Source organism: Stappia sp. G46H5W, from assembly GCF_058448995.1.
On the sequence record NZ_JBZFLL010000007.1, the window covers coordinates 111,484 to 165,711 of the forward strand.

General features: G+C 67.1%; 58 protein-coding genes (2 of these 58 cut by a window edge). 17 read left to right on the forward strand and 41 right to left on the reverse strand.

Annotated features, from left to right (window positions below; genetic code table 11):
- A protein-coding gene (locus ACVJ6E_RS21270) for a pyrimidine 5'-nucleotidase (RefSeq protein WP_120268464.1) crosses the window boundary here: on the forward strand, window positions 1-617 show its 3' portion. Its footprint begins 121 nt before the window's first position; the window shows 617 of its 738 coding nt (coding positions 122-738); its start codon lies beyond the left edge, outside the window; it ends in the stop codon at window positions 615-617.
- 15 nt (window positions 618-632) lie between these two features.
- Window positions 633-1,532, forward strand: coding sequence for a DUF817 domain-containing protein (locus ACVJ6E_RS21275; protein WP_120268463.1), 900 nt, complete (start codon window positions 633-635; stop codon window positions 1,530-1,532).
- On the opposite strand, the gene ACVJ6E_RS21280 is transcribed toward ACVJ6E_RS21275, so the two are convergent.
- Window positions 1,492-2,412 (reverse strand): LysR family transcriptional regulator, encoded by a 921-nt coding sequence (locus ACVJ6E_RS21280; RefSeq protein WP_097175653.1) that lies wholly within the window; start codon window positions 2,410-2,412, stop codon window positions 1,492-1,494. The two genes, ACVJ6E_RS21275 and ACVJ6E_RS21280, sit on opposite strands and share 41 nt — an antisense overlap.
- Before the next feature lie 132 nt (window positions 2,413-2,544).
- Between ACVJ6E_RS21280 and ACVJ6E_RS21285 the strand changes: the two genes are divergently transcribed.
- The 4 genes from ACVJ6E_RS21285 to ACVJ6E_RS21300 all read left to right on the forward strand — a co-directional run bounded on the left by ACVJ6E_RS21285 (window position 2,545) and on the right by ACVJ6E_RS21300 (window position 5,719).
- Window positions 2,545-3,648: an alkene reductase gene (locus ACVJ6E_RS21285; protein ID WP_120268462.1), complete on the forward strand. Its 1,104-nt coding sequence runs from the start codon at window positions 2,545-2,547 to the stop codon at window positions 3,646-3,648.
- Window positions 3,645-4,001, forward strand: a complete 357-nt coding sequence (locus tag ACVJ6E_RS21290) for a cupin domain-containing protein (RefSeq protein WP_120268461.1) — start codon at window positions 3,645-3,647, stop codon at window positions 3,999-4,001. The genes ACVJ6E_RS21285 and ACVJ6E_RS21290 overlap by 4 nt, the downstream gene beginning before the upstream one ends.
- 5 nt (window positions 4,002-4,006) lie before the next feature.
- The gene (locus ACVJ6E_RS21295) at window positions 4,007-5,023 is read left to right on the forward strand and encodes a zinc-binding alcohol dehydrogenase family protein (RefSeq protein WP_120268460.1); all 1,017 of its coding nucleotides are present in this window, start codon (window positions 4,007-4,009) and stop codon (window positions 5,021-5,023) included.
- Window positions 5,024-5,194: 171 nt separating this feature from the next.
- Window positions 5,195-5,719 carry an alkylphosphonate utilization protein gene (locus ACVJ6E_RS21300; RefSeq protein ID WP_120268459.1) on the forward strand — a complete coding sequence of 175 codons (525 nt, stop codon included), beginning with the start codon at window positions 5,195-5,197 and terminating at the stop codon, window positions 5,717-5,719.
- A 34-nt stretch (window positions 5,720-5,753) separates the two neighbouring features.
- Here the strand turns inward: ACVJ6E_RS21300 and ACVJ6E_RS21305 are convergent, their stop codons facing one another.
- Complete coding sequence (locus ACVJ6E_RS21305; RefSeq protein WP_120269208.1) at window positions 5,754-6,659, reverse strand: EamA family transporter; 906 nt, start codon at window positions 6,657-6,659, stop codon at window positions 5,754-5,756.
- A gap of 164 nt (window positions 6,660-6,823) precedes the next feature.
- Here ACVJ6E_RS21305 and dapD point away from each other — a divergent pair, with 164 nt between their 5' ends.
- Window positions 6,824-7,684, forward strand: coding sequence for a 2,3,4,5-tetrahydropyridine-2,6-dicarboxylate N-succinyltransferase (gene dapD / locus ACVJ6E_RS21310; protein WP_067339890.1), 861 nt, complete (start codon window positions 6,824-6,826; stop codon window positions 7,682-7,684).
- Window positions 7,685-7,726: 42 nt separating this feature from the next.
- Here dapD and ACVJ6E_RS21315 read toward each other — a convergent pair whose 3' ends face one another.
- Window positions 7,727-8,392 (reverse strand): class I SAM-dependent methyltransferase, encoded by a 666-nt coding sequence (locus ACVJ6E_RS21315; RefSeq protein ID WP_199681134.1) that lies wholly within the window; start codon window positions 8,390-8,392, stop codon window positions 7,727-7,729.
- A 205-nt stretch (window positions 8,393-8,597) separates the two neighbouring features.
- Here ACVJ6E_RS21315 and ACVJ6E_RS21320 point away from each other — a divergent pair, with 205 nt between their 5' ends.
- From ACVJ6E_RS21320 to ACVJ6E_RS21330, 3 genes are all read left to right on the forward strand, one after another.
- Complete coding sequence (locus tag ACVJ6E_RS21320) at window positions 8,598-9,026, forward strand: DUF805 domain-containing protein (protein ID WP_120268458.1); 429 nt, start codon at window positions 8,598-8,600, stop codon at window positions 9,024-9,026.
- A gap of 55 nt (window positions 9,027-9,081) precedes the next feature.
- Complete coding sequence (gene dapE, locus ACVJ6E_RS21325) at window positions 9,082-10,254, forward strand: succinyl-diaminopimelate desuccinylase (protein WP_491676527.1); 1,173 nt, start codon at window positions 9,082-9,084, stop codon at window positions 10,252-10,254.
- A gap of 140 nt (window positions 10,255-10,394) precedes the next feature.
- Window positions 10,395-11,312, forward strand: a complete 918-nt coding sequence (locus ACVJ6E_RS21330; RefSeq protein ID WP_120268456.1) for a DUF2189 domain-containing protein — start codon at window positions 10,395-10,397, stop codon at window positions 11,310-11,312.
- Here the strand turns inward: ACVJ6E_RS21330 and truA are convergent.
- The 5 genes from truA to def all read right to left on the reverse strand — a co-directional run bounded on the left by truA (window position 11,225) and on the right by def (window position 14,952).
- Window positions 11,225-12,082: a tRNA pseudouridine(38-40) synthase TruA gene (truA, locus tag ACVJ6E_RS21335; protein WP_120268455.1), complete on the reverse strand. Its 858-nt coding sequence runs from the start codon at window positions 12,080-12,082 to the stop codon at window positions 11,225-11,227. The two genes, ACVJ6E_RS21330 and truA, sit on opposite strands and share 88 nt — an antisense overlap.
- Window positions 12,083-12,112: 30 nt before the next feature.
- Window positions 12,113-12,640, reverse strand: a complete 528-nt coding sequence (locus tag ACVJ6E_RS21340) for a GNAT family N-acetyltransferase (protein ID WP_120268454.1) — start codon at window positions 12,638-12,640, stop codon at window positions 12,113-12,115.
- Window positions 12,641-12,736: 96 nt separating this feature from the next.
- Window positions 12,737-13,672, reverse strand: a complete 936-nt coding sequence (fmt, locus tag ACVJ6E_RS21345) for a methionyl-tRNA formyltransferase (RefSeq protein ID WP_120269207.1) — start codon at window positions 13,670-13,672, stop codon at window positions 12,737-12,739.
- A gap of 87 nt (window positions 13,673-13,759) precedes the next feature.
- Window positions 13,760-14,392: a MarC family protein gene (locus ACVJ6E_RS21350; RefSeq protein WP_120268453.1), complete on the reverse strand. Its 633-nt coding sequence runs from the start codon at window positions 14,390-14,392 to the stop codon at window positions 13,760-13,762.
- A 41-nt stretch (window positions 14,393-14,433) separates the two neighbouring features.
- Entirely contained in the window at window positions 14,434-14,952 is a 519-nt protein-coding gene (gene def, locus ACVJ6E_RS21355; protein ID WP_120268452.1) for a peptide deformylase, read from the reverse strand.
- A gap of 204 nt (window positions 14,953-15,156) precedes the next feature.
- Between def and ACVJ6E_RS21360 the strand changes: the two genes are divergently transcribed.
- Window positions 15,157-16,422 (forward strand): DNA recombination protein RmuC, encoded by a 1,266-nt coding sequence (locus tag ACVJ6E_RS21360; RefSeq protein ID WP_120268451.1) that lies wholly within the window; start codon window positions 15,157-15,159, stop codon window positions 16,420-16,422.
- A 429-nt stretch (window positions 16,423-16,851) separates the two neighbouring features.
- Complete coding sequence (locus tag ACVJ6E_RS21365) at window positions 16,852-17,796, forward strand: 2-hydroxyacid dehydrogenase (RefSeq protein WP_120268450.1); 945 nt, start codon at window positions 16,852-16,854, stop codon at window positions 17,794-17,796.
- A 33-nt stretch (window positions 17,797-17,829) separates the two neighbouring features.
- On the opposite strand, the gene ACVJ6E_RS21370 is transcribed toward ACVJ6E_RS21365, so the two are convergent.
- The 4 genes from ACVJ6E_RS21370 to ACVJ6E_RS21385 form a co-directional block, all read right to left on the reverse strand.
- Window positions 17,830-18,213 (reverse strand): response regulator, encoded by a 384-nt coding sequence (locus ACVJ6E_RS21370; RefSeq protein ID WP_147421843.1) that lies wholly within the window; start codon window positions 18,211-18,213, stop codon window positions 17,830-17,832.
- Between the two features lie 421 nt (window positions 18,214-18,634).
- A complete protein-coding gene (locus ACVJ6E_RS21375) occupies window positions 18,635-19,516 on the reverse strand; it encodes a C40 family peptidase (protein WP_120268448.1) in 882 nt (293 codons plus the stop codon).
- A gap of 61 nt (window positions 19,517-19,577) precedes the next feature.
- The gene (locus tag ACVJ6E_RS21380; protein ID WP_067339870.1) at window positions 19,578-19,928 is read right to left on the reverse strand and encodes a MarR family transcriptional regulator; all 351 of its coding nucleotides are present in this window, start codon (window positions 19,926-19,928) and stop codon (window positions 19,578-19,580) included.
- Window positions 19,929-20,036: 108 nt separating this feature from the next.
- The gene (locus ACVJ6E_RS21385; protein WP_120268447.1) at window positions 20,037-21,428 is read right to left on the reverse strand and encodes a M17 family metallopeptidase; all 1,392 of its coding nucleotides are present in this window, start codon (window positions 21,426-21,428) and stop codon (window positions 20,037-20,039) included.
- A 200-nt stretch (window positions 21,429-21,628) separates the two neighbouring features.
- Between ACVJ6E_RS21385 and ACVJ6E_RS21390 the strand changes: the two genes are divergently transcribed.
- The gene (locus tag ACVJ6E_RS21390; protein ID WP_120268446.1) at window positions 21,629-22,456 is read left to right on the forward strand and encodes a tetratricopeptide repeat protein; all 828 of its coding nucleotides are present in this window, start codon (window positions 21,629-21,631) and stop codon (window positions 22,454-22,456) included.
- Window positions 22,457-22,571: 115 nt separating this feature from the next.
- Here ACVJ6E_RS21390 and ACVJ6E_RS21395 read toward each other — a convergent pair whose 3' ends face one another.
- The 9 genes from ACVJ6E_RS21395 to ACVJ6E_RS21435 form a co-directional block, all read right to left on the reverse strand.
- A complete protein-coding gene (locus tag ACVJ6E_RS21395; RefSeq protein ID WP_120268445.1) occupies window positions 22,572-23,552 on the reverse strand; it encodes a type II secretion system F family protein in 981 nt (326 codons plus the stop codon).
- Between the two features lie 42 nt (window positions 23,553-23,594).
- The gene (locus ACVJ6E_RS21400) at window positions 23,595-24,620 is read right to left on the reverse strand and encodes a type II secretion system F family protein (protein ID WP_120269206.1); all 1,026 of its coding nucleotides are present in this window, start codon (window positions 24,618-24,620) and stop codon (window positions 23,595-23,597) included.
- Window positions 24,613-26,130 carry a TadA family conjugal transfer-associated ATPase gene (locus ACVJ6E_RS21405; protein WP_120268444.1) on the reverse strand — a complete coding sequence of 506 codons (1,518 nt, stop codon included), beginning with the start codon at window positions 26,128-26,130 and terminating at the stop codon, window positions 24,613-24,615. Before ACVJ6E_RS21405 ends, ACVJ6E_RS21400 begins: the two co-directional genes overlap by 8 nt.
- Window positions 26,131-26,176: 46 nt before the next feature.
- A complete protein-coding gene (locus ACVJ6E_RS21410; protein WP_245164947.1) occupies window positions 26,177-27,499 on the reverse strand; it encodes a CpaE/TadZ family protein in 1,323 nt (440 codons plus the stop codon).
- A gap of 19 nt (window positions 27,500-27,518) precedes the next feature.
- Complete coding sequence (locus ACVJ6E_RS21415) at window positions 27,519-28,280, reverse strand: CpaD family pilus assembly protein (protein WP_120268443.1); 762 nt, start codon at window positions 28,278-28,280, stop codon at window positions 27,519-27,521.
- An 11-nt stretch (window positions 28,281-28,291) separates the two neighbouring features.
- The gene (locus ACVJ6E_RS21420) at window positions 28,292-29,701 is read right to left on the reverse strand and encodes a type II and III secretion system protein family protein (RefSeq protein ID WP_120268442.1); all 1,410 of its coding nucleotides are present in this window, start codon (window positions 29,699-29,701) and stop codon (window positions 28,292-28,294) included.
- A 39-nt stretch (window positions 29,702-29,740) separates the two neighbouring features.
- Window positions 29,741-30,517, reverse strand: coding sequence for a Flp pilus assembly protein CpaB (cpaB, locus tag ACVJ6E_RS21425; protein WP_120268441.1), 777 nt, complete (start codon window positions 30,515-30,517; stop codon window positions 29,741-29,743).
- A gap of 202 nt (window positions 30,518-30,719) precedes the next feature.
- Complete coding sequence (locus ACVJ6E_RS21430) at window positions 30,720-31,226, reverse strand: prepilin peptidase (RefSeq protein ID WP_120268440.1); 507 nt, start codon at window positions 31,224-31,226, stop codon at window positions 30,720-30,722.
- A gap of 217 nt (window positions 31,227-31,443) precedes the next feature.
- Complete coding sequence (locus ACVJ6E_RS21435) at window positions 31,444-31,623, reverse strand: Flp family type IVb pilin (RefSeq protein ID WP_067339852.1); 180 nt, start codon at window positions 31,621-31,623, stop codon at window positions 31,444-31,446.
- 396 nt (window positions 31,624-32,019) lie between these two features.
- Here ACVJ6E_RS21435 and ACVJ6E_RS21440 point away from each other — a divergent pair, with 396 nt between their 5' ends.
- The 3 genes from ACVJ6E_RS21440 (at window position 32,020) to ACVJ6E_RS21450 (ending at window position 33,739) form a co-directional block, all read left to right on the forward strand.
- Window positions 32,020-32,499 (forward strand): pilus assembly protein N-terminal domain-containing protein, encoded by a 480-nt coding sequence (locus ACVJ6E_RS21440; protein ID WP_120268439.1) that lies wholly within the window; start codon window positions 32,020-32,022, stop codon window positions 32,497-32,499.
- Between the two features lie 107 nt (window positions 32,500-32,606).
- Window positions 32,607-33,122: a TadE/TadG family type IV pilus assembly protein gene (locus ACVJ6E_RS21445; RefSeq protein WP_158592664.1), complete on the forward strand. Its 516-nt coding sequence runs from the start codon at window positions 32,607-32,609 to the stop codon at window positions 33,120-33,122.
- 2 nt (window positions 33,123-33,124) lie between these two features.
- Window positions 33,125-33,739 carry a TadE/TadG family type IV pilus assembly protein gene (locus ACVJ6E_RS21450; protein WP_158592663.1) on the forward strand — a complete coding sequence of 205 codons (615 nt, stop codon included), beginning with the start codon at window positions 33,125-33,127 and terminating at the stop codon, window positions 33,737-33,739.
- A gap of 7 nt (window positions 33,740-33,746) precedes the next feature.
- On the opposite strand, the gene ACVJ6E_RS21455 is transcribed toward ACVJ6E_RS21450, so the two are convergent.
- On the reverse strand, window positions 33,747-34,811 hold the full coding sequence (locus tag ACVJ6E_RS21455; RefSeq protein WP_158592662.1) for a PhnD/SsuA/transferrin family substrate-binding protein: 1,065 nt from the start codon (window positions 34,809-34,811) through the stop codon (window positions 33,747-33,749).
- 104 nt (window positions 34,812-34,915) lie between these two features.
- Between ACVJ6E_RS21455 and ACVJ6E_RS21460 the strand changes: the two genes are divergently transcribed.
- On the forward strand, window positions 34,916-35,533 hold the full coding sequence (locus tag ACVJ6E_RS21460; RefSeq protein ID WP_120268435.1) for an HAD family hydrolase: 618 nt from the start codon (window positions 34,916-34,918) through the stop codon (window positions 35,531-35,533).
- 8 nt (window positions 35,534-35,541) lie between these two features.
- On the opposite strand, the gene ACVJ6E_RS21465 is transcribed toward ACVJ6E_RS21460, so the two are convergent.
- The 19 genes from ACVJ6E_RS21465 to ACVJ6E_RS21555 all read right to left on the reverse strand — a co-directional run.
- Window positions 35,542-36,573, reverse strand: coding sequence for a histone deacetylase family protein (locus tag ACVJ6E_RS21465; protein WP_120268434.1), 1,032 nt, complete (start codon window positions 36,571-36,573; stop codon window positions 35,542-35,544).
- Window positions 36,570-37,595: an aldose epimerase family protein gene (locus ACVJ6E_RS21470; protein WP_120268433.1), complete on the reverse strand. Its 1,026-nt coding sequence runs from the start codon at window positions 37,593-37,595 to the stop codon at window positions 36,570-36,572. The genes ACVJ6E_RS21465 and ACVJ6E_RS21470 overlap by 4 nt, the downstream gene beginning before the upstream one ends.
- Window positions 37,596-37,688: 93 nt before the next feature.
- Entirely contained in the window at window positions 37,689-38,201 is a 513-nt protein-coding gene (locus ACVJ6E_RS21475) for a TIGR02281 family clan AA aspartic protease (RefSeq protein ID WP_158592661.1), read from the reverse strand.
- Window positions 38,202-38,349: 148 nt separating this feature from the next.
- Window positions 38,350-39,273 carry a ribokinase gene (locus tag ACVJ6E_RS21480; protein WP_120268431.1) on the reverse strand — a complete coding sequence of 308 codons (924 nt, stop codon included), beginning with the start codon at window positions 39,271-39,273 and terminating at the stop codon, window positions 38,350-38,352.
- Between the two features lie 49 nt (window positions 39,274-39,322).
- The gene (locus ACVJ6E_RS21485; protein WP_120268430.1) at window positions 39,323-40,087 is read right to left on the reverse strand and encodes an SDR family oxidoreductase; all 765 of its coding nucleotides are present in this window, start codon (window positions 40,085-40,087) and stop codon (window positions 39,323-39,325) included.
- A gap of 48 nt (window positions 40,088-40,135) precedes the next feature.
- Window positions 40,136-40,765: a uracil phosphoribosyltransferase gene (upp, locus tag ACVJ6E_RS21490; RefSeq protein ID WP_067220079.1), complete on the reverse strand. Its 630-nt coding sequence runs from the start codon at window positions 40,763-40,765 to the stop codon at window positions 40,136-40,138.
- A 143-nt stretch (window positions 40,766-40,908) separates the two neighbouring features.
- Window positions 40,909-41,931 carry an adenosine deaminase gene (locus ACVJ6E_RS21495; protein ID WP_120268429.1) on the reverse strand — a complete coding sequence of 341 codons (1,023 nt, stop codon included), beginning with the start codon at window positions 41,929-41,931 and terminating at the stop codon, window positions 40,909-40,911.
- Window positions 41,932-41,934: 3 nt separating this feature from the next.
- Entirely contained in the window at window positions 41,935-42,798 is an 864-nt protein-coding gene (locus ACVJ6E_RS21500; RefSeq protein ID WP_120269204.1) for a phytanoyl-CoA dioxygenase family protein, read from the reverse strand.
- A gap of 229 nt (window positions 42,799-43,027) precedes the next feature.
- Window positions 43,028-44,248, reverse strand: coding sequence for a phosphopentomutase (locus ACVJ6E_RS21505; protein WP_120268428.1), 1,221 nt, complete (start codon window positions 44,246-44,248; stop codon window positions 43,028-43,030).
- A gap of 84 nt (window positions 44,249-44,332) precedes the next feature.
- A complete protein-coding gene (deoA, locus tag ACVJ6E_RS21510) occupies window positions 44,333-45,655 on the reverse strand; it encodes a thymidine phosphorylase (protein ID WP_120268427.1) in 1,323 nt (440 codons plus the stop codon).
- Window positions 45,656-45,659: 4 nt separating this feature from the next.
- Window positions 45,660-46,436 carry a deoxyribose-phosphate aldolase gene (gene deoC / locus ACVJ6E_RS21515; protein WP_120268426.1) on the reverse strand — a complete coding sequence of 259 codons (777 nt, stop codon included), beginning with the start codon at window positions 46,434-46,436 and terminating at the stop codon, window positions 45,660-45,662.
- Window positions 46,429-47,241 (reverse strand): purine-nucleoside phosphorylase, encoded by an 813-nt coding sequence (locus ACVJ6E_RS21520; RefSeq protein ID WP_120268425.1) that lies wholly within the window; start codon window positions 47,239-47,241, stop codon window positions 46,429-46,431. The genes deoC and ACVJ6E_RS21520 overlap by 8 nt, the downstream gene beginning before the upstream one ends.
- On the reverse strand, window positions 47,238-47,648 hold the full coding sequence (cdd, locus tag ACVJ6E_RS21525) for a cytidine deaminase (RefSeq protein ID WP_120268424.1): 411 nt from the start codon (window positions 47,646-47,648) through the stop codon (window positions 47,238-47,240). The genes ACVJ6E_RS21520 and cdd overlap by 4 nt, the downstream gene beginning before the upstream one ends.
- 20 nt (window positions 47,649-47,668) lie before the next feature.
- The gene (locus ACVJ6E_RS21530) at window positions 47,669-48,637 is read right to left on the reverse strand and encodes an ABC transporter permease (RefSeq protein ID WP_120268423.1); all 969 of its coding nucleotides are present in this window, start codon (window positions 48,635-48,637) and stop codon (window positions 47,669-47,671) included.
- 13 nt (window positions 48,638-48,650) lie between these two features.
- Complete coding sequence (locus tag ACVJ6E_RS21535) at window positions 48,651-49,757, reverse strand: ABC transporter permease (protein ID WP_120268422.1); 1,107 nt, start codon at window positions 49,755-49,757, stop codon at window positions 48,651-48,653.
- Window positions 49,754-51,292 carry an ABC transporter ATP-binding protein gene (locus ACVJ6E_RS21540; RefSeq protein ID WP_120268421.1) on the reverse strand — a complete coding sequence of 513 codons (1,539 nt, stop codon included), beginning with the start codon at window positions 51,290-51,292 and terminating at the stop codon, window positions 49,754-49,756. The genes ACVJ6E_RS21535 and ACVJ6E_RS21540 overlap by 4 nt, the downstream gene beginning before the upstream one ends.
- Window positions 51,289-52,284: a BMP family ABC transporter substrate-binding protein gene (locus ACVJ6E_RS21545; RefSeq protein WP_120268420.1), complete on the reverse strand. Its 996-nt coding sequence runs from the start codon at window positions 52,282-52,284 to the stop codon at window positions 51,289-51,291. Before ACVJ6E_RS21545 ends, ACVJ6E_RS21540 begins: the two co-directional genes overlap by 4 nt.
- Window positions 52,285-52,363: 79 nt before the next feature.
- Window positions 52,364-53,356 carry a BMP family ABC transporter substrate-binding protein gene (locus ACVJ6E_RS21550; protein WP_120269203.1) on the reverse strand — a complete coding sequence of 331 codons (993 nt, stop codon included), beginning with the start codon at window positions 53,354-53,356 and terminating at the stop codon, window positions 52,364-52,366.
- 36 nt (window positions 53,357-53,392) lie between these two features.
- Window positions 53,393-54,228 carry the 3' portion of a sugar-binding domain-containing protein gene (locus ACVJ6E_RS21555; protein ID WP_208996679.1) on the reverse strand. It continues 142 nt past the right edge of the window, so the window shows 836 of its 978 coding nt (coding positions 143-978); its start codon lies off the right edge, out of view; it ends in the stop codon at window positions 53,393-53,395.

A 54,228-nucleotide genomic window follows, 5' to 3' on the forward strand; every position in this document is an offset into this window, starting at 1 on the left:
TCTCGCAGATCGACGCGCGCATCTCCGACTATATCGCGCGTCACCTCGGGCTGGGGGCGGACGAGGCACGGGCGAAGCAGAAGGCGTTCTACCGCGATTACGGCACGACCTTGCGCGGGCTGATGATCGAGCACCGGATCGAACCCGACGCCTTCCTGGAATATGTCCACGACATCGACTATTCGCCGGTCCAGCCCAATCCGGACCTGGGCGTGGCGATCGCGCGGCTGCCGGGCAGGAAGTACATCTTCACCAACGGCGACCGGCCGCATGCGGAGCGCACCGCGGCCCGGCTCGGGATTTCCGAGCATTTCGACGACATCTTCGACATCGTCGCCGCCGGCCTGCTGCCCAAGCCGAATCTGGAGACCTACAACCGCTTCCTGGAAAAGACCGGCGTCTCGCCGGCGCGCGCGGCGATGTTCGAGGATCTCGCCCGCAATCTCCAGGTGCCGCACAAGCTCGGCATGCGCTCGGTGCTTCTGGTGCCCGAGGGCACGCGCGGCGTCTTCCGCGAGGAGTGGGAGATGGAGGGGCAGAACGCCCCCCATGTCGACTTCGTCACCGACGACCTGACCGGGTTCCTAAACGCGGTGCACGGGGCGATGAACGCCTGAGCGCGGAGACGGGCGATGCGACTTGACCTTGTGCGCCGGCTCGCGCGGCCGACCAATGCGGCCTCCCGTACGGAGCAGGCCCTGCACCGGACCCTGCCCTTCGTCTACCGGCGCCTCGGCGGCGGGGTCCTGGCGCGGGCCGGGGTCGAGTTCCTGGCCTTCGGCGTCAAGCAGGCCTATGCCTGCATCTACGGCGCGCTGCTGCTGGCGCTGATCCTCGCCACCCGCTTCTGGTATCCGGAAGCGGTCGGGCTTGCGCGCTACGACTTTCTCTTCCTCGCCGCGCTGGCGATCCAGGTCTGGCTGCTCGCCGCCCGGTTCGAGACCCTCGACGAGGCCAAGGTCATCCTGATCTTCCATGTCGTCGGCACGGCGATGGAGGTGTTCAAGACGGCCGCCGGGTCCTGGGTCTATCCGGAGGAGAGCTTCTTCCGGATCGGCGGCGTACCGCTGTTTTCCGGCTTCATGTATGCAGCGGTCGGCAGCTATCTCGCGCGCGTGTCGCGGATCTTCGACTTCGCCTATTCGCACTATCCGCCGCTGTGGACCACATGGCTCTTCGCGCTGGCGATCTATGTGAACTTCTTCACCCACCACTACACGGTCGACATCCGGCTCGGCCTGTTCGCCGCCCTGTTCCTTCTCTACGGGCGGACCTGGGTGCACTATTCGGTCTATCGCTACCGGCACCGCATGCCCCTGGTGCTCGGCTTCTTCCTCGTGGCGCTGTTCATCTGGCTGGCGGAGAACATCGGCACCTTCGCCCGCGCCTGGAGCTATCCGGACCAGGCCAACGGCTGGACGCTGGTTTCCATCGCCAAGCTGAACGCCTGGGTGCTCTTGATGATCATCTCCTTCGTGCTGGTGTCGCTGGTCAACCGTCCGCGCCGGGAGCCTGCGGCCGCGGATCGGTGAACACCGACAACTCGCTCGCCAGCCGCTCGATCAGCACGCGCACCCGGCGCGGCTGCACCGTGCCTTGCGGATAGACGATCTGCAGCGCCGTGCCGCCGGCCGCGTAGCCCTCCAGCAGCTCCACCAGCGCCCCGCTCGCCAGATCCTCGTCGACGTCGCGGATCGACTTCAGCGCGATCCCCCGCCCCTGCCGGCACCATTCCCGCACGAGGCCGCCATCATTGGCGACGCGCCGGCCGCGCACCGCGACCCTGCGGATCTCGCCGTCGATGAGGAACGGCCATTCCCGATCGAGATTGCCGCCGAAGCGCATCAGGATGCAGTCGTGCCGGGCGAGATCCTGCGGATGCTCCGGCGCCCCGTGCGCCGCCAGATAGGCGGGCGAGGCGCAGACCGCGCGCCGGTTGCCGCCGAGCGAGCGCGCGCGCAGCGTGCTGTCGGCGAGCGTGCCATGGCGCACCGCCAGGTCGATCCCCCGGCCGACGAGATCGACATAACCGTCGGTCAGGTCGAGATCGATGGTCACATCCGGATGTTCCTCGAGAAACGCATCGAGGATCGGCACGATGCGCCGGCGGCCGAGATCCTCCGGCGCGCTCATGCGGATCGGGCCGGAAATCCGCTCCGCCCCGTAGCGGATGCGGTCCTGCAGTTCCGCCGCCTCGGCCAGCAGCCGCCGCGCGCCCTCCACCAGCACCGCCCCCTCGTCGGTCAGGGCGATCCGCCGCGTGGTGCGCAGCAACAGCGTCGCGCCATATTGCCGCTCCAGTGCAGCCAGCCGCTCGGAGACGGTGGCCGGCGACAGGCCGAGATCGCGGCCGCCGGCGGCAAGGCCGCCCTTTTCGACGATCCTCAGGAACAGTGCCAGGTTGTCGAGCATATTTATTCGGTTCTCCCGAATTATAATTTCGGATGCTAGCCGATTATCCGAAATCGCCGCAAGGACTAGATCCGGGACGAACCGTGCGGACCCGTTCCGCATCCTTTTCCGACGTCCAGGAGGCACCCAGCCGTGACATCCAACCTGTTCGATCCCCTGACCCTAGGCGAGCTGACGCTGCCGCACCGCATCGCCATGGCGCCGATGACCCGCGCCCGCACCACCCAGCCCGGCAACGTGCCCAACGCGATGATGGCCGACTACTACGCCCAGCGCGCCGGCGCGGCGCTGATCGTCAGCGAGGCCACGCAGATCTCGCCCCAGGGCCAGGGCTATTCCTTCACCCCCGGCATCCACTCGCCCGAGCAGATCGCCGGCTGGCGGCTGGTGACCGATGCCGTCCATGCGGCCGGCGGGCGCATCTTCCTGCAGCTCTGGCATGTCGGGCGGATGAGCCACGAGATCTTCCATGCCGATGGCAAGCCGGTCGCCCCGTCCGCATTGGCGCCCGATGCAAAGGTCTGGATCGTCGATCCGGCCACCGGCGAGGCCGGCATGGCCGACTGCCCGGTGCCGCGAGCGCTGGAAAGCGACGAGATCGCCGGCATCGTCGCCGACTATGCGCGCGCTGCGGAAAACGCCGTGGCCGCCGGGTTCGACGGCGTCGAGATCCACGGCGCCAACGGCTACCTGATCGACCAGTTCCTGCGCCGTTCGTCGAACCTGCGCGCCGACCGCTACGGCGGCTCGCAGGAAAACCGCATCCGCTTCCTCGTCGATGTCGCGGAGGCGGTGGCCGGCGCCATCGGCCCTGCCCGCACCGGTCTTCGCCTGTCGCCGGTCATCACCCAGCGCGGCATGGCCGACGACGAGATCATGCCGACCATGCTGATGGCCGCGCGCGAGATCGACCGGATCGGCCTTGCCTATATCCATCTGGCGGAAGCCGACTGGGACGATGCGCCCGAGACGCCGGACAGCTTCCGCATCGCGCTGCGCGAGGCCTATTCGGGCCGCATCATCGTCGCCGGCCGCTATGACCTCGCCCGCGCGCAGGCGATCCTTGCCGCCGGCCATGCCGATCTCGTCGGCTTCGGCCGCCCGTTCATCGCCAATCCCGACCTGCCGCGGCGCTTGCGCGAGAACCTGCCGCTTGCGCAGTTCGACCCGGCCACGCTGTTCGGCGGCGATGCGCAGGGCTATTCGACCTATCCGGCCTGGGAGGCGGCAGCATGACTATGCCGCTCTCCAACGCCGAAATCGCGGCCGGCATGGCCAACGGCCGAATCGGTACGGCCCTGGTGCTGGAAGACCGCGGCATGCGGGTCTGGCACCTGCGCCTTGCGCCCGGCGAGACGCTTGCCGCGCACCGTCATGACCGGCCGTATTTCTGGACCGCCCTGACCGCCGGCCAGGGGCGCTCGCGCTACGGCGACGGCAGCGTTGCCGACGTCACCTACCAGGCCGGCGACACGAGATATTTTCCCGATCTCGGCCCGCACAAGACTTTCGTCCACGACCTGACCAATACCGGCACGGCAGAGCTTGTCTTCGTCACTGCCGAGTTCGATCCGCACCCACAAGGATGACGAGCATGAAAGCCGTCGGCTTCACCCGCTATCTGCCCATCGACGATCCGCAGTCGCTGATCGATCTCGACCTGCCCAAGCCCGAGCCGCAGGGCCGCGACATCCTCGTCGCCGTGCGCGCCGTCGCCGTCAATCCCGTCGACACCAAGGTCCGCTCGCCCAAGGACAAGGTGGAGGACGCCCCGCGCATCATCGGCTACGACGCCAGCGGCGTGGTCGAGGCGGTCGGCCCCGACGTCACGCTGTTCCAGCCCGGCGACGAGGTCTACTACGCCGGCGACATCACCCGGCCCGGCACGAACCAGGAGTTCCATCTGGTGGACGAGCGCATCGTCGGCCGCAAGCCGTCGAGCCTGTCCTTCGCCGAGGCGGCGGCCCTGCCGCTCACCACCATCACCGCCTACGAGTCCCTCTTCCACCGGCTGCGCATCGACCGGGACGGGGCGGATGCGGGACGGTCGATCCTGATCATCGGCGGGGCCGGCGGCGTCGGCTCCATCGGCATCCAGCTGGCCAAGCGCGCCGGGCTGACGGTGATCGCCACCGCCTCGCGCCCGGAAACCGTCGCCTGGGTGCGAGAGCTCGGCGCTGACCACGTGGTCAGCCACCGCGAGCCGCTGGCCCCGCAGGTCCGCGCGCTCGGGATCGAGCATGTCGACCATGTGGCGATCTTCAACGACATGCGTCACTGGCTTGATGCGGTCGAGCTGATCCGGCCGCAGGGCTCCATCGTCACCATCGACGACACGCATCTGCCCATGCCGATGGAGCAGATGAAGACCAAGGCGGCGAGCCTGCACTGGGAGCTGATGTTCACCCGCGCGATGTTCACAACGCCCGACATGATCGAGCAGCACCGGCTGCTGACCTTCGTCGCGGGCGAGATCGACGCGGGCCGGCTGCGCACCACGCTCGCCGAAACGCTCTCGCCGATCAACGCCAGCACCCTGCGCGAGGCGCACCGGCGCATCGAGACCGGCACGGCGCGCGGCAAGATCGTCGTGGAAGGGTTCGCCGGCTAGCCCGGACAGGACGGGCCGGTTGCCGGGTTGCCGGCGCCGGCCCTGAAGTCCTGACGAGCCGGAAACGCCGGCTCGCGAAAAAGTGTCGCTGCTCGTGCGGCTGGACGCGGCGCCGCCGGTGGCCTATGCCACCTGTGACCTCTCTTCCATGCTCCGCCGACAGGACATCCCATGACATCTTGTGCCCTTTGCAATGCCGAAGGCGCGTCCGCCTTTGCCGTGACCCCGCGCGAAGACAGCGTGCCGCTTTGCCCGGTTTGCCGGGCGGGCGTGGAGGAAGGGCCGCAGGACGGGCCGCACTGGCGGTGTCTCAATGAGGCGATCTGGAGCCCCGAGCCGGCGGTTCAGGTTCTGGCCTGGCGCCTGCTGAAGGGCCTGCCGGAGGCGCCCTGGGCACGCGAGGCGCTGGAGATCGCCTGGCTGGAGCCGGACGTTCTGGCCTGGGCCGAGGAAGGCAGCGGCGCAGCACACGGCGAGGACGCCATCGTCCATGTCGACTGCAACGGCACGGTGCTGGCGTCCGGCGACACCGTCACATTGATCAAGGACCTGCCGGTCAAGGGCGCGGGCTTCACCGCCAAGCGCGGCACGGCGGTGCGCAAGATCGCCCTCGTCCCCGACAATGCCAACCATCTGGAAGGCAAGGTCGAGGGCCAGCGGATCGTCATCCTCTGCCAGTTCGTCAAGAAGGCCTGAGCCGGGTTTCCGGAGGGGCCGGTTCCCGAGCCCCTCAGGTGCCCAGCAGCAGCAGCACGATGCCGCCGGCAATCAGCACCGTGCCGACGATTTCGCCCGGCATCAGCTTCTCGCGGAAGAACCACCACGAGACGATGAAGGTGAAGATCAGCTCCACCTGCCCGAGCGCGCGCACATAGGCGACCTTTTCCAGCGTCATGGCGGTGAACCAGCCGGCCGAGCCGGCAACGCCCACCAGCCCCACCCAGACGGCGCCGCGCCAGTGGGTCAGGCTGGCGCGCAGCTGGTCCGGCTCGCGCAGGCTCATCCAGGCGACCATGGCCAGCGTCTGGAATGCGGTGACGAAGGCCAGCGTGAAGCCTGCCTGCATCAGGAAACCCGGACCGCCCAGCGCCAGCGAGGCGGCGCGGTAGCACACCGCCGAAATGCCGAACATCGCCGCGGAGGCAAGGCCGATCTGCGCCGGCCGCCCGGTCAGCGCCGTCAGCAGCGCGCCCGCGCTCACCGGCTTTCCGGCCAGCGACACGAAGATCACGCCGACCACGCCGACGGCGATGGCGACGCCCGCCAGCGGCGTGATCGTCTCGCCCAGCAGCACCAGGCCGAAGATCGCCGCCTGCACCGGCTCGGTCTTGGAATAGGCCGTGCCGGCGACGAAGTTTCTCAGCGAAAACAGGTAGACCAGCAGGAAGGTCGCCAGGATCTGCGCGATGCCGCCGATCATGCCGAAGATCGCGAAGGAGGCGTTCGGCTCGGGCAGCGGCATGCCGCCGACGACATGAAGCCCGGCAAGGTAGAGCAGCGCGAAGGGAACGCCGTAGCCGAAGCGCACGAAGGTGGCGCCGGTCGTGCCGAGCCGCGCCGTGAAGTGGCGTTGCAGGGCGGATCGGGCGTTCTGGCAGAAGGCGGCGAAAACCGTGATGGGGATCCACAAGTCCATGCGCTGCCACATACATGAAGCGGCCGGGACGGAACAGGCAAAAATGCCGAGTGGCCGGTCCCCCGCGCCGCCCGCCCGGCCTTGACTTCGCGAAGGAGCGGCGCTTAGGTCCGCGCGAAGAATTCCGACGCTTTCCCAGACACATTCTCCGGAGACCTGCGCGCATGACCACTGCCAATACCGACAAGGCGAAGCTCGCCTCCATCATCGACGCCGCCTTCGAGGACCGCGACACGATCAACGCCCAGACCACGGGTGCGGTGCGCGACGCGGTGAACGCCGCGCTCGACCTGATGGACCGCGGCCATGCGCGGGTGGCGGAGAAGGCCGAGGGCGGCGACTGGGTCGTGAACCAGTGGCTGAAGAAGGCGGTGCTGCTGTCCTTCCGCCTCAACCCGATGGAGATCATCAAGGGCGGTCCGGGCGATGCCACCTGGTGGGACAAGGTGCCGTCCAAGTTCGACGGCTGGCGCGGCGTCGACTTCGAGGAGGCCGGCTTCCGTGCGGTGCCGGGCGCCATCGTCCGCCGCTCGGCGCATATCGCCAAGAACGTCGTTCTGATGCCGTCCTTCGTCAATCTCGGCGCCCATGTCGGCGAAGGCACCATGGTCGACACCTGGGCGACCGTCGGCTCCTGCGCCCAGATCGGCCGCAACGTCCACCTGTCGGGCGGCGTCGGCATCGGCGGCGTGCTCGAGCCGCTTCAGGCCGGCCCGGTGATCATCGAGGACAACTGCTTCATCGGCGCCCGCTCGGAAGTCGTCGAGGGCTGCATCGTCCGCGAGGGCGCGGTGCTCGGCATGGGCGTGTTCATCGGCCAGTCGACCAAGATCGTCGACCGCGCCACCGGCGAGGTCTTCTACGGCGAGGTGCCGGCCTATTCGGTGGTGGTCGCCGGCACGCTGCCGGGCAAGCCGCTGGCGAACGGCGAGCCGGGCCCGAGCCTCTACTGCGCGGTGATCGTCAAGCGCGTCGACGAAAAGACCCGCTCCAAGACCTCGATCAACGAGCTGCTGCGCGCCTGATCGCAGCCAAGGTCGAGCAAGCTTCCGCGTGTCGCCGCGCCGTCAGGAGACGGCGTGGCGGACCGCCATCAGCGACTTCGGCAGGCCGATGAACCGTTCGGTCACCAGCTCGGAGTCCGGGAAGAGATAGCGCATCTGCCGGCCGTCCAGCAGGCGCGCATCCTCCAGCGACACCATCGCCTCGTCGAGATTGGCCGCCCGCGGGTAGAAGCCCGTGCGCATGGCCAGGTGGATCCGGTAGACCAGCGGATCGGGCAGCCAGTGCAGCAGCGGGAAGCGCGCATGCGGCTCGATCGGGAACCAGAAGCTCGGCGTCTGGATCATGTGGCTCGGCGCCAGCCGCCGCGCCTCGCGGGCGAAGGCCGACTTGTTGGCCCAGCTGCCGACATGCTCGATCACCGAATTGGAAAAGGCGACGTCGAAGGAATTGTCCGCATGCTCGGGCAGGTCGCAGGCGCTGCCATGCACCAGCTCGATCGGCAGGCTGCCGTCCGTCTCGGCCGTGAAGCCGAGATTGATGCAGGTGATGGTCACGCCGTCGAAATTCATCTCGTCGCGCCAGACGTGCCAGAATTCCGGCGTGCCGCCGAGATCGACGATGCGGCAACGGCCCTTTGCCGCGACATGGTCGGCGACCATCGCCTTGAGGCGCTGGACCCGTCGCTTGCGGAAGACATTGCTGGAGGAGGCGGGCGAAAGGCTGAACACGGATACTCTCCCGGCGGTTCTTGCGTCGTCGGCGGTGCGGGCAGACGTCCGACCACGGCCTTTTGCGTAGCAGCATTCCCATAACCGCCGATTAACGGGCAGGCAAAACGCCGCGATGGGCAGGACAATCCGGGAAGCGGCTTGATTGTCGGCCGCCGGCAGCCTACTTCGAAGGCAGCAGACAGTCTCCCGTCCAGGAAATTTCATGTCGCAGCCGCAAGCATATCCGGGCCCGCTGGGGCCGTTCTGGCTGTTTTTCAGTCCGATCGGGCGCGTCTCGCGCGAACCCTACATGCTGGCGCTCGGCTTCCTGTGGGCGGTCTTCGCCATCCCGGTCAGCCTATGGGTGCAGACCCTGGAGATTCCGGGCGACCAGACGGCGGTGGTGACGATGGAGGATTTCGTCAATTCGCATCCGCTGCTGCCCTACATGCTGTTCGCCAGCCACTGGGTCGTTCTCGCGCTTGCCATCAAGCGGCTGCAGGACCGAAACCTCACCGGTTTTCTCGCCGTGCTGATCTTCGTGCCGGTGATCAATTTCTTCTTCGTCATCGGTCTCGGCCTGATGCCGGGCGAGCCGGGGCCGAACGCCTATGGCCCGCGCCCCAACAGCCGCTGGGCCAAACCAACCTGACGCCCCCTTCCCCCTTGTCCCGTTCCAGCCCCTGCCAGCCGAAAGCCGCCTGCCCGTGACCGACCAGCCCCTTTCTGCCGCCGCCACCCTTGCCCGCGACCTGCTGCGCTGTCCGTCCGTGACACCGGCCGAGGGCGGCGCGCTCGCGTTGCTGGACGAGCGGCTGACGGCAGCCGGCTTCACCGTCGAGCGCATGGTGTTCTCGGACCGCGGCACGCCGGACGTGGAAAACCTCTTCGCCACCATCGGCACGAAGGGTCCGAACCTTGCCTTTGCCGGCCATACCGACGTGGTGCCGGCAGGCGATGCGGGTGCCTGGCGACACGGCCCGTTCGACGGGAGCATCGAGGACGGCATCCTGCACGGGCGCGGCGCGGTCGACATGAAGGGCGGCATCGCCGCCTTCGCTGCCGCCGCCATCGCCTATGTGGCGGACAAGGGCGATGCGCTCGACGGGCGCATCTCCTTCCTGATCACCGGCGACGAGGAAGGCCCGGCGATCAACGGCACGGTCAAGCTGCTGGAATGGGCGGCCGAGCGCGGCCACAGGTTCGACGCCTGCATCGTCGGCGAGCCGACCAACCCGGCGCAGCTCGGCGATGCGATCAAGGTCGGCCGGCGCGGCTCGCTGTCGGGCATCGTCACGGTCACCGGCGTGCAGGGCCATGTCGCCTATCCGCATCTGGCGAAGAACCCGGTCTCCGACATGCTGGCGCTGCTCGCCCGCCTCGACGCTCTCGTGCTCGATGCCGGCAACGAACGCTTCCAGCCGTCGAACCTGGAGATCACCACCGTCGATGTCGGCAACACCGCCTTCAACGTCATCCCGCGCAAGGCGGTCGCCAATTTCAACATCCGTTTCAACGACACCTGGTCGGTGGACAGCCTGAAGGCGCATCTGCGCAACGAGCTTGCCGGCGTCGAAGGGCTGACCTGCGACTGGCAGCTCGATTTCACCAGCGATTCCAGCGACAGCTTCCTTACCCATGATGCGGAGCTGATCGACGCGCTGGCCGATGCGGTGGAAGCGGAGACCGGCCGCCGGCCGGAGCTGTCGACGGGCGGGGGCACTTCGGATGCCCGCTTCATCAAGAACTATTGCCCGGTGGTCGAGTTCGGCCTGGTCGGCCAGACCATGCACCAGGTCGACGAGCGCGTGCCGCTGGCCGAGCTGGACGGCCTTGCCGCCATCTATCGCCGCTTCCTTGACAGCTATTTCGCCGGCTAACCGACACGCTTCTCCCCGCTTTCCCACTGCGAGCACCTGACGCCAAGTATCTTTGCGAAGGTGACGGGCGCACGCGTTCTTGTTTCAGTAGAGCTGCCGGTTGCAGTATCGGGAAACAAGAATGCGAGGGGAGGCAGGCAATGACGGGCGAACAGGGCAACAGCGCGAGCGAGGGGCAGCCCGTGCGGCGGCCGGACCCGACGCGGGTCAACGCCATCGGCTTCGATGCCATCGTCGATGCGCTCGGCGCGGGCATGCGCGACTTCCGCAAGGCGCCGCGCTTCGGCCTGTTCTTCGGCGCGGTCTATGCCCTCGGCGGCATATTGGTGCTGCTCACCGCCTCCGCCCTGCACATGAGCTATCTCAGCTATCCGCTGGCGATCGGCTTCGGGCTGATCGGCCCGTTCATCGCCGTCGGCCTCTACGAGGTCAGCCGCCGGCTGGAGACGGGTGAGCCGCTCGACTGGCCGGGCGTCCTCGGCGTCATCTGGGCGCAGCGCAAGCGCGAGATCGCCTGGATGGCCTTCGTCGTGCTCTTCGTCCAGATCATGTGGATGTATCAGGTGCGGCTGCTGCTCGCCCTGTTCCTCGGCTTCAAGTCGTTCGCCTCCTTCGGCGCCTTCGTCGAGGTGGTGGTGACGACGCCGGAAGGCCTGATGTTCCTGGTCATCGGCAATGCCATCGGCGCGGTGCTGTCGATCATCCTGTTCTCGCTGACCGTCGTCTCCTTCCCGATGCTGCTCGACCGGGACGTCGACTTCATCACCGCGATGATCACCAGCGTGCGCGCGGTCGTCACCAGCCCGAAGCCGATGATCGGCTGGGCGCTGGTCGTCACCGCGACGCTGATCGTGTCGATGCTGCCGCTGTTCGCCGGGCTGCTCGTCGCCCTGCCGGTGCTCGGCCACACCACCTGGCATCTCTATCGCAAGCTGGTGCCGCCCGCCCCGCAGGAGGACGAGGCCGGCCTTCAGTCGCCCGAGACCACGTCCCCGACCGCCTCGTCGCCATCCTCGACAACAGCTTCCCCCGCACCGGCGGCAAGCCCGGCACGATAGGCGGCAAGCGAGACCGCGTCCTCTTCCGCCGGGCGATAGTCGACCTGTGTCAAGTAGAGCCCGTCGGGCGGCGCCACCGGGCCGCAGGCCTCGCGGTTGCACGCCGCCAGCGCCTTTGCGACATCCTCCGGCCCCCAGCGACCCTCGCCGACCAGCCGCAGCGTGCCGACCATCGAGCGTACCTGGTTGTGCAGGAAGGAGCGCGACGAGCACTCGGCGATGATGCTCTCCCCCTCGCGGCGCACGCTGAAGGCTTCCAGCGTCTTCCACGGGCTCTTCGCCTGGCAGCGCGAATGGCGGAAGGTGGTGAAGTCGTGATGGCCGACAAAGACCTGCGCCGCCTCGTGCATCGCCGCCGCATCGAGCGGCTTCTTCACGTGCCAGGCCAGCCCCAGGTCGTGGGTCAGCGGCGCCAGCCGGTTGACGATGCGATAGCGGTAGTGCCGGCGGATCGCGGAAAAGCGGGCGTCGAAGCCTTCATACATCTTCTCGCAGGCGAGGATCGCCACCGGATCGGGCAGGCAGTGGAAGTTGAGCGCGCCCAGCACGGTGGCCGCCGGCCAGTCCTTTTCCAGATCGAGATGGGCCACCTGCCCGGTCGCATGCACGCCGGAATCGGTGCGCCCCGCGCCGCCGATGGTCACCGTCTCGCCGGAAAACGCCTTCACCGCCCGCTCGATCACCCCCTGCACGGAGGGACCGTTGTCCTGCCTCTGCCAGCCCACGAAAGGGCGGCCGTCATAGTCGACTGTCAGCTTGTAGCGGGGCATGGAACGAAAACGGCTCGCCGGTTGTCGCGGTTACTCGAAGGCCTCGAAGGGCGTGGCGAAGGTGACCTCGATCGGCAGGGCCGCCCGTGCGGCCTCGGTCAGCGCCAGCGCCTGGAAGGCTGCCCCCGCATAGGGGCCCGCGACCTTTTTCGCAAGCTCCACGTCGAAGCCGAAGCGCGGGTAATAGGCGGGCGGTCCCAGCACCAGCACCAGGTCCTCGCCCTGCTCGCGCAAGGCTGTGACCCCGGCGCGGATCAGCGCCGAGCCGACGCCGCCGCGCTGCCGGTCGGGGCTCACCGAGACCGGCGCCAGACACGAGATGGCAAGACGGTGCCCGGCGCCCGCTCCCGTCACCCGCGAGAAGGCGACATGACCGACGACGCGCCCGTCCCGGTCGACCGCCACCAGCTCGAGCACCAATGCGCCGCAGGAGCGCAGCTCGTCGACCAGCCGTGCCTCGCCCTCCTGGCCAAAGGCGGTGGCGGTGACGAGCGAAATGTCCGCCTCGTCGGCGGGCGTGGCGGGACGGATCTGGGGTTCAAGCGCGGGATGGGTCATCTGAATGGTCCGTTCGGCCTTGCGGCACCTGACAGTGATCTGCTTTGGCCGACATCATAGCCTGCCCGGCGGCCGCTTGGCGATGGATGACCCCGTTCACGAAAGCCGGGTGCCGGCGCTGAGCTGGGCGCCGCGCTGGAACTCGGCGGCCGGCATCGGCTTCTTACCGGCACGCTGCAGCTGCACCAGACGCACCGCGCCGCTGCCGCAGGCGACCAGTAGCTCGTCGCCGGCGGAAAGCAGCGTGCCCGGTTCGCCCGAGGCGCTCTCGTCCAGCGCGCTGCGCAGCACCTTCACCCGCTCGCTGCGCCCCGAAATCTCCACCTCGCACCAGGCACCGGGAAAGGGCGAGAGCCCGCGTACATGGTCGTGCACCTCGCGGGCCGGCCGCGTCCAGTCGATCCGCGTCTCGGCCTTGTCGAGCTTGCGGGCGTAGGTGACGCCCTCCTCCGCCTGGGGCGTCGGCACCAGGCCGCCGCGCGGCAGGGCGGCGAGCGCGCGCACCATCAGGTCGGCGCCCAGAACCGACAGGCGATCGTGCAGCTCGCCGGCCGTCATGTCCTGTCCGATCGCCAGCTTTTCGGCCATGTAGACCGGACCGGTGTCGAGCCCGGCTTCCATGCGCATCACCTCGACGCCGGTTTCCGCGTCGCCGGCCATGATCGCGCGGTTGATCGGGGCCGCACCGCGCCAGCGCGGCAGCAGCGAGGCATGCAGGTTGAGGCAGCCATGCACCGGAATGTCGAGCACCGCCTGCGGCAGCAACAGGCCGTAGGCGACGACGACGGCCGCATCGGGGGCGAGCTCGGCAAGGGCGGCGCGCTCCTCCTCGCTTTTCAGCGATTGCGGGCAGCGCACAGGAATGCCCAGCGTCTCCGCTGCCTGATGCACCGCCGACTTGCGCTCCTCCATGCCCCGGCCCGCCTTGCGCGGCGGCTGGGTGTAGCAGGCGACGACATCGTGACCCTGGCCGACGATCTCCATCAAGGTCGGAACGGAAAACTCCGGCGTTCCCATGAAGACGATGCGCAAGGTCATGATTTCTCCTTCGAACGGGCGAGCGGGGCTCGGCTTTCAGGGCTTTGAACGTATCAGGCGAGGCGCTTCATGCGAGGCGCTTCATGCAAGACCGGGCAACAGGGCCTTGAGGCTCGTCACCATCATCTCCATGGCGATGGCAGCCAGGATCATGCCCATCAGCCGGCTCATGATGCTGATCGCGGTGCGACCCAGAACCCGCGCCAGCAGCGGCGCGGCGAGAAAGGTGACCGAGAGCACGGCGACCATGGCGGCGAGCGCCGCCACCAGGGCGACCTGCTGCCCCGCTCCGCTCGCCTGCTCGCGGAAGATGACGATGGTCGAGATCGAGCCGGGCCCCAGCAGCATCGGCACGGTCAAGGGGTAGATGCCCGGATTGTCGACGCTCTGGTGATGCTGCTTTTCTGCGTCCGTGCCGGCCTGCGCGCTGCTTTCGCCGCCATGCAGCATGGACAGGGCGATCAGCAGGATCAGCAGCCCGCCGGCCAGGCGAAAGCCGTCGATGCTGATGCCGAACAGCGACAGCAGCGCCTCGCCGCCGAAGAAGACGACGAGCGAGCCGGCAACGAGGCCGAGCGTTGCGGTCAGGGCGACGGCGCGCTTGCCGGCGGCATCACGGTCGCCGGTCAGCGCCAGGAACACCGGCAGGTTGGCGACCGGGCTCATGATCGCGAAAAGCGCCGCGAAGACCTTGAGGAAGAAGGCGATGTCCATGCGTCCGGCTCCCGGGTCGCAGGTTCAGGCTGCAGCGCGGCTCAGGCCTTTTCGGTCAGCCGCGCCTGCTTCTGGAACTTCTTCACGACGCGGTCGCGCTTCAGCTTGGAAATGTGGTCGATGAACAGCACGCCGTTCAGGTGGTCGATCTCGTGCTGCAGGCAGGTGGCGAGCAGGCCGTCGGCCTCGATCTCGCGCTGCGCGCCCTCGCGGTCGAGGAAGCGCAGGCCGATGCGCTGCGGCCGCTCCACGTCCTCGTAATATTCCGGGATCGACAGGCAGCCTTCCTGATAGACGGAGCGCTCGTCGGATTCCCAGACGATCTCGGGGTTGATCACCACCATCGGAGCGGGCGTCTCGCCCTCGCGCGCCACATCCAGCACCAGCATGCGCGTCGGCACGCCGATCTGGATCGCGGCCAGCCCGATGCCCGGCGCGTCGTACATGGTTTCCAGCATGTCGTCGGCCAGCTGGCGCACCGCGTCGTCGACGCTGGCGACCGGCTCGCTGACCAGGCGCAGCTTGGGATCCGGCAGGATGATGATGTCTCGTTTCGTCATGGTGCTGAAATATGGGAGAAGGCCGCCCGCGTCAACGCGCGGATGCGCCCGGAACGCACGATTTCCGCGGTTTACGGCCCCTGCGAGAGAGCCGCCGGCGTCATGCGCGCCCCCGGCGCTCCTCTGCCCGCTCGCTGTGCCCGGTTGCCGCCCCCCACGCCTGCGCCGTTTCGCGGCAGCGACAAATGTTCTATCTTTGTTTCCATGGAGACGATTCTCTTCACCCTGCTCGGCCGGCCCGTGTCGCTCGGCGAGGCGCTGATCGGCGCCGCCTTGCTGCTGCTCGGCGCAGCGGTGCTGACGCTCGTCTCGGTATCGCGGCAGGCGGGCCGGGCGCGCGATGCCGAATGGCGGGCCGCCGAGCATGCGCGCGAGCTCGAGGCGCGGATCGCCGACCTGCTCAAGGTCCAGTCCGAGATGACCGGCCGGATGCAGACCATGGCCGAGGTCTTCGGCTCGCGGCAGGGCGACCTGATGCGCGCCGTCAACGAGCGGCTCGACGGCATGAGCCACAAGCTCGGCCAGTCGATGGCCGAGACCACCCGGCGGACCCATGACGGGTTGCGCCACCTGCACGAGCGGCTGGCCGTCATCGACCGGGCGCAGGCAACGATCCGCGACCTGTCCGGCCAGGTCGGGGCGCTGCAGTCTATCCTCGACAACAAGCAGGCGCGCGGCGCCTTCGGCCAGGGCCGGATGGAGGCGATCGTCCAGGACGCGCTGGCGCCGGGCGCCTTCAGCTTCCAGGCGACCCTGTCGACGCGCGTGCGGCCCGACTGCCTGATCCACTTGCCGAACGGCGCCCCGCCCCTCGTCGTCGACGCCAAGTTTCCGCTGGAGGCCTATAACGAGCTGAAGCAGGCGGAAGGGCCGGAACCACTGAAGCAGGCGCGCGCCCGGTTTCGCCGCGACATCGGCAAGCACCTGACGGACATTGCCGAACGCTATCTCATTCCTGGCGAGACCCAGGACACGGCCTTCATGTTCGTGCCGTCCGAAAGCATCTTCGCCGAGATCCACGAGCACTTTTCCGATCTCGTCCAGAAGGCACACCGGGTCCGGGTGGTCATCGTCTCGCCTTCGCTGCTGTTGTTGTCGATCCAGGTGGTGCAGTCGGTGCTGCGCGATGCGCGGCTGCGCGAGGAGGCACACCGGATCCAGGCCGAGGTCGCCCATCTCGTCGCCGACGTCGACCGGCTGGACGAGCGGGTCCGCAAGCTGCAGCAGCATTTCGGCCAGGCCGGCCGCGACATCGAGCAAATCCTCATTTCGACCGACAAGATCGGCAAGCGCGGCCGCAACATCGGCGATCTCGACCTCGCCCCGCCGCGCGGCGAGCAGGCTTTAGACGGCACCACCGACCGGACGGACCGGGCCGGCGCGCCGGCGACCGAGCCGCGCGGGCACCGGGACGAGGCGGCACGCCCCCTGCCCCTGGCCGGACTTCACGATCCGTACGCCGCCGACTGACGCCGTCTTACCTGCCGCGCATTATACGCCAGCCCGCCCCCTGCGGGGATAACAGCCCTCATGCGCCGACAGCCGGGGCCGGCACCGCACCGGGGACAGGACGGGGATAAGGCAGGCGGCGGATGGAAACAGGAGACCGCATCCTCGCTGCCTCCCACGTCCATCTGCCCCTTCTGCGCAAACCGCGGATTTGAGACGGAAAAATCAATTTCGTCCGATTTCAGCACGGAATTTTGCAAAATTTCTCTCGAAATTTGATATCGGCGCGCACCGCATCCGTGACCCGGACTTCGGCGCGGAAAGAAGCCCGCCGCTACGGCACCTTCCTTGCCAGAGGCTTGGCTTTGCGGTGCTTTTTTCGATCCCGGTGCTGCAAGGCGCGGCGGAAGATGCTCTAAGAGAGAGAAACAATCGCTTTGGAGGATCGCCATGAGCCTGCTGATCGCCGTCAAGGGCTGGAACCCCGCCGCCTGGGCCTTGCGCCTTGCCCGCTACCTGCCGGAGCACGAGATCCGGTCCTGGCCGGACGCGGTCGGCGATCCGGCCGACATCCGCTACGCGCTGGCCTGGAAGGCCCCGGCAGAGGTCCTGGCGGCCTGCCCCAATCTCGAAGTGATCTTTTCGCTGGGCGCCGGCGTCGACCACCTGCTGGCGCAGCCGGGCCTGCCGGATGTCCCGATGGTTCGGGTGGTCGACCCCGACCTGACCGCACGCATGACCGAGTGGGTGGCGCTGCAGGTCCTGCTGCACCATCGCCAGCATCTGGCCTACGCCGCGCAGCAGCGCGAAAGCCTGTGGCGCGACCTTGAGCAGCCGGCCGCGCGGCATGTGCGGGTCGGCCTTCTCGGTCTCGGCGTGCTCGGCGCGGAAGCGGCCAAGATGTTGGTGCGGTTTGGTTTTGACGTTGCCGGCTGGGCGCGCGGGCCCAAGCAGATCGACGGGGTCGTCAGCTATGCCGGCGAGAGCGAGCTCGATGCCTTCCTCGCCCGCACCGACATTCTGGTGAACCTGCTGCCCCTCACGCCGGAGACGCGCGGCTTCATCGACTACGGCCTCGTGTCGCGGCTGGCGCGCGACGGGGCGCTCGGCGGACCGGTCTTCATCAATGCCGGACGCGGCGGCAGCCAGGTCGAGGCGGACCTGGTGCGCGCGCTGACCGACGGCACGCTGAAGGGCGCCAGCCTCGACGTGTTCGAGACCGAGCCGCTGCCGTCGCACAGCCCGCTATGGAAGCTTGAGAATGTGGTGATCACGCCGCATGTGGCCGCAGACAGCGACCCGGAGGCGATCTCGGCCTATGTCGCCGAGCAGATCCGCACCTTCGAGGCGGGCGGCACCTTGCGCAACACCGTCGACAAGGCGACCGGCTACTGACGCCGAAACTATAAGCTTATTATTTTCAATAGATTAGCAATGAAACCGACGCGCGCGCGAGAACCAGAGGTCGACGATCTCGCGCGCGATGCGCTTCATCTCGCGAGGGGTCGCGGGCTTCTGGTGAACCGCGTCGAACCAGTCTCCGTCGCCAGCTGCCACCGGCGGCGCGCCGCGCGTCAGGCCGAACAGCGGCAGCGTCGCGCTGTCGTGGCGCTGGCGCACGCGCCGGGCCAGGTCGCCCGCCCGTCCTTCGGGCAGGTCCAGCGAAGCCACGACGCAATCGAAGGGCGGGCCGGCGGCGGCATCCGGCGTCGACAGCAGCTCGAGCGCCGTCTCCACGGATCCGACACGGCGGACGCGAATGTTGCCCGTCGCTCCTTCAAGCGCCAGACGGAAGGCTAGGGCATCGTTCACGTTGTCTTCAACGTGAAGGAAAACCGCGTGCGGCAAGACATGAAGCATGAGCGACCGGTTGTCCGTAAAACGCAAAAGACGTCGCCGTCAGTTCCCCTCGGGAAGTCTGACGCAACATCCAATTTTGCTGATATGTTCGGACGGCGATGTTTCGGATTGACCCGTGGGGTTTCTTCGCTGCCCGCTTCATAGGGGCGAAAACTGCCGCCCAACGTCGCAGCTGATATAATCGCGCTGCAGAGTCGCTACAACTGCATTCCCTGCATAGCAGATGCGCTAGGGAAACCGGGCAATTTCAGGCGTTTCCTTCTAAGGAAGGGAAAGCAAATTTCCAAAACAACTTGGAAATCCGAACAACCGGAAAATCCGACACACGGAAACCCAAGAAGACCGCCCGCAACGCGTGCCGTTGCGCGCGCTGCTACAACCGGCGACAGGCGGTCAGCGCACCCCATTCAGTCGCCGCGATGCGCGCAAGCGCGGCCTCCAGCGGCTCCAGCGCAACGCTCATCGTGTAGCCATTGGCATGCAGCAAGGTGCCCGGATCGCTCATGATCCCGACATGGCCCTTCCAGAACAGCAGGTCGCCGCGCTCAAGCTTCGGCAGACCGCCGGAGATGTCGAGCGCCTCGCCGGCGCCGGCCTGCTGCATGTCGCTGTCGCGCGGCAGCACGTGGCCCGCTTCCGCCGCCGCCAGCTGCACCAGCGCCGAGCAGTCGAGGCCGAGCGAGGTACGCCCGCCCCACAGATAGGGCGTTCCAAGCAGCCCCTCTGCCACTGCCACCCAGTCGGTCACGGTCTCGCCGAGCGGCATCAGATGGCGGGCGACCATGGCGCTGCCGTCGTCGAGCAACGCGTAGTCGAGGCCGCGGGTCACTGCTGCGCCGACGACGCGCACGCGCGCGCCAAGCGACAGGAGCGAGAGCGGCGGGCGTTTCAGCTCGGCTTCCGGATAGCGATAGCTGCGCGGCACGCAGACCCGGTGAGTGGCGGGCGCGCCGGCCTCGCCCACGCTCGCCGCTGGCAGGTACCCAACATAGCCGTCGGTCGCCAGCTGCCCCCAGGCCCAGCCGTCGTCGCGGATCTCGTACAGATCGAAACTCTCGCCGTAGAGCGCTTCGGTATCAATGGAGCGGGCCGCATCCGGCGCGGGGCGCAGCGGCGCCGAGGCGACCGCGATGCGGACCGGCAGCGGGTCGGCGAAGCGCTCGGCCACGACCTGGCCACGATAGCGGCTTGCCGCCAGATCGGGGCGAACGGGATGGATGCGGCGATCGAGGGCGGCGGCGGGTTCGCTGGTCATGCGGCGGTCCGGGCTTCTTCTGGCGCTTCGGGCATCGGGCTGCCCGGTACACCGCCTGGGATCAGCGGGGCATCTCGGCGGCCCGGGCAACGATGGTGTCGGCAATGTGCTCCAGATAGAGCGCCCCGGCAACGGTGCGGGTCACCACGACATTGCGCCGGTCGGCCTCGTCGCGGCGGCGCGACAGCAGTTTCATCGCACCCAAAGTGTCGAGCGCGCGGGTGATCACCGGCTTGGTGACGTCGAGACGTGCAGCCAGTCCGCGCACCGTGTGCGGGGGCGGCTCCAGATAGACCGTCATCAGGATCGCCATCTGGCGCGAGGTGAGGTCCTTGTCGCCGTCGGTGACCAGCGACATCGTCACATCGTGCCAGAGTCGCAGCGCCTGCGACGGCCGCAAGTCGATACCCATCCCTCACCCATGCCTGCTGTGCCGTTGCCGGCCTTGCCCCATAGTGACAGGCAATTCGTTTCGGTTCCGTTATACAAACACCGAAACGAGGCAGGAAAGCGTGCCGCCTCAGTTTCCCGGGTAGCGGGCGGCGAGCAGCGAAAAGAGCGCACGCGCGGCCTGTGCCTCACCGCCCAGCGGGCGGCCCGGGCGGTCGGCCGGGTTCCAGCCATAGATGTCGAAATGCGCCCAGACCCGCGCCTTTTCAACGAAACGCGAGAGGAACAGCGCGGCGGTGATGGAGCCGGCGAAGCCCGCACCGCTGGTGTTGATGTGATTGATGTCGGCGATCCGGCTTTCCAGATAGCTCTCGTAGGGGCGCCACAGCGGCAGGCGCCACAGCGGATCGCGGACCGCATTCGCGTGGTCGGAAAGCTCGGCCGCGAAGGCCTCGTCGTCGGTGTAGAAGGGCGGAAGGTCGGGGCCGAGAGCAACGCGCGCGGCGCCGGTCAGCGTCGCCATGTCGATCAGGATCTCCGGCTCCTCCTCGTCGGCAAGCGCCAAAGCGTCGGCAAGGATCAGGCGGCCTTCCGCGTCGGTGTTGCCGATCTCGACGGTGAGGCCCTTGCGGCTCGGCAGCACATCGCCGGGACGGAAGGACGCGCCGGAAATCGCGTTCTCGACCGCCGGGACAATGACGCGCAGGCGCACCGGCAGGCCGGCTTCCATGATCATCGAGGCCAGCGCCAGAACGGCAGCCGCACCGCCCATGTCCTTCTTCATCAATGCCATAGCGCTGGACGGCTTGATGTCGAGGCCGCCGGTGTCGAAGACGACGCCCTTGCCGACCAGGGTGACGCGCGGATGCCCCTCCTCGCCCCAGGTCGCATCGAAAAGCCGCGGCGCGCGGTCGCTCGCCCGGCCGACCGCATGGACCATCGGGAAGCCCTCGGCGAGCAGCGCCTCGCCCTCGATGACGCGCACCCGCCCGCCGTGATCGGCGAAGAGGCGCTGCGCCGCATCGCACAGTTCGGCAGGACCGAGGTCGCTTGCCGGCGTGTTGACCAGATCGCGGGCGAGCGTCATGCCGTCGAGGATGAGGCCGACCCGCTCCAGGTCGACGCCCTGGCCCACCATCAGCCGCGGCACCGAGCGGGTCGACGGCTTGCGGTAGCGCTCGAACCGGTAGGAGCCGAGCGCGAAGGCGAGCGCGGCTTCCTCCTGCGCCTCGGCCGCAATCTCCAGACGGAAGTCGCCGCCCGGCAGCTTGCGGGCAAGATCGCCCACGGCAAACCCGGGCGCAGCCGCATTGGCGACGCCGAAAAGCACGGCCGCAAGCGCTCCTTCGGCACCTGGAACCAGAAGCAGCTGTCCGGCCGCCCCGTCGAACCCGCTCGCCGCGGCGAAGGCCTCGGCCCGCGCGCCCAGTCCCTGAAGCACCGTCTGCGCTTCATCGCGGTCGACGGCATGGACGGGAATGGCTGCAACATCGGGGGAATGGGCGATCAGCGAGGCGCGCACGGGCGGGGTCCTTGTCTGGCGGGAGAAGAAGGTCGGAGTTCCGTTTTAAGCACGAAGGGCAGGCAGCGGCAATCGCCGGACATCCGCCCGCGGGACCACCTTCAGGGCCGCCGTTTAACGAAGCATTAGGGTTAACGACGTATTGATGAGCTTGCGCATTCTGCAAGTCCAACGTCCGTCCGTGTCCAGGAGCCCGGCACATGCCATCCACGCGCCACGCCCTTCCCCGTCCCGCCGCCGCGCCGCGCCTGATGCTCGCGGCCTCGATGGTGGCCCTGGTCGCGCTGACAGGCTGCGCCTCCTCGAAGCGCAGCGTCGGCACCCATTCCGGCGCGCCGCAAGGCTATGCCGCCCCCGGATCGAGCGCCGCCTTGCAGGCGGTCGGCTATTGGGGCCAGGCCTATCAGCGCTCGCCGAAGGACCGCGAAAACATTCTCAACTATGCCGCCGCCCTGCGCCGTAACGGTCAGGTCGACCAGGCCGAGGCAGTGCTGCGCCAGGCGATCATCGCCCATCAGAGCGACCGCGACATCGCCGCCGCCTACGGCAAGGTTCTGGCGATGAATGGCCGGCTGCCGGAAGCGCTGCAGGTGATCAACGGCGCTCAGACCCCGACGCGCCCCGACTGGCGGCTGATGTCGGCAGCCGCCGCGATCCACGACCAGATGGGCAACACCCAGCAGGCGCGCGACCTCTACAATCAGGCGCTCAAGATCGCTCCGGACGAGCCGAGCCTGCTCAACAATCTTGCCATGTCCTACCTGCTGGAAGGCGAAGCCAAGGAGGCGGAGGGCGTCTTGCGCCGCGCCGCCGCCAGCCCCAAGGCCGACAGCCGCATCCGCCAGAACCTGGCGCTGGCGATCGGCCTGCAGGGCCGCTTCCAGGAGGCCGAGCAGGTCGCCACCGCCGAGATCGACCCGGCCCAGGCGGCACAGAACATCGCCTATCTCAAGTCGATGCTGTCGCAGCGCAATTCCTGGGCGGAGATCGCGGCGCAGGACAAGAAGAAGAAAAAGTCCGGCGGTTGACGCGGCGTCTTCACCTCCCCCTGTTCTCGCAGCCGAAACGACAAAAGCCACCCGTCCGGGTGGCTTTTTCATTCGTTCCGGATTGGCGTTACCGGGATGCCTTTGAGGCGTGCCGTCAGAAGGTCGCGACAGCCTGGATGATCGCCGGGCCGATGATCACGGCAAGCAGCACGGGCAGGAAGAACACGATCATCGGAACGGTGAGCTTGGGCGGCAGGGCTGCGGCCTTCTTTTCCGCCGCCTGCATGCGCTGCAGCCGGTTTTCGTCGGCCATGACGCGCAGCGCGGTGGAAACCGGCGTGCCGTAGCGCTCGGCCTGGATCAGGGCCAGCGAGACGTTCTTGACGCCTTCCAGGCCGGTGCGGTTGGCAAGGTTCTCGTAGGCCATGCGCCGGTCGCCGAGATAGGAGAGCTCGGCATTGGTCAGCGTCAGTTCCTCGGCCAGCGGGATCGACTGGATGCCGATCTCCTCCGACACCTTGCGGAAGGCGACCTCGATGGACATGCCGGATTCCACGCAGATCAGCATCAGGTCGAGCGCATCCGGCCAGGCTCGGTTGATCGAGAGCTGGCGGTTCTGGATCTTGTTCTTCAGATAAAGATCCGGCGCATAGAAACCGATGAACGCGACAAGGCAGGCGATGAACACCTTGACCATCGCCGGCTGGTCCAGCTTGAGCACCACAAAGGTGTAGAACAGCGCGACGATGAGCAGGACCACCGGCATCACGAGACGCGCGAATAGGTAGGTGTAGAGCGGGCGCACACCGCGATAGCCGGCACGGGTCAGCCGCAGCTTGGTCTCGTCGTCCGACAACAGGTTCTTCAGGTTGAGCCGGTCGACGATGTTCTGCATCTGCTTCTTCGGCTTGTTCCGCAGGGAAACCCGCGCATTCGCCTTGTCGTCGGCCAGGCGTGCGCGCTCGCGGGCGCGCATCTGCTCGCGCTCCAATGCCACGGACTTCATCCGGGTCTTGAGCTTGTCGCCTTCCAGCAGCGGCACGACGAGCGAAAACAGCGTGCCGGCGATCGCAACCATGGTCAGGATGGCGATCATCGCCTGTTGGGAGAGAAGATTGGAGAAATCCAGTCCCATGGTCTCTTTCCGTGTCCGTCGTTCCTGCCCGAAAACGGCAGATCAGAAGTCGAAGGCGATCATCTTCTTCATGATGAAGATGCCGGTCAGCATCCACAGGCCGCTGCCCACGACGATGATGTTGCCGGTGGGCTCGGTGAACAGAAGCATCATGTAGGACGGGCTGGTCAGCGACAGCACACCGACAACGAGGAAGGGCAGCGAGCCGATGATCGCGGCGGAGGACTTGGCCTCCTGGCTCATGGCGACGATCTTGCCCTTCATCGCCTTGCGCTCGCGCAGCACCTTGGACAGGTTGCCCAGCGCCTCGGACAGAGAACCGCCCGACTGCGCCTGGATCATCACGACGATGGCGAGGAAGTTTGCCTCCGCGACCGGCATGCGGCTCGGCAGCTTCGAGATCGCCTCTGCCAGGGTGATGCCCATGGTCTGGGCCTCGACGATACGGCGGAACTCGGTCTTGATCGGCTCGCGCGCCTCGGCGGCAACGATCTGGATACACTCGCCGAGCGGCAGGCCCGCCTTGGTGCCGCGCACGATGACGTCGACAGCATTGGGCAGTTCGTTCAGGAAGGCGGCGATCCGCTTCTTGCGGCGGCGCCCGAGATAGAAGCGCGGCACGCCGAATGCGCCGACAAACATCAGCCCGAAGGTGACGATCAGCGAGCCGGAGGCGAGCAGGCCGACAAAGCCCAGCACCAGCGCACAGATCAGCGAGAAGACGATGAAGCCGCGCTTCGACCATGTCAGGCCAGCCTGATCGATGCGCTCTTCCAGCGTCAGGCGCGCTGCGCGCTGCTGCTTCTTCTTCTCGCGAGCCTCGAATTCCTTGAGCTGGTCCTGCACGGACTTGCGCCGGCGGTCGCCGTCGCGCACCGCCCGGCGGGTGGCATCTATGGCGGCGTTCTTGCGGGTCGAAACAGACTTCAGCCGCTTCTCGCGTGCCGCGCGCCCGCTCAGCTGCGGCTCGAACAGGGCGTAGATGATGCCGCCTATGGACAGCGTCGCCAGAAGAGCAATGGCAACGATCGTCACTTGCGGCGTCAGGAAGGACTGCAGGTCAGCCATGTCCGGGCTCCGGAGCTTCAGCCGCGTCGAGGGCGGCGGCAAGGCGATGCTCCTCGCCGAAATAGCGCGCCTTTTCCCAGAATTTCGGGCGGCCGATGCCGGTGGAGCGGTGACGGCCGATCAGCTTGCCATTCGCGTCCTCGCCGAGGATGTCGTAGAGGAACACATCCTGGGTGATGATCACGTCGCCTTCCATGCCCATCACCTCCGAAACGTGGGTGATGCGGCGCGAGCCGTCGCGCAGGCGCTGTGCCTGGACGATCACGTCGATGGACGAGACGATCATCTCGCGCAGGGTCTTGGACGGCAGCGAGAAGCCGCCCATGGTGATCATCGATTCCAGACGCGAGAGCGCCTCGCGCGGGCTGTTGGCGTGCAGCGTGCCCATGGACCCGTCGTGGCCGGTGTTCATCGCCTGCAACAGGTCGAAGGCCTCGGGTCCGCGCACCTCGCCGACGATGATCCGCTCGGGACGCATACGCAGGCAGTTCTTGACGAGATCGCGCATGGTCACCTCGCCCTCGCCTTCCAGGTTGGGCGGGCGGGTTTCAAGGCGCACCACATGCGGCTGCTGCAGCTGCAGTTCCGCTGCGTCCTCGCAGGTGATGATGCGTTCGGTGGAATCGATATAGGCCGTCAGGCAGTTCAGCAGCGTCGTCTTGCCCGAACCCGTGCCGCCGGAAATCAGCACGTTGCATCGGCTGCGGCCGATAATCTCCAGCACCGTCGCACCCTCGGGCGAGACCGAGCCGTACTGGACAAGCTGCTTGAGGGTGAGCTTGTCCTTCTTGAACTTGCGAATGGTGAGCGTCGGCCCGTCGATCGCCAGCGGCGGCGCGATCACGTTGACACGCGAGCCATCGGCGAGACGGGCGTCGCAGATCGGGCTGGATTCGTCGACGCGGCGGCCGACCTGGCTGACGATCCGCTGGCAGATGTTCATCAGCTGCTTGTTGTCGCGGAAGCGCACGCTGGTCTGCTGCATCCGACCCTGGGTCTCGATGTAGACCGTGTTGGCGCCGTTGACCATGATGTCGGCGATGTCGTCGCGCGCCAGAAGCGGCTCGAGCGGGCCATAGCCGAGAACGTCGTTGCAGATGTCCTCCAGCAGGTCTTCCTGCTCGGAAATCGACATCACCACGTTCTTCAGCGCGATGATGTCGTTGACGACGTCCCGGATCTCCTCGCGCGCGTCCTCGGCGCTGAGGCGGGTCAGCATCGACAGGTCGATCGCCTCGACCAGCGCGTTGAAGATCGAGGACTTGGTCGCGTAATAGCCTTCCGACCGCTGCGGCGCGCGCGGCTCGGCGACCGGCGGCGCGGCCGGCGCAGGCTTTGCGGCAACAGCGGGCTGAGCTGCGGCGGCGGACGGTGCTGCGGGAGCCCGTGCCGGTTCGGCCGCGACGGGCGGCGGCGGTGCAGCCGGCGCGACCTGCGGCTCGCCCTGCATGGGCGGCGCCGCGGGGCGGGACGTCTGTGAACCTGAGGAAGCGCCACGTCGACCGAACATCGTTACCTGCTTTCAATCGTCTCGAAGAAACATGCCGGGCCGCCGGTCAGCCGGCGGCCTTGCCCTTCTTCAGGAAGCGGGAGACCAGCGAGCCGAGCGCAAGGCCCTTGGGCTTCGCCACTTCGCCGCGACCGGTGACCAGCTGCGAGATCTGGCTGAAGATTTCCGTCGTGGCGTGCTTTTCGTCCTGCTCGCCGATCATCTGGCCGTTGTTGGCGGCCGTGCCGAACAGAAGCGGATCGAAGGGCACCACCGCGGCCGCGGTGAGCTCCAGCGCGTCGGCGAACTCGGCGGCCTTGATCTCCGGCCGCTTTGGCACGTTCACCCGGTTCAGCACCAGGCGCGGCGGCGAGTCGTTGGGTCGCAGCTGGCGCAGCGTGTCGATCATGTTCTTGGCGTTGCGCAGGTTGGCCAGATCCGGCTCTGCGACGATCACCACTTCATCGACGGCGGCCAGCATCCGGCGGACCCAGCCCGACCACACATGCGGCAGGTCGAGCACGATTGCCGGCGCACCCTGCTTCATGATGTCGAGCAGACCATCGAAGCTCGTCTCGCCATGGTCATAGGTCCGCTCCAGCGAAGCGGGCGCGGCAAGCAGGCTGAGGCGATCAGCGCATTTCGACAGCAGGCGGTCGAGCATGGTCTCGTCGAGGCGCTCCGGCGAAGAGACCGCCTCAAAGACGCCCTGCAGCGGATCCTGGTTGAAGTCGAGGCCGGCCGTGCCGAAGGCAAGGTCGAGGTCGGCCAGCACCACGTCGCTCTCGTAGACGCGGGCGATCGACCAGGCGACGTTGTGCGCAACGGTGGACGAACCGACGCCGCCCTTGGCGCCGACGAAAGCGATGGTCCGCCCGAGCGGCTCGGCGTCCGGATTGACGTAGAGCTCGCCGATGGCGCCGATCAGCTGGAACAGGTTGATCGGCGCAACGAGGTAGTCGCTGATCCCGCGATGGATGAGGTCGCGGTAGAGCTTTACGTCGTTGACATGACCGATGATCATCACCTTGGTGCCGGCGTCGCAGACTTCCGCCAGCTGTTCCAAGCCCTGGATCAGCTTGGAGGCTTCCGTGCGGGTCTCCAGCAGGATCAGGTTCGGCGTCGGCGCGGAGCCGTAGAAGTCGATGGCCGCTGCAAGCCCGCCCTTGTGTACCTTCACATGAGCCTTGGCCATGCGCCGGTCCTGAGCGGCGCTCTCGATCATCCGGGCAATGTCTTCGCTTTCGCAAAAGGCCTGGATCGCGATCCGCGGCACCGCCTTGATGTCAAGCGTATCAGCGGGCACGGCGACGGCGTGATGGTCGCCCATCGCGGGCTCGCGCGGATACCCGTCCTCGTCCAGCGGCATGTCGTAAGCGAGGGTGTTCATCCGTCCAGCTCCTCCGGGATCAGTTCGTCGCGTCGGAGACGCGCGAACCGTCGCCTTCCTTGTAGTCGGTCGCCGTCTGCTCGCCGGCGCGATACTTGCCGTAGACCGTGCCCCGGCGGAGCTGGTCGGCCGGCGTCGAGGCGCGCGGGTAGAGCAGGTCCGTCGGATTGTCGACCATGGCGGCCAGGTTGGACTGCGCGGCGCAGCCGAAATTGTAATACTGCGTGTTGTTCAGATGCGGGTTGTGGCGCATCCCGTCGCCGCCCCCGGTGATGTTGTCGGGCCACTGGCCGCAAGGACCCGTCTTGGCCTGCAGACCGGAATAGGCGAGGCGCACCGGCGCGGAGATACCCGGATCCTGGACCGGGTAGCCGCGGGTGGCGATACGCTTGGGCGACACGCCGCCTTGCACCAGCGCCTTGCGGATCTGCGGCAGCACCGCGTGAACGGCCGCCTCGTTGTAGGCGCCGGAGGGCACGATGATCTCCATCGCGCCGCCACCGCGCGAACGGGCCTCGGCCGCGAAGCTGGTGACGACGGCCGACAGCTGCGGCGACAGGCGGCGCATGTCGCTTCCCACCGGCAGATCGAGCGTCTTAACCCCTTCCGTCACCACGATGGGGTGGCGCAGACGATAGTCATTGGTCGCGAGCGCCTCGGCTGTCGGCTGCTGCGTCTGGCAGCCGGCCGCCAGCAGCGCGGCGAGAACGGCAAGGGTCGGCGTGAGCGCACGGACCCGGGTTGCGGAAGCGGCGACGCGCTTTGCGGATGCAGACTGCATGGGACCGGTCCTCACTCGTAGATATAGCCGACCTGACCATGGTAGGCGCCCTGTCCAGGATCGCCGGATACCCGGTACATGCGGTTGAGACGGTTCAGGAAAATCGTTTCGCCATCGGTCGCCGGCGCCAGGTTGCGGGTCGGCTCGACAAGCTCCGAGCGGGCCGTCGGACGGACGGTGTAGGGCGTCACGAAGACGGCGAGTTCGGTCTCCTGGCGCAGGAAGTCGCGGCTCTTGAACAGGGCGCCGAGGATCGGCACCTGCATCAGGCCGGGCACGCCGTTGAGGTCCTGCTTGTAGGATTCCTTCAACAGGCCTGCCATGACCAGCGTGCCGCCGGAAGGCAGTTCGACGGTGGACTCGGCCCGGCGAACCTTGAGCGCGGGAATGACCAGGGAGCCGATCGAGACCGCCCCCTCCTGGGTGATCTCGCTGACCTCGGTCTTGATGCGCAGGGAGATGCGCCCTTCGCTCAGGACCACCGGAGTGAAGTCGAGGCCGACGCCGAACTTCTTGAACTGGACGGTGAGCTTGTTGTTGTCCTCGGCGATCGGGATCGGGAACTCGCCGCCAGCCAGGAAGCTGGCATTTTCGCCGGAAATCGCGGTCAGCGTCGGCTCGGCCAGTGTGCGGATCACGCCGTCGCGCTGCAGCGCCTGCAGGTCCGCATTCAGCTTCGCGCCGCCGGCAAGGAACCCGCCACCGGCATTCGGGCGGCCGATGATGTTGGAGTTGACCGAGTAGCCGGGCGAGCTGTTGAAATTGGCGCTGTAGTTGCCGATGCCGATGGTGCCGGACAGGTTGACGCCCAGCTGCTTGATGATCGATCGCTCGACCTCGGCAACCGTCACCTTCAGGTGCACCTGGTCCTTACCGCTCACCGAGACCATGTTGAGGACCGGCAAGGCACTGCCTTCGACCTTGGAGAAGCGCGCTGCGAGATCCGCCGCCTGCTGAGCCTCGACGGTGCTGGAGGCCGTGCCGCTCAGGACGAGGTTGCCATTGACCGACTCGGCCGTGATGTCGGCACCCGGTATGGCGCGGCGGATCATCATGTTGAGGTCGGTCGTGTCGTTTTCGACGGCGAGATCAAAGCTGGCGATCTGGTTGCCGGCCCGGCCGAACAGGAACAGGCTCGCCTGCCCCGCCTTGTTGCCGAGGATGAAGACCCGGCGCGAGGACCGGACCACGGCATCGGCCACCTCCGGATTGGAGACGATGACGTCGCTCACCTCCTCGCCGAGATTGATCACCACGGAACGGCCGAGACCGACCTTGAGCAACCGCCCGGCCACCCGCTCGCCGGCCTGGATGGTCACCGCCTTTGGATAGCCATCGGCGCGCGCGGTATCCAGTCCGGCAAGGCCGGTCAGGACAAGGCAGATCGCCGTACCGATCCGGAAGAAACGTTGAGCCAACATCCGAATACTCCTTGCCGTCATCACCGCGCCCGATCCCGCTTACCGCTGGGTCCGGGCCTGGCTGGCAACGCCGAACTTCACAAAATTCACACCGCCGCCAACGAGGCCGGGATCGGCGTCATCGGCAGAATCCTGGGCCGAGCGCAGCACGAGGGCGATCGTGCCGAGCTGGGAAGCCTGGGCGACGACCTCGGCCTGGACCGGTTCGAGCTCCAGCGTGGCGGTCTGCCCGGGAGGCAGCGCCTTCTCGTCCCGCTCACCGGCGGTGGTGGTGTCGATGGCCAGCACCCGCACGTTCTGCAGGATCGTCTCGCTGGTGAATGAATTGCCGGACCGGCCTGACGACTGGCGCGTCAGGATCACGTCGACCTTGTCGCCGGGCAGGATGAAGCCGCCAGCCGCGGTCAGCGCCTCGACCGAAACGGCAATGGCCCGCTTGCCCTTGGGCAGAATGGTCGACATGAAGCCGCGATCGCTGCTGATCAGGCGCTCTTCGCGCACCGGCTCGCCCTGATAGACGGGCGCCTTGGCGATACGGCCTGCGATTTCGGTGATGGCGTCGGGTCGCTGGGAGCGCAGAACCGCCGTTGCCGGCGCCAGGTCGCGAGGCCAGCTGGCCCAGGACAGGTCGCCCGCAGACAGCTGTTCGCCAAGGGCGATGTCCTTGACGACGGTAAGGACCTCGTCCTTCTCCACTGTCTCGGTCACCACCACCGGCGCGGCCGGCGGCTCTGGATTGTTGCTCATCACCATCCGCGCCACCAACACACCGGCGGCGAGCGAAATTCCCAGAATGGCGAAACGTGCGATCTTCATTGCCAATACCCGCATGGATCGTAGCGGACCGGACGCGGATGCGCCCTCGGTCATCATGCGACTACTGTGACGGGCAAATGGTCAAGACATGGTTAATCAGACGTGATCAATGTTGCTGAACGTATGCTTAATCTTTCGCAAAATGAAACCCGGAGATTTTCTGCGTTCAGGAATCGTTAATATTTGAACCGACGCTCCGCCGTTACACCAGAAGGGCGAACCAGGCCGAGTGCGGATAGACCTGCAGCGCGGCGGCAGCCAGCGTGATGCCGTAGGGAACGCCGCGGGCATTGTCATGCAGGCGCAAAAGCCACTGAGTGCGGCCGGCAATGCCAGGCAGCAGAACGATACGGCGGAAGCCGATGATCAGCAGCGTGAGAACCGCCCCGTAAATGCCGGCAAGAGCGAGGAATTGCAGGAGGTCCTGCGACATGCCGAACCACAGCGCCAAGGCAGTGATGAGCTTGGCATCGCCCCCGCCCATCCAGCCGAAGCCGAAGAACACGAGACAGGCGGCCAGCGCCAGACCGGCGGCAAGCAGATGCCAGCCGGTATCCGCAAGACCGATGCCGGCAAAGGGCGCGATAATCGCGAACCCGGCCACCAGCATCAGGGAGACGCTGTTGGGAATCTTCATCGTGAACAGGTCGGACGCGGCCGCAAAGGCCACCAGACAGGGGAACACGACCAGGATCGCCGCTTCGAACATTCCAACGCTCCCTCGATTGCCGGCCTCTCCGGCTTTCGCATCATGTCGCCGAAACGCTTAAGCGCCGGTTGACGCGCCCGCGTCCGGCACGCCCTTTCATGGGCGCAGTCTTTGGGACCGGAAACGAAAACGGGCGGCCAAGGCCGCCCGCATCGATGGCAGTCCACCGTGCCCCGGCAAAGACATGCCGGGACCCGAGGTGCCGTGTCAGCCGTGCTTACTGCGTGGCGGCAGCGTTCAGCTCGGTCGAAACGCGAGTGAACATCGCGGTGATCGAGTCGCCGGCCAGGCCGACAGCAGTGATGATGGCAACGCCGATCAGACCGGCGATCAGGCCGTATTCGATAGCGGTCGCGCCGGATTCATCCTTGGCGAAACGAGCGAGAAACTTCTGCATGGTTGGCTCCTACACTTCACTTGTTTGTCTGCACCACCTCGTCGACCTTGTTGTTATTTCGGTCGCTCGAAGATGTTGCCACTATAGGAACCACACCTTGCCACAAGGTTAAATTCACAACCGCCCATCGGCAAGTTCGACTTGAGCAACCTTATAGTTAATTCTTCAAAAATACATTCTCTTACATTTTAACCAAGCTCGCCCCTTGCCCTCATCCACATGCCATGCCGCAAAGTACGGCGCCGTGCCGAAGAATCCGCTGGCAGCATGCCCATGATGGGAACGCCCTGGACATTAACGATGCTCGCAGAACGCTTCGGGCGGGACCGGGCGTTAGCCCTTCCTTCACCAATATCCTTCACTGTCACGAAGGAAATTTCGCTGAGGAGCTTACCCATGTCGCATTTTCGCGAGGCTTTTTTTGCGTCGATCACGGCCGCGGCGCTGCTCGCCGCGCTTCCCGTGGCGGGCGCACACGCCCAGGAGAGCGGCGTCCAGGTGATGACCGACCGGGCGAAGGTGTTCCGCATCGACGCGCCTGCGGACACTGTCATCGTCGGCAACCCGGCCATCGCCGATGTCACCATGTACGATCGCCAGACGGTGGTGGTGACCGGCAAGCTCTACGGCACGACCAACCTGGTCATCCTCGACCGCAACGGCGAGCCGATCATCGACGAGGTGATCACGGTCTCCGCCGCGTCGGGCGAAACGGTCACCGTCCAGCGCAAGGGCGAACGCTTCAGCTACTCCTGCGCGCCCAATTGCGAGCCGGTAATGCGCGTGGGCGACAGCGATGCCGGCTACGAGTTGCTGAGCAAGCAGTCCAGCCAGCGCAATGACATGTCCGAAAAGGCGGCGGGCGTTTCCAACTGACCCGCCATGACCCCGCCTTTCACCGCTTTCCGAGCACGAGTGGCTACCAGATGCTGAGAGATCGCCTTCTCCCTCGCTTCGCACGATTGCGCCCGTTGCACGCGGTGGTGAGGGACCGCGAAGGCACGACGGCGATCGAGTTCGCCTTCGTCGCGATTCCCTTCCTGATGCTGCTGTTCGGGGTGATCGAGATCGGCCTGGCCTTCTTCGCCAATCAGGTGCTCAGCAATGCGACCATGGACGCATCGCGCATGATCCGCACCGGGCAGGCGCATGCCCAGGGCTTCGATGCCGACAAGTTCAAGGAATCGATGCTGGAACGTCTTGCCGGCTTCCCGATCAGTTCGGACCGGCTGACCATCGACGTCGAACGGATCGAGGACTTCTCCTCCTTCACGCCGAAGCCGCTGATCCGCGACGGCGAACTGGTCGCAGACACCGGCTACAACCATGGCGAGGCCGGCCAGATCATCGTGGTTAGGGCTCTTTATCGATGGCCCATGCTGTCGTCGATGATGAAGACCGCCTATGGCGACCTGAGCTCGGGCGACCGCCTGCTGGTGGCGACCGCCGTGTTCCGCAACGAACCCTTCCCCTGGACCACCCAACAGGCGAGCAAGTGACCATGAGCAGCCCGAAGCGGCAAGAGCGGCAGCAGGAACCGCGCCGCATCGTCAGGAAGGCCGCCACGCGGATCGCGAGCGGCCTGATGCGCGACCGGCGCGGCGTCGCCGCGGTCGAATTTGCGCTGGTGCTCCCCTTCATGCTGGCCCTGTTTCTCGGCGTCACCGAGCTGAACTCGGCGCTGACGCTCGACCGGAAGATCAGCCAGGCCGCCAGTTCCGTCGCCGACCTGGTGGCTCAGGCCGACAAACTCAAAGCCTCCGAGGTCGAAGACCTGCTGAAGCTGTCGCGCGCCGTGCTCGACCCTTATCCGGAAGCACCGCTCAAGGTGGTGGTCGCCAGTGTCTGGATGAAGGAAGTGAACCAGCCGCGTGTGGTGTGGAGCCGGGCGATGAATACCGCCCAGTGGGGCGCCAACTCCGCGCCGCCGATCAAGCTGCCGCCGGAACTGACCAGCCAGAAGGGCACCTATCTGGTTGTCGCCCATGCCGAATACGAGCATCGTCCGACCTTCGCAGCGGTGCTGAAGGACGTGTTCAACAGCGCCACGATCACCCTCAGCGACACCTACTACATGCGCCCGCGCGTCAGCACGAGCGTCGAGTGTTGCAGCTGAGGCCTGCCTAGTTGCCGCCTCCCACCGGCTCGAGGCGGCCGCGCGGCGTTCCGGAATCCGGCGGAAAGGCAGCGAGAACGGGCGCGTAATCCTGCGCGCCCACGGCAACAAAGCCCTCGTCCGAAACAGCGTCCACCGCCCCCTGCCCGGTCATGATCGCCGCAAGCACGCCGCGGATCTCCTGCGGCACGTCACGGCGAACCACGTGCGGCGCGCCGGCAATGGCGCCGGAGGCCCACACGATCCTCAGCCCGGAAATCTCGATGCCCCGTTCGGCAAGGTCCCGCAAGGTCCCGCGCGAGTAGCCCGCCGCCGCCTCGCCCTGCAGCGAGGACCAGGCGAAGGCGACATCGGCATCGCCCCGCACCAGCGCCAGCGCCGCCGAAAGCGGATCGTCATGAACGATGAGCGCGTCGGCTGCCTGCCCTTCCAGATCGACACCCGCCGCCGACAAGCCGGCCAACTGGACCAGGCGACTGCCGACCGCCTCGCGCGGTCCGGTGGCGATGCGCCGACCGGCGACGTCCGCAGGCCCGTCGATCCCCTCGCCGGCCCGCGCCAGCGCAATCGCATGCCAGCCCGTCCCGCCGTCAGCCTCGCGCGGGGCGACCAGCGGCTCCAGGCAACCGCATTCCCCTTGTGCCGCCGCATAGGCGGATGCGGACAGCGGCGCATAGTGCACCTCGCCCGTCATGACCGCCTTTTGCAGTTGCGACAGGTCGCGATAGGCGATCAGCAGCACCGGAAGCCTCAGCCCCGCCTCGAGCAGCTCACGGAACGGCGCGGCCCGGCCGAAGTCGCCGGCGGCCGGATCCATGACGATGCCGACGCGCAGCTCCGGCATCAGGGCAAGACGTGCGGGGTCGAAAGGCGTTGTCGGAGCCGGTTGCCCGGCGCCAGCTTCGGGGTCATCGGCAGGGGCAACCTCCTCCTGCCAGGGCAGGAAGGCAGGACCGTCCGGCCGCGGCGGCGCGGTGTCCTCGGCCGAAAGCTTCCCGACCGATGCGCCGGACACCAGCGTGCCCAGCAGCAGCACGGCAAGACAACGGAAAAAGCTGCGGGACAGGCGCACCGCTCCGCCGATTGCCTCTTGCCCAGAACCGGATCGTCGCGCCAGTCTTCTCATCCCGTCAGTGTGTTCCAGGGCCGCAGCGCCCGCAATCCCGAGATCCCTGCATGGCAAACCGCCCCGACACCGTGGTCTTCGACATCGGCAACGTCCTCATCCAGTGGGATCCGCGCCTGCTCTATCGCAGCATCTTCCAGAACGAGGCGGATGCCGACCGATTTCTCGCCGAGGTGCTGCCGCCGGAGTGGAATCTCGAGCAGGACCGGGGCCGCAGCTTTGCCGAGGGCATCGCGGAGGCGCTGGCGCGGCGTCCCGACCACCGCGAGGAGATCCTGGCCTGGGACACGCGCTGGCACGAAATGGTGCCGGGCGAGGTACCGGGCAGCGTCGCGATCCTTACCGCACTGAAGCAGGCGGGTGTCCCGCTCTATGCGATCACGAATTTTTCGTCCGAGAAATTCGCCGAGTGCGAAGACCGCTTCCCGTTCCTTGCCGACAGCTTCATCGACGTGGTCGTGTCCGCGCATGAGCGGCTGGTGAAGCCGGATCCGCGGATCTACCAGGTGCTGTTTTCGCGCAACGACCTCACCCCGGAGCGCACCGTCTTCATCGACGACAGCCCGGCCAATGTCGCAGCGGCACGATCCGTGGGCATGCATACCATCCACTTTACCGATGCCCCCGCGCTGAGAGCTGCCCTGATCGAGCACGGTTTCCCGCTCTAGATCGGCGGTCAGCCGGCCTCGAACCCCTCCAGCACGTTGACGCAGTTGGTGCCGAGCGCGTCGACCGCATACCCGCCTTCCATGACGAAGAGGGTCGGAAGGCCGGCGGCGGCAAGGGCAGCACCCATGCGCGTGAAATCGTCGTGGACGAGGCGGAACCGCGAGATCGGGTCTTTCTCGTAGGCGTCGAGGCCGAGAGAGATCACGAGCGTGTCGGCGCGGAAAGCCGCGATACGATCGAGCGATGCGGCAAGCGCCTGCGACCACACATCCCAGTCGGCGCCCAGTTCCAGCGGATAGTTGGCGTTGAAGCCCTCGCCCTTGCCCGCACCCGTCTCGGCCGCATGACCGAGGAAGTAGGGATATTCCTCGCGCGGATCGGCGTGGATCGACAGGAACAACACGTCCGAACGCTCATAGAAGATCGACTGGGTGCCGTTGCCGTGGTGGTAATCGACATCGAGCACGGCGACACGCTCCGCGCCGGCATCGCGCAGCCACTGCGCGGCAATCGCCGCATTGTTGAGGAAGCAATAGCCGCCGTAGTAATCGGCCGCCGCGTGATGCCCCGGCGGGCGGCACAGGGCGAAGGCAGCGCGCTCGCCGCCGGCAACGAGACGGGCACCGGTCAGCGCGGAATTGGCGCTGGCACGCGCTGCCGCGAACGTGTGCTCGCCAAGCGGCGTGCCGGCATCGAACGAATAGCGGCCGAGCAGACCGTCGATGTGATCGGGCACCGGATCGATGTTGAGCCCGCGCACCGGCCAGACGAAGGGAAAGGCCTCACCGCTCCGCCCAGCGGTGGTCCAGCGGGTCCAGAAGCTCTCCAGGAACGCGAGATAGCCGGCATCATGGACACGGGCGAGCGGCTCCATGCCGAAATCGTCCGGCTCCAGCAGCTCACCGAGTCCACGCGCCAGCACCGCCTCGCGAACCATCTCGGCGCGGGAGGGGATCTCGACAGCCGGCTTCAACATGCCGTCGGAGATCTCCTGCTTGGGGTCGTGGGCCAGCTGGCCGGCGGAAAATACGGTCTTCATGGCTTCAAATCCTCATGCCCGACCTGAGAAAATCGATACTCCGTCACCTGCCGGTAGAGCTCGCCCGGTCGCAGGACGGCTCCGGCGAAGTGCCGATGATTGGGACTGTCCGGCCAGCGTTGCGGCTCCAGGCAGAGACCCGCACGCGGCCCGTAGATGCGCCCCTCCAACCCCGGACAGGCTACGGCGAGCTTGTAGCCGTCGTAGAGCTGGAGGCCGGGCTCGCTCGTCACTACGTCCATGGCGATACCGCTCTCCCTCCCGACAAGGCGTGCAACAGGGCGCGGTTCGGACGTTGGCACGGCAGAGAGGCAGAAATTGTGGTCATGGGCGATATCTCCCCCATGTCCGTCGATCCGGCGCAGGCAGCGGAAGTCGAACGGCGTTCCCGCGACGGGGCGCGCCTCGCCGGTCGGGATCGCCTCGCCGTCGACGGGCAGATAGGCATCGGCCTCGATCTGCAGCAGGTGACCGCCGATGTCCGGCGAGCCGTCGAGGTTGAAGTAGCTGTGGGTCGCAAGGTTCACCAGCGTCGGCTGGTCGGTTACCGCCTCCAGCACGATGCGCAGCCGGTCGCCGGCAGGCGGGATCTCGTAGCGGGCGCTCGCCTCGACACGGCCCGGATAGCCCGCATCGCCATCTTCGGAGGTCAGCGCCAGCATCGCATGGTCGGGCCCGGCCTCCCGCAGGGACCAGAGCCGCCGGGCGAAGCCTTTTGCCCCGCCATGCAGGTGGTGGCGTCCGCCCTCGTTGCGCTCGAGTTCGATGTCCCTGCCGTCCAGCCGGAAGCGCCCTGCGGCAATGCGGTTGGCGTGGCGGCCGGCGATCACGCCGAAATAGGGCGAATGAGCGAGATAGGAGGCAAGGTCGTCGAAGCCGAGCACCACGCCGCGGCCACCGACGCGCAGGTCCGTGATGGCGGCCCCCAGCGTCATGATGCTGACCGACAGCCCGCCGCGCGCGATGGCGACGCGCTCGACCGGCGTTCCATCGGCAAGCTGGCCGAACTGACTGACGCTCATTTCAGGTGGTTCCCGCAATCCCTGGCAGGCCCGGCGCTGATGCGCAGGCGGAGGACACTATAGCGGGACGGGCTGCGAAATCACCCGCAAGGGCTACTGTATCAACCGCATCGTGCCGGAGCGGATGTCGACCTTGGCAAGGCGTCCAAGCACGGACATGCCGATCAGCGGCAGTTCCAGCGCGCCCTCCGGCATGACCAGCGCCTCGACATTGTTGAGGCGGATGCTTCCCAGGCGCAGCTCGCGCAAGGTGACGGGCGCCGCAAGCGCGATACCGTTGGCCGTGCGCACCTTGACGACATAGTCGGCACGGGCCGGGCGAACGCCGGACAGGGCCGCGACCTCGGAGGGAAGGGCCAGCGTCGACGCGCCGGTGTCGATCAGAGAATGGACCGGACGTCCGTTGATATGGGCGCTGACCTCGTAATGGCCGTTGCGCCCGGCCTTGAGGACGAGTGTGCGCGGACCAGCCGTTGCCGCAGGCTCGGGCGCCTCCTCGCGAGCCGCCGCGACGATCGGCGCCTGCTGGAGATAGTCGCGCAGGAGATCGGGCGCCAAAGACGCGGCCACGACGACGATTGCGGCGATCATCAGATAGCGTGCCATGGCTCCTCCCCCTGCCCTTAACCAGTCAAGATCAGGCGGGAACGATCCCACGGCAGCGCTTAGCAAGGGATGAAGGCCCGCGCGGCACATGCAAACGCGGTTTCCGGTTCACTACCCGGAACGATAAAATTCGATGGATCGGCGGTGCTCAGGCGTTCAGCGTTTCGCACACGAGCGTGTCGGCAAGCGCTGCAATGGCGGAGGCCTCGGGCGAAGAGGATTGCGCACCGTTCGCCGTACAAGCCAGAGCCCCGGCGGCCGTGCCCTCCAGCAAGGCGCGGCCGATCTCGGCCCCTCGGTCGAGGGCTGCGGCAAGAGCACCGACGAAGGCATCGCCCGCACCGGTCGTGTCGACCACTTCGACGGCAGGCGCCGAAACCTGCCAGCGTGTCTTGCCCTTTTGCGCGATCAGCCCGCGCGCGCCCAGGGTGACGACGGCAAGACGCTCTTCGCCGGAAAGCGCTGCGCAATGCGCCTCAGGCACCGGCGTCTCGCCCGCGCCGAGCGCACCGGCGAGTTCGGCCGCCTCGACCGAATTGGCGACGACGACATCGACATCTGGCACCAGACGGGCAAGCTCCGCATCGCCGGAGGGAGCTGCATTGAGCAGCACACGCGCTCCGCACAGCCGCGCACGGGTGATGGCCTCGGCAATCGGCCCCGGGCTCAGCTCGCGCTGGAGAACCAGCAGATCGCCTCGCGCCAACCGGCCGTCCAGCCAATCCGCAACGACGCGGGCATTGACGCCGCTGGCGCACATGATGAGGTTCTCGCCCTTCGTATCGACCCCGATCATGGCGATGCCGGTGGTCCCGTCGAGATGGCGGACGCCGGTGAGATCGACCCCGGCGCGTTCGAGATTGGCGAGCGCGGCCTCGGCATGAGCGTCGTGGCCGACCGCGCCGATCATCCGGACCTGCGCCCCCGCGCGCGCTGCCGCCAGCGCCTGATTGGCGCCCTTGCCGCCGGCGAAGGTCTGGTGGTCGGGACCGACCACGGTTTCGCCCGGCGCGGGAAGGCGCGGCAGGGAGACGACGAGATCCAGGTTGATGGAGCCGAATACGGTGATCACGGGGCCTGCTCCTGCGGTCTGGCGGACGATAGCAACGTCTCTGGCGGGCTCAGATCCAGCCGCCGTCGACGATATAGGTCTGGTTGGTACAGGCGGCCGCCGCATCCGAGCAGAAGAACAGCACAACCCGAGCCACATCCGCCGGTACGAGCTTCCGCTTGAGGCATTGCCGTTCCATGATCTCGCGCTCGCCGGCCTCGTCGAGCCACAGGGCGATCTGGCGCTCGGTCATGATCCACCCCGGCGCGATACAGTTGACCCGAATGTTGTCCGGACCAAGATCGCGGGCGAGCGAACGCGTCAACCCGACGACGGCAGACTTGGCCGCCGTGTAGCCGGCCATGCCACCCTGCCCGATCATCCAGGAAATCGACCCCATGTTGACGATGGCGCCGCCGCCAAGCGCGCGCATGTCGCCCACCACCGCCTGGGAGCAGAAGAACTGGTGCTTGAGGTTCACCGCCATGCGGCTGTCCCAGTATTCGGGCGTTACCTCTTCCAGCCGGTGGCGCTCATCATGGGCCGCGTTGTTGACCAGGATGGAGATGGGGCCGAGCGCTTCGCGCAGCTCGGCGATTGCCGCGCGGGTCGCCTCGACATCGGTGAGATCGGCACGGACGAAGCGGACAGCTGCGCCGCCCCCTTCCAGTTCCGCAACGAGACGGCGGGACGCCTCCTCGCCGACGTCGATGAAGCCGACGCGGGCGCCCTGCGCGGCGAACTGGCGGACGATCTCGGCGCCGATGCCCCCGCCCCCGCCGGTCACCACTACGGTTCTGCCCTTCAGGTCCGGATAGACCGCCTCGGCTGTCATGTCGCTTCTCCCGTCAGCTCAAGACACCGGCGCCGCCGGGTTGCGGCGCTACTTGGTGCCGTACATGCGGTCTCCGGCATCGCCGAGACCGGGCACGATGTAGCCCTTCTCGTTCAGCCGCTCGTCGATGGCGGCAGTGAAGATCGGCACGTCCGGATGTGCGGCATTGAATTTTTCGATGCCTTCCGGCGCAGCCAGGAGACAGAGGAAACGCAGCTGAGTGGCGCCGCGTTCCTTCAGCCGCTGGACGGCGGCAATCGCCGAATTGGCCGTTGCCAGCATCGGATCGACGACGACCACGAGGCGCTCGGCGAGGTCTTCCGGCGCCTTGAAATAGTATTCGACCGGCTGCAGCGTCTTGGGGTCGCGGTACAGGCCGATATGGGCGACACGGGCAGCCGGCACCAGCTCCAGCATGCCTTCCAGCAACCCGTTGCCGGCGCGCAGGACCGAGGCGAAGACCAGCTTCTTGCCCTCGATGATCGGCGCGGACATGGTCTGCAGCGGGGTTTCGATCTCTACCGTGGTGATCGGCAGATCGCGGGTCACCTCATAGGTCAGCAGTACCGAGATTTCCCGCAACAGGCGGCGGAAGCCCTGGGTCGAGGTCTCCTTCATCCGCATGTGCGTCAGCTTGTGCTGCACCATCGGGTGATCGATTACGGTTGCTCCGCTCATCTCGCGCCTCTCCGCTCGCTCTGTTTGGAGGCCGCCGCCCCCGGAAAGCCCCCACCGGCTCCCTGTCCTGTCATAGATCAACCGGCGGGCAAGCGGAACAGGCGCAAGATCGCCGCATCCGTCCCGTCCACCGACTTCCCTTCTCAGATCCCGCCGCCGCGCAGACCCACGTGGTCCGACAGGCGCAGGACCAGCCCCCGTCGCGTGTCCTCGTCGCAGAACGCTGCAGCGATCGCATTGCGCGTGATCGCCAGAAGCTCGTCCTCGGGCCAGGCGAAGGTCTCGGCGCAGCTGCGATACTCATGTCCCAGCGTGGTCCCGAAGAACGGCGGGTCGTCGGAATTCAGCGTGATGCGGCAGCCGGCGCGGCGCAGCAGGTTGACCGGATGGAAGCGCAGGTTGGAATAGAGCCCGAGCGCCAGATTGGAGCCGGGGCAGACTTCAAGCACGATGCCTTCTTCCGCGATCCTCTCGACCACGGCCCGGTCTTCCACGGCGCGCACGCCATGGCCGATGCGCCGCACGCGCAGGAAATCGAGAGCGGCGGTCACGCTTTCCGGGCCGCAGACCTCGCCCGCGTGGGCGGTCAGGCCGAGCCCGGCCTCGCCGGCCATGCGGAAGGCGCGCGCGAAACTCGCTGCGTGGCCCTCGCGCTCATCGCCCGCAAGACCGAAACCGGTGACCAGCGGATGCGGAGCGGCGATGACCTGCCTCACCACCTGCTCGACCGCACCGGCCCCGAAATGGCGCACGCCGATGGCGATCATCCTCGCCTCGATGCCGGTATCGGCACGGGCCTGCTCAATGCCTTCGGCAAGGCCAGCGACATAGTCGCGATAGGACAGGCCCGCGCCGGCAGCATGGTCCGGCGAGATCGTCAGCTCGGCATAGATCGCCCCTTCCGCCGCCAGCATGCGCAGATAGGTACCGGACAGCAACGCATAGTCCTCCGGCGTGCGGAAGACCCGGCTCGCGCGGTCATAGGCTGCAAGAAACTGCGAGAAATCGCTCCACAGATAGCGGCCGCGCTCGTCGAAGAGCCCTTCGATATCCTGACCGTGGCGCTTGGCAAGGCGCCGCACGAGATCGGCGGGCGCGGCGCCCTCGACATGCACATGCAGCTCCGCCTTGGGGACCAGGGGCTGCGTGCTGGCGCTTGCCGGCATGCCTTAAAACCCACGCATCGGGTTTTCCGGTGCCCGCACCAGCCAGTTGTCGGGCGACCAGCGGGCGGCCCCGTCGACCAGATGCAGAGCATAGGCATGGCGCGAGCGCGGCGAACGGTTCGGCGCCGAGCGGTGCGGCACCAGGCCGTGCAGCACCACCAAAGTGCCCTTGGGGGCGACCAGCGGCACGTCGCCGGACAGCGGCGTATCGTCCAGCGGCTCCATCACCAGCGCCTCGCCGTCATAGTGGAAGCGCTGGCGCAGCGGCGCCAGATGCCCGCCCGGACCGCCGAGCAGGCCGCCATTGGTTTCGTCGGCGTCTTCCAGTGCGAACCAGAAGCCGGTGCAGGACAAAGGCTCCGTGTGCAGGAAGGTGGAATCCTGGTGGCAGTTGACCTCGCCGCCGATCTCCGGCGGCTTGAAGATATACATGGACTGGGCCAGCAGCGGCGCGGCAAGACCAAGACCCTCGGCCGTGCGGGCAAGCCGGGGATCGCGCGAGAACCGCTCGAACACCGGATCGAGATCATGCAGGGCGTGGCCGACCTTGTTCAGCGCCACATGCTTGTCGCGCTGCAGCCGGCCGTCCTCGTCGAAGGCCTCCTCCTCGAAGAAGAAGCGGATCTTGTCGCCGCTTTCGCGGAAATAACGGTCGCGGGCATGGCTCTGGGCGCCGGTCTCGAAGACCGAGGCATGCTCTTGGGGATCGAAGGCGTCGATCAGCTCGGACATGCGGGCCTTCAGCGCATCGCAGTCCTCCGCCGACTTGTAGCCGGTCAGCACGAGGAAGCCGTCCTGCGCATAGGCCTTCTGCATCTCCGGGGTCAGAACTCCGTCCCTCGGTGCGGAAAAGGACCGTGCGGTCATGCGCGTCTCCATTTCGGGGCATCGGCAATGCCGAGTCGGCCCCTTCAGTTTAGTGTGGTGAATTTGAAATACGCCTCGTTTTACGGCAACCGCCGGAGCGTATTTCAAATTCGAAAACCACAATAGAAACATAAACTTGCTAGTCACCCTTTTGAATCTGAAGTTCGTTGAGAGCTTGCTGCCAAATGTGACGAACTGCAGATTCGGGTGACCAGTGGGAGGGCGGGCTTCAGAGGAAGGACGTCCCGTGGTTTCCGGGCGCGATGCCCAGATGTGCCGCAATGCTCTCGCCGATATCGGCGAACGTGTCGCGAACGCCGATTTCCTTCGGCTCGCCCCCCTTGACGAGGCCGATCACCGGCACCCGCTCGCGGGTGTGGTCCGTGCCGCGCCACGTCGGATCGCAGCCGTGATCGGCGGTCAGGATCAGCAGGTCGTCCGGCCGCAGCCGCTCCAGCAGTTCCGGCAGCCTACGGTCCAGCGCCTCCAGCGCTGCCGCATAGCCCGGCACGTCGCGCCGGTGGCCGTAAAGACTGTCGAAGTCGATGTAGTTGGCGAAGACGAGATCGCCGTCGACGGCCTTGTCCATCGCCTCCAGCGTGCGATCGAACAACGCGTCGTTGCCGGCCGCCTTGAGAACTTCCGACACGCCCTGATGGGCGAAGATGTCGGAGACCTTGCCGACGGTCAGCGTCCGGCGTCCTTCCGCGACCGCACGGTCGAGCAAAGTCGGCTCCGGCGGCAGCACCGAATAGTCCCGCCGGTTGGCGGTGCGCTCGAAGCTGGAGGCGGCATCGCCGATGAAGGGCCGCGCGATCACCCGGCCGATATTGTAGGGATCGACCAGACGGCGCACCGTCTCGCAAAGACGATACAGCCGCTCAAGGCCGAAGTGTTCCTCGTGCGCGGCGATCTGGAAGACGGAGTCGGCGCTGGTGTAGCAGATCGGCTTGCCGGTGCGCACATGCTCCTCGCCGAGTTCGGCGATGATCACCGTGCCGGAGGCGTGGGTATCGCCCAGGATGCCCGGCACCCCGCCCTCGCGGATGATCGCCTGGGTCAGTTCGGCCGGAAAGGTCGGAACCGTATCCGGGAAATAGCCCCAGTCGAAGGCGACCGGCACACCGGCGATTTCCCAATGGCCGGACGGCGTGTCCTTGCCGCGCGAGGTCTCGCTCGCGGCGCCGAAGATGCCGACCGGCTCGACGGAGCCGTCCATGCCCTCCGGCACCTTGCCGGTAGCCAGTTGCGCCGCACGGGCGAGGCCGAGCGCCGTCATGTTGGGCAGGGACAGCGGACCGGAGCGCAGGCCCTCGCGGTCGCCTTGCCCACGCATGCAGGCGCTCGCGATGTGACCGAGCGTGTCGCCCCCCTCGTCGCCGAAGCGGGCAGCATCCGGCGCCCCGCCGATACCGAAACTGTCCAAGACGCACAGGATCGCGCGTGCCATGAGGTTTCCCCGTTTGTCGTTGCCGGGCGGTTGTGCCCCGCCCCATTGCAGTTCCGAAAACCCGGTTCCCGATCCGGGCCGCCGTCAAGCGGACGGCGCGATACGCTCCACGACGACGGGCCGATCTTCCACGTCGCGCGGCGAGCCGAGCCGATAGGCTGCGCGCACCGCCTCCGCCGCCCGGCGTGCCGAGACCTCGTCGGCGGCATGGACGATGGCAAGCGGCGCATCGCTGTCGGCCGAGTGGCCAATGCCGGCCAGATGAACCAGCCCCACCGCCGGATCGATCACGTCGCTGGCGCGGCGACGACCGCCGCCGAGTTCGACCACCGCAACGCCGATGGCGCGCGTGTCGACCCCGACAACCGTGCCCGGTTCCTGCGGATAGACCGGCAATTCCACGGGCGCTGCAGCCAGATAGGCTTCTGCCTTTTCCACGAAATCCGCCGGACCGCCGAGGGCCGAAACCATCCTGGCGAAGCGCTCGGCCGCCGCGCCGCTGGCGAAGGCCTCGCGCATCTTCTCGGCGCCCTCCCCGGCATCGGCGCAAAGACCGCCGAGAACAAGGGCTTCGGCACCAAGCGCCACCGTGACGTCGAACAGTCGGTTGTCGATCGCGCGGCCGGTCAGGAAGTCGACGGCATTGCGCATCTCGACCGCATTGCCGGCAGCCGAGGCCAGCGGCTCGTTCATGTCGGTGAGCAGCGCGCTGGTGCGGCAGCCGGCGCCATTTGCGACGGTCACCAGGCTTTCGGCCAGTGCCTTCGCCTCGTCGAACGTCGCCATGAACGCTCCCGTCCCCCACTTCACGTCGAGAACGAGGCCCTGCAGGCCGGCGGCGAGCTTCTTCGACAGGATCGAGGCGGTGATGAGGTCGAGGCTCTCGACCGTCCCCGTCACATCGCGAATGCCGTAGAAGCGCTTGTCGGCCGGGGCAAGATCCGGCGTCTGGCCGATCACGGCGCAGCCGACCTCGCGCACCACCTTGCGGAACAGCGCATTGTCGGGCTGCGTCTTGTAACCGGGGATGGCGTCGAACTTGTCGAGCGTGCCGCCGGTGTGACCGAGGCCGCGGCCGGAGATCATCGGCACCGCCGCCCCGCAGGCGGCAAGCGCCGGCGCCAGCATCAGGGAGACGTTGTCGCCGACACCGCCGGTCGAGTGCTTGTCTATGATCGGTGCGTCGATATCGGACCAATCGAGCACCGTGCCGCTGTCGCGCATCGCAAGTGTCAGCGCCACGCGCTCGTCCAGCGACAAGCCGCGAAAGAAGACGGCCATGGCGAGCGCCGCAACCTGTCCTTCCGACACGCTGTCGTCAGTCAGCCCCTTGACGAAGAAGGCGATTTCTTCCGGGGCGAGCGTGCCGCCGTCGCGCTTCTTGCGGATCAGTTCCTGCGCCAGCATGAGGTCAGTATCCCTTGGCGTTGGTCGGCTCGCGCCCGTCGAGCGCGGCAAGCAGGGCATCGAGCAGGCCGCTCGCGCCGAAGCGGAAATGCGAGGCGGCGACCCAGTTGGCCCCGAGAATGCGGTCGGCGATCGCGAGATAGGCGGCCGCATCCGCAACGGTGCGAATGCCGCCGGCCGGCTTGAAACCGATCTCCGGGCCGCCCTCGCGGCGGATCTCCTCGATCACGGTCAGCATGATCTCGGCCGTCTCCAGCGTGGCATTTACCTTCACCTTGCCGGTCGAGGTCTTGATGAAATCGGCGCCCGCCGAGATGGCAAGGAGCGAGGCCGCGTGGACGAGCAGCGGATCGCCGATCTCGCCGGTCTCCAGAATGACCTTCAGCAGCCGGTCACCGCAGGCCTCGCGCACCCTGGCGATCTGCGTCTCGGCAAAGCCGCGCCGGCCGGACACAAAGGCGCGGTACGGCATGACGAGGTCGATCTCGTCGGCGCCATCGGCGATCGCCTGCCGCGTCTCGGTAATGACGGCCAGCGTGTCGTCACCGCCTTGCGGAAAGTTGACGACGGTCGCAACGCGCACGCCGGAGCCGGCGAGCAGGCTCGCGGCCTGGGTCACGAAGCGCGGCCAGATGCAGACCGCCGCGACGGGACCATGGGGCGTGGCCGCCCGGGTGCAAAGCGCGTCGATGTCGGCGGTGGTGCAGGCCTCGTCCAGATTGGTCAGATCGACCAGCGGCAGCGCGCGCTGCGCCACCTCGGCAGGTGTCATGTCAGGCATTTCCAAGATCCTTGACGAAGCGACGTATCAACCGCTTCAGCGCGTCGACGGCCATCAGCGCCGTCGACTTGGTTTCCTCGTGCGACAGGCCGTGCGCCTGCAGGCCAGCGCCGTAGTTGGTGATGGTGGAGATCGCGGCAACGCGCAGGCCCAGATAGCGGGCGAGGATCACTTCCGGCACCGTCGACATGCCGACGGCGTCCGCTCCCAGCAGTTTCGCCATGCGGATTTCCGCCGGCGTCTCGAAGGAGGGGCCGGAAAACCACATGTAGACGCCTTCGCCCAGCGAAATCTCCTCTTCGGCAGCGAGCGCCCGCAAACGGGCGCGGAAGTCGGGATCGTAGGCAGCGCTCATGTCGAGAAAGCGGCGGTCGCTTTCCTCGCCGATCAAGGGGTTGAGGCCCGACCAGTTGATGTGGTCGCTGATCAGCATCGGCGTGCCGGGCGCAAACTCCTGGCGCAGGGACCCGGCCGCATTGGTCAGCAGCAGCGTGTCGCAGCCGAGCGCCTTCAGCGCCTCCAGAGGCGTGCGCATGACGTCCGCTCCCCCGCCCTCGTAGTAATGGGCGCGGCCGGACAGGACGACCACCGGCACATCGCCGAGGCGACCGGCGACCAGTTCGCTGCCATGGGAGGAAACCGAGGAGACGGGAAATCCGGGCAGCTTGGAATAGGGAATGCGCACGGCATCCTCTACCTCGTCGGCCAGTTGGCCGAGACCCGATCCCAACACCATTGCGACACGGTAGTCGCCGGGTCTTGCGGCGCGGACAATCTCCGCGCATTCCGGCCCGAAGCCGCTCATATGTCCCTCTCCTCGTCATTGAGAACGAACCGCGCCGGCAAGAGGTCCGCCATGGTCAGCGTACGGCGCAGCCCGGTGTCGTCGCAGATGTGAACCGGCACGTCGTCGCCGGCGAACTCGGCAAGTCTCTGGCGGCAACCACCGCAAGGGGTGCACAGCGCCGCCTTCGCGGTGACCAGCACCTCGACCACGTCGCCCGGCCGGCCGCCGGCGGACACCATCGCCCCGAGCGCGCTGGTTTCCGCGCACCAGCCTTCCGGGAAGCTGGCATTTTCCACGTTGCAGCCGGCGAAGATGCGTCCGTCGCGGGTGACAACGGCAGCGCCGACGCGAAAGCCGGAATATTTCGCATGCGCATTCTCTCGGGCCGCACTGGCGGCGGCGAACAATTCGTCGAAACGGCTCATGTCGTCCTCGTTGCCGTGGCTCAGCTGCGTTCCTTGACATAGGCGGTGCCGCCGGCGCGCGGCGGGACCGCCTTGCCGATGAAGCCGGCAAGCAGAACCACGGTCAGGATGTAGGGAAGGGCCTGGATCGCCTGCACCGGAACTTCGCCGATGCCGGGGACCTGTTGGCCCTGAAGGCGGATCGCCACGGCATCGAGGAAGCCGAAGAGCAGGCAGGCGAACATCACCGGCACCGGCTTCCACTTGGCGAAGATCAGGGCTGCCAGGGCGATGAAGCCCTTGCCGGCGGTCATGTTAGCGATGAAGCTCGCCGACTGGCCGATGGAGAGATAGGTGCCGGCGAAGCCGCACAGGATGCCCGTGCAGATCACGGCGCGATAGCGCAGCCAGGTAACGGAGATGCCGGCCGTGTCGACCGCGCCGGGGTTCTCGCCGACCGCGCGCAGGCGCAGTCCGAAGCGCGTGCGGTAGAGCACCCACCAGGAGAAGGGCACGGCGAGGAAGGCGGCGTAGACGAGGATGTTGTGGCCGGACAGAAGCTCCGAATAGAGCCCGCCGATCACCGGGACGTCGCGCAGCTCCGCCGCGAAGGGCCATGTGACGTCGCCGAAGCGGGCGTCCCCGCTCACCGCCGGCGTGCGCCCGCCCTGGCCGAACCAGGCCTGTCCGAGCAGGGCGGTCAGCCCCATCGCCAGGAAGTTGATGGCAACGCCGGAGACGATCTGGTTGCCGCGATTGGTGATGCAGGCAAAGCCGTGCACCAGCGCCAGCGCCACCGAAACCAGAATTCCGGCGCCAAGGCCGATCCAGGCAGACCCGCTGACCGCGGCCGCTGCGCCGGCAGCGAAGGCCGCGCCCAGCATCTTGCCCTCAAGGCCGATGTCGAAAATGCCGGACCGTTCCGAATACAGGCCGGCAAGGGCCGCAAGCAGCAGCGGCGTGGAAAGCCGGGCGGTGCTGTCGAGCACGAAGATCAGGGTTTCGAACATCTCTCCCCTCCCCTCACGCGGCCGGCGCCGGCCGGGCGGCCAGCACGCCGAAGATGCGAAGCAGCACCGGGCGGAACATGTGCTCCAGCGCCCCGGCGAACAGGATCACCAGCCCCTGGATGACAACGATCATGTCGCGGGTGATCGTCGGCATCTCGAAGGCCAGTTCCGCGCCGCCCTGATAGAGCATGCCGAACAGGATGGCGGCGAAGACGATGCCGATCGGATGTGCGCGGCCCATCAGTGCGACGGCGATGCCGACGAAGCCGTAGCCGGCCACGAACTCGATGAGCAACCGGTGCTGCGAGCCCATGATCTCGTTGATCGCCATCATGCCTGCGAGACCGCCCGACATGAGCATGGTGACGACGGTGATGCGCAGCGGCGAAATGCCGGCATAGACGGCCGCGACCGGGTTGGCGCCGAAGGTGCGGATCTCGTAGCCGAGCCGGGTGCGCCAGACGACGATCCAGACGAGCAGACAGGCGGCGAGCGCCAACAGGAAGGAGAGGTTCACCGGCGCGGATCCGAAGTCCGTTCCGGGCAGCACATCCTGCAGCAGCGGCAGGCGGCCGCCGCTTTCGAAAGTCCGTGTTTCCGGCTGCATGGATCCCCGCTTCGACAGCAGGTTGACCAGCAGGTAGACCATCATCGAGGCGGCGATGAAGTTGAACATGATCGTCGTGATGACGACATGGCTGCCGCGCTTGGCCTGCAGGAGCGCCGGGATGAAGGCCCAGGCCGCGCCGAAGGCGGCAGCGCCCAGCACCGCGAAGGGAAGCGTCACCCACCAGGGGACGTACCGGTCGAGCGCAAGACAGGCGAGGGCGACGCCGAGGCCGCCCAGATACGCCTGCCCCTCGCCGCCGATGTTGAACAGGCCCGCATGGAAGGCGATGGCCACCGCAAGGCCGGTGAAGATGAAGTTGGTCGCGTAGAACAGGGTGAAGCCGATGCCCTCGTTCCAGCCGAGAGAGCCCCACACCAGTACCTTGACCGCCTCGACCGGGTTCTCGCCGATCAGCAGCACCACCAGGCCCGAGACCAGAAAGGCAGCGGCGACATTGAGCGCCGGCATCAGCCCGTAGTCGACCCAGCGCGGAAGCTGTCCCGCCGTCATTCCGCCGCCTCCTGTCCGCTTGCACCCGCCATCAGCAGGCCCAGCTCGCTTTCTGCCGTCTCCGGTGCGCGCTCGCCGACCACCTGCCCGTCGAACATGACCAGCACCCGGTCTGCCAGCGCGCGGATCTCGTCGAGTTCGACCGACACCAGAAGGACACCCTTGCCCGCATCGCGCAGCGCGACGATGCGCTTGTGAATGAACTCGATGGCGCCGATGTCGACACCGCGCGTCGGCTGGCCGACAAGCAGAATGACCGGATCGCGCTCGATCTCGCGCGCCAGCACGATCTTCTGCTGGTTGCCGCCGGAGAAGTTGGCCGTCTTCAACATGCAGTCGGCCGGGCGGATGTCGTATTTCTCGATCTCGACCTTCGCCGCCTTGCGGATGCGGTCGAAATCGAGGAAGGGACCGCGCCCGTAGGACGGGTCGCGGTGATAGCCGAGAATGGCGTTCTCGCATTCGGGAAAGCGGGTCACCAGCCCCATGCGGTGGCGATCCTCGGGCACATGCGCGAGCCCGAGTTCACGCATGTCAGCAGGATTCTTGGTTCCGCGTGAAAGATCGACCCGCGTTCCGTCGACAGTGACGGTTCCCGAAGTCACGGCACGAATGCCGGCAATCGCCTCCAGCAGCTCGGACTGGCCGTTGCCGGAGACGCCGGCAATGCCGACGATCTCGCCGGCGCGCACCTCCAGCGAGACGTTGCGCACGACGTCCACGCCGCGCCCATCGCGCACCGTGAGGTTCTCCACCGTGAGCACCGGTCGTCCCGGTTCGGCCGGACCTTTCTCCACCTCCAGCAGCACGCGGCGGCCGACCATCAGTTCGGCAAGCTCGCCCATCGAAGTCTTCGAGGTCTGGCGGGTGGCGACGATCTCGCCGCGTCGCATAACCGAGACCTCGTCGGTCACCGCCATGATCTCCCGCAGCTTGTGGGTGATCAGCAGCACCGTCTTTCCCTCGTCGCGCAGCACGCGCAGGATCCGGAAGAGATGGTCGGCTTCCGCCGGGGTCAGGACGCCGGTCGGCTCGTCCAGGATCAGGATATCGGCACTGCGGAACAGCGCCTTGAGGATCTCCACCCGCTGCTGCAGGCCGACGGGAAGATCCTCGATCAGGGCGTCGGGATCGACCTTGAGATCGTAGTCGTCGGCAAGGCGCTTCAGCTCGGCCCGCGCCTTGGACACGCCGCCGGCGAGCAACGCCCCGCCTTCGGCGCCCAGAATGATGTTCTCCAGCACGGTGAAGTTCTCCACCAGCATGAAATGCTGATGGACCATGCCGATGCCCAGCGCGATCGCCGCCTGGCTGGAGGGAATCGAAACCGGCTTGCCGTCGACGCGGATCTCGCCGGAATCGGCGTGATAGAAGCCGTAGAGGATCGACATCAGCGTCGACTTGCCCGCGCCGTTCTCGCCGACGATGCCGTGGATCGAGCCTTTGCGGACCTTGAGATGGATGTCCTTGTTGGCGTGGACCTGTCCGAAGCGCTTGTCGACGCCGACGAGTTCGATGGCAAGCTGGTCGCTCACAGCGGGCACTCCCCCTCGCTGGCCGCGTCATGCACGATGATCGTGCCGTCTGCGATCCGTGCAGCTGCCTCGCCGGCCGCCGCCTCCATCTGCGCGGTCACGAGCGCGCGGTTGTTGTCGTCGATCACCCAGTCCATGCCGCCCTCCGCAAGGCCGAGCACCTCGATGCCGGCGCTCCACGTACCGGCCTTGGCATCGGCGAAATTGCGGTAGACCGCGACATCGACACGCTTGCGGATCGAGGTGAGGATCCGGCCCGGATAAAGGCCGTTCTGGTTGCTGTCGGTGCCGATGCCGAGAACCCCGGCATCGGCCACGGCCTGCAGAACCCCGATGCCGGTGCCGCCGGCTGCCTGAATGATCACATCGGCGCCGCGGTTGATCTGGCCGCGTGCAAGCTCTGCTCCGCGAGCCGGATCCGCAAAGGCTGCCGGCGTGTCGCCGGTCATGTTGAAGATAACGCGGATGTCGGGGGAGACTGAGGCCGCTCCCTGCCGGTAGCCGCAGAGAAACCGGCGGATGATCGGTATGTCCATGCCGCCGACGAAACCGATGGTCCCGGTCTTCGAAGCCATCGCCGCCAGCAGGCCGGCGATGTACGAGCCCTCATGCTCGCGAAAGACGACCGAGCGCACGTTGGGAGCCTCGACCACCATGTCGACGATGGAGAAATCCGTCTTCGGGAAGTCCTTCGCCGCCGACGCGACCGCAGCGGCCTGATTGTAGCCGATGGCAACGACCGGTTCGGCCCCGCGCGCGGCAAAGCCCCGCAGCGCCTGCAGGCTGTCGGCATCGCGGGCGATCTCGAAGTCCCGGTAGCTTTCGCCGGTGTCAGCGGAAAACCGCTCGGCACCGCGAAAGGCGGCCTCGTTGAACGAACCGTCGAACTTTCCGCCGACGGAATAGACCAGCGCCGGCTCGCCGAGGGCAGGCGCCACGGCAAGGCCGCCAACCAGGGCGAAGGCTGCAAGCGTCTTCACGATACGCGCCATGACCGCTGTCCCGCGTTGTCTGCCCTGCGGCTCAGGGCAACGCGCGCCGCGAGCCATGCCCGCGGCGCGCTTTCTCCCGTCAGAACGGGCAGCTCTCGCTCGCCATGTAGTCGTGGACGACGATCTTGCCGGAGATGATGTCGGCCTTGGCCTGGTCGACGGCCGCCTTCATCTCATCGGTGATCAGCGCCTTGTTGTTGTCGTCCAGCGCCCAGTCGACGCCATCCTCGGCAAGACCGAGCGAATAGACGCCCGAGGTCCACTTGCCGTCCTTGGCATCGGTGAAGGCCTTCTCGACCGCAACGTCGACGCGCTTCAGCATCGAGGTCAGCACCTTGCCCGGATGCACGGCGTTCTGGTTGCTGTCGACGCCGATGCCGAGCTTGCCGGCATCTGCGGCGGCCTGCAGCACACCCAGACCCGTGGCGCCGGCGGCGTGGTAGATCACGTCCGCGCCGCGGTCGATCTGCGACTTGGCGAGCTCGCCGCCCTTGACCGGATCGTTGAAGGCAGCACCCGTCGAGCCGGTCATGTTCTCGAAGATCTCGGCGTCGGCATCGGTTTCCTTGACGCCCTGCTTGTAGCCGCAGGCGAACTTGCGGATCAGCTGGATGTCCATGCCGCCGACGAAGCCGACCTTGCCGCTTTGCGAGGCCATCGCCGCCAGCTTGCCGACGATGTAGGAGCCCTCATGCTCCTTGAAGAGGATCGAGCGGACATTCGGCAGATCGACGACCATGTCGACGATGGCGAACTTGGTATCCGGGAACTCCTTGGCGACCTTCTCCAGCGCATTGGCATGCAGGAAGCCGATGGCGATCACCGGGTTGGCGCCACGGCGCGCGAAGTTGCGCAGCGCCTGTTCGCGCTGGCTGTCGTTCTGGATCTCGAAATCGCGATAGTCGATGCCGGTTTCGGCCTTGAACTTCTCGGCGCCGATGAAGGCCGCCTCGTTGAAGGACTTGTCGTTCTTGCCGCCCAGATCATAGACGACCGCCGGCTGGATATCCTGGGCCAGCGCCGTACCGGCGAGCAGGACTGCCGCTGCGGCCCCGAGGATCACGCTTTTCATCACCATGACTTACCTCCACCTGTTCTCCCGTCGGCGTCATGCCGAGCGGGCTTGTCTGGCTCCTTCCGCGACGGCCAGGGCCCGGCCCAGGCTCTCGTCGACGATCAGGTCCGTGATCAGCCCCGCGCGCAACGCCGCGCGCGTGGCCTCAAGCTTGCCGAGCCCGCCGGCGAGCGCGACGATGCGCGCGCCGCGAACGGCCTCGAAGGGCAGCCCGACGGCCTTGTCGCCGAGCTTGGCCGGCACAAGGCGCCCGTCGCGGCCGATGAAACGGCCCATCAGGTCGCAGACCGCGCCGGTCGCGATCAGGTCGCGCTGCTCCTCGCGCAAGATCAGGTCGCGGCTGATGAGATGCCCGTCATCCTCCACCGAGCCAATGCCGATGACGAAGAGATCGGAAGCGCGCGCACGCTCAAGAAGCGCCTGGACGCTGCGCTGGCCGAGAAACGTGTCGCGCTCCGCGACGGTCTCGGCGAGGTACGGCACGGGCAGATAGTAGCCTTCGCCGCCCGTGCGTTCGGCCAGTTGCTGGACGACGTCGAACGGGTTGGCGGAGAGCTTTCGCGTCAGCGAGCCGGAAATCGAAACGATGCTGAGATCCGGGCGCTGGATGCGCGGCATCATCTCCACCGCGGCCTTGAGCGTGCGCCCCATGCCGACGCCCAGCTGGACGAGCGAAGGATTGGCAAGCAGACTGGCAAGATGCGGGCCGGCCACCTCGGCGATGGCCCGGATCGCGGACGCATCGTCGCCGCCGCCGATATCGGGAGCAATCAGGCAGGAGGAGAGGCCATGGGCATCGACCAGCGCCGCCTCGATCTCCAGGCAGTCCGAGGGCCGGTCGGCGATCTGGAAGCGGACGAGCCCGGTCT

What these genes read in the sequence shown, in the direction of transcription:
- ACVJ6E_RS21275 (WP_120268463.1), top strand. Translation starts at nt 633, where the DNA reads ATGCGACTTGACCTTGTGCGCCGGCTCGCGCGGCCGACCAATGCGGCC.
- ACVJ6E_RS21280 (WP_097175653.1), bottom strand. Translation starts at nt 2,412, where the DNA reads ATGCTCGACAACCTGGCACTGTTCCTGAGGATCGTCGAAAAGGGCGGC.
- ACVJ6E_RS21290 (WP_120268461.1), top strand. Translation starts at nt 3,645, where the DNA reads ATGACTATGCCGCTCTCCAACGCCGAAATCGCGGCCGGCATGGCCAAC.
- ACVJ6E_RS21295 (WP_120268460.1), top strand. Translation starts at nt 4,007, where the DNA reads ATGAAAGCCGTCGGCTTCACCCGCTATCTGCCCATCGACGATCCGCAG.
- ACVJ6E_RS21300 (WP_120268459.1), top strand. Translation starts at nt 5,195, where the DNA reads ATGACATCTTGTGCCCTTTGCAATGCCGAAGGCGCGTCCGCCTTTGCC.
- ACVJ6E_RS21305 (WP_120269208.1), bottom strand. Translation starts at nt 6,659, where the DNA reads ATGGACTTGTGGATCCCCATCACGGTTTTCGCCGCCTTCTGCCAGAAC.
- dapD (WP_067339890.1), top strand. Translation starts at nt 6,824, where the DNA reads ATGACCACTGCCAATACCGACAAGGCGAAGCTCGCCTCCATCATCGAC.
- ACVJ6E_RS21320 (WP_120268458.1), top strand. Translation starts at nt 8,598, where the DNA reads ATGTCGCAGCCGCAAGCATATCCGGGCCCGCTGGGGCCGTTCTGGCTG.
- ACVJ6E_RS21330 (WP_120268456.1), top strand. Translation starts at nt 10,395, where the DNA reads ATGACGGGCGAACAGGGCAACAGCGCGAGCGAGGGGCAGCCCGTGCGG.
- truA (WP_120268455.1), bottom strand. Translation starts at nt 12,082, where the DNA reads ATGCCCCGCTACAAGCTGACAGTCGACTATGACGGCCGCCCTTTCGTG.
- ACVJ6E_RS21340 (WP_120268454.1), bottom strand. Translation starts at nt 12,640, where the DNA reads ATGACCCATCCCGCGCTTGAACCCCAGATCCGTCCCGCCACGCCCGCC.
- ACVJ6E_RS21350 (WP_120268453.1), bottom strand. Translation starts at nt 14,392, where the DNA reads ATGGACATCGCCTTCTTCCTCAAGGTCTTCGCGGCGCTTTTCGCGATC.
- def (WP_120268452.1), bottom strand. Translation starts at nt 14,952, where the DNA reads ATGACGAAACGAGACATCATCATCCTGCCGGATCCCAAGCTGCGCCTG.
- ACVJ6E_RS21360 (WP_120268451.1), top strand. Translation starts at nt 15,157, where the DNA reads ATGGAGACGATTCTCTTCACCCTGCTCGGCCGGCCCGTGTCGCTCGGC.
- ACVJ6E_RS21365 (WP_120268450.1), top strand. Translation starts at nt 16,852, where the DNA reads ATGAGCCTGCTGATCGCCGTCAAGGGCTGGAACCCCGCCGCCTGGGCC.
- ACVJ6E_RS21375 (WP_120268448.1), bottom strand. Translation starts at nt 19,516, where the DNA reads ATGACCAGCGAACCCGCCGCCGCCCTCGATCGCCGCATCCATCCCGTT.
- ACVJ6E_RS21380 (WP_067339870.1), bottom strand. Translation starts at nt 19,928, where the DNA reads ATGGGTATCGACTTGCGGCCGTCGCAGGCGCTGCGACTCTGGCACGAT.
- ACVJ6E_RS21390 (WP_120268446.1), top strand. Translation starts at nt 21,629, where the DNA reads ATGCCATCCACGCGCCACGCCCTTCCCCGTCCCGCCGCCGCGCCGCGC.
- ACVJ6E_RS21395 (WP_120268445.1), bottom strand. Translation starts at nt 23,552, where the DNA reads ATGGGACTGGATTTCTCCAATCTTCTCTCCCAACAGGCGATGATCGCC.
- ACVJ6E_RS21400 (WP_120269206.1), bottom strand. Translation starts at nt 24,620, where the DNA reads ATGGCTGACCTGCAGTCCTTCCTGACGCCGCAAGTGACGATCGTTGCC.
- ACVJ6E_RS21405 (WP_120268444.1), bottom strand. Translation starts at nt 26,130, where the DNA reads ATGTTCGGTCGACGTGGCGCTTCCTCAGGTTCACAGACGTCCCGCCCC.
- ACVJ6E_RS21410 (WP_245164947.1), bottom strand. Translation starts at nt 27,499, where the DNA reads ATGAACACCCTCGCTTACGACATGCCGCTGGACGAGGACGGGTATCCG.
- ACVJ6E_RS21415 (WP_120268443.1), bottom strand. Translation starts at nt 28,280, where the DNA reads ATGCAGTCTGCATCCGCAAAGCGCGTCGCCGCTTCCGCAACCCGGGTC.
- ACVJ6E_RS21420 (WP_120268442.1), bottom strand. Translation starts at nt 29,701, where the DNA reads ATGTTGGCTCAACGTTTCTTCCGGATCGGTACGGCGATCTGCCTTGTC.
- cpaB (WP_120268441.1), bottom strand. Translation starts at nt 30,517, where the DNA reads ATGAAGATCGCACGTTTCGCCATTCTGGGAATTTCGCTCGCCGCCGGT.
- ACVJ6E_RS21430 (WP_120268440.1), bottom strand. Translation starts at nt 31,226, where the DNA reads ATGTTCGAAGCGGCGATCCTGGTCGTGTTCCCCTGTCTGGTGGCCTTT.
- ACVJ6E_RS21435 (WP_067339852.1), bottom strand. Translation starts at nt 31,623, where the DNA reads ATGCAGAAGTTTCTCGCTCGTTTCGCCAAGGATGAATCCGGCGCGACC.
- ACVJ6E_RS21440 (WP_120268439.1), top strand. Translation starts at nt 32,020, where the DNA reads ATGTCGCATTTTCGCGAGGCTTTTTTTGCGTCGATCACGGCCGCGGCG.
- ACVJ6E_RS21450 (WP_158592663.1), top strand. Translation starts at nt 33,125, where the DNA reads ATGAGCAGCCCGAAGCGGCAAGAGCGGCAGCAGGAACCGCGCCGCATC.
- ACVJ6E_RS21460 (WP_120268435.1), top strand. Translation starts at nt 34,916, where the DNA reads ATGGCAAACCGCCCCGACACCGTGGTCTTCGACATCGGCAACGTCCTC.
- ACVJ6E_RS21465 (WP_120268434.1), bottom strand. Translation starts at nt 36,573, where the DNA reads ATGAAGACCGTATTTTCCGCCGGCCAGCTGGCCCACGACCCCAAGCAG.
- ACVJ6E_RS21470 (WP_120268433.1), bottom strand. Translation starts at nt 37,595, where the DNA reads ATGAGCGTCAGTCAGTTCGGCCAGCTTGCCGATGGAACGCCGGTCGAG.
- ACVJ6E_RS21475 (WP_158592661.1), bottom strand. Translation starts at nt 38,201, where the DNA reads ATGGCACGCTATCTGATGATCGCCGCAATCGTCGTCGTGGCCGCGTCT.
- ACVJ6E_RS21485 (WP_120268430.1), bottom strand. Translation starts at nt 40,087, where the DNA reads ATGACAGCCGAGGCGGTCTATCCGGACCTGAAGGGCAGAACCGTAGTG.
- upp (WP_067220079.1), bottom strand. Translation starts at nt 40,765, where the DNA reads ATGAGCGGAGCAACCGTAATCGATCACCCGATGGTGCAGCACAAGCTG.
- ACVJ6E_RS21495 (WP_120268429.1), bottom strand. Translation starts at nt 41,931, where the DNA reads ATGCCGGCAAGCGCCAGCACGCAGCCCCTGGTCCCCAAGGCGGAGCTG.
- ACVJ6E_RS21500 (WP_120269204.1), bottom strand. Translation starts at nt 42,798, where the DNA reads ATGACCGCACGGTCCTTTTCCGCACCGAGGGACGGAGTTCTGACCCCG.
- ACVJ6E_RS21505 (WP_120268428.1), bottom strand. Translation starts at nt 44,248, where the DNA reads ATGGCACGCGCGATCCTGTGCGTCTTGGACAGTTTCGGTATCGGCGGG.
- deoA (WP_120268427.1), bottom strand. Translation starts at nt 45,655, where the DNA reads ATGCTGGCGCAGGAACTGATCCGCAAGAAGCGCGACGGCGGCACGCTC.
- deoC (WP_120268426.1), bottom strand. Translation starts at nt 46,436, where the DNA reads ATGCCTGACATGACACCTGCCGAGGTGGCGCAGCGCGCGCTGCCGCTG.
- ACVJ6E_RS21520 (WP_120268425.1), bottom strand. Translation starts at nt 47,241, where the DNA reads ATGAGCGGCTTCGGGCCGGAATGCGCGGAGATTGTCCGCGCCGCAAGA.
- cdd (WP_120268424.1), bottom strand. Translation starts at nt 47,648, where the DNA reads ATGAGCCGTTTCGACGAATTGTTCGCCGCCGCCAGTGCGGCCCGAGAG.
- ACVJ6E_RS21530 (WP_120268423.1), bottom strand. Translation starts at nt 48,637, where the DNA reads ATGTTCGAAACCCTGATCTTCGTGCTCGACAGCACCGCCCGGCTTTCC.
- ACVJ6E_RS21535 (WP_120268422.1), bottom strand. Translation starts at nt 49,757, where the DNA reads ATGACGGCGGGACAGCTTCCGCGCTGGGTCGACTACGGGCTGATGCCG.
- ACVJ6E_RS21545 (WP_120268420.1), bottom strand. Translation starts at nt 52,284, where the DNA reads ATGGCGCGTATCGTGAAGACGCTTGCAGCCTTCGCCCTGGTTGGCGGC.
- ACVJ6E_RS21550 (WP_120269203.1), bottom strand. Translation starts at nt 53,356, where the DNA reads ATGAAAAGCGTGATCCTCGGGGCCGCAGCGGCAGTCCTGCTCGCCGGT.